This is a genomic window from Aeromonas sp. JL9 (assembly GCF_024436075.1).
Classification (GTDB): domain Bacteria; phylum Pseudomonadota; class Gammaproteobacteria; order Enterobacterales; family Aeromonadaceae; genus Aeromonas; species Aeromonas veronii.
The window spans coordinates 1-55,619 of the sequence record NZ_JANFNV010000018.1; the positions used below are offsets into that span (position 1 = coordinate 1).

Annotated in this window: 55 protein-coding genes and 1 tRNA gene (1 of these 56 running past the window's edge); 34 read left to right on the forward strand and 22 right to left on the reverse strand. The window is 60.6% G+C overall.

The features are described from left to right. Positions 1-107 precede the first annotated feature (107 nt). The 3 genes from NOM06_RS13530 to NOM06_RS13540 form a co-directional block, all read right to left on the reverse strand. Positions 108-476 (reverse strand): CopG family transcriptional regulator, encoded by a 369-nt coding sequence (locus tag NOM06_RS13530; protein ID WP_255911960.1) that lies wholly within the window; start codon positions 474-476, stop codon positions 108-110. Position 477: 1 nt separating this feature from the next. Beyond that, positions 478-1,125: an AAA family ATPase gene (locus tag NOM06_RS13535; RefSeq protein ID WP_255911961.1), complete on the reverse strand. Its 648-nt coding sequence runs from the start codon at positions 1,123-1,125 to the stop codon at positions 478-480. A gap of 97 nt (positions 1,126-1,222) precedes the next feature. Then, positions 1,223-1,399, reverse strand: coding sequence for a hypothetical protein (locus NOM06_RS13540; RefSeq protein WP_255911962.1), 177 nt, complete (start codon positions 1,397-1,399; stop codon positions 1,223-1,225). A gap of 747 nt (positions 1,400-2,146) precedes the next feature. On the opposite strand from NOM06_RS13540, the gene arcA reads away from it, so the two are divergent. The 4 genes from arcA (at position 2,147) to NOM06_RS13560 (ending at position 6,970) form a co-directional block, all read left to right on the forward strand. Then, positions 2,147-3,367 (forward strand): arginine deiminase, encoded by a 1,221-nt coding sequence (gene arcA / locus NOM06_RS13545; protein WP_005339718.1) that lies wholly within the window; start codon positions 2,147-2,149, stop codon positions 3,365-3,367. A 62-nt stretch (positions 3,368-3,429) separates the two neighbouring features. Beyond that, complete coding sequence (gene arcC / locus NOM06_RS13550; RefSeq protein ID WP_255911963.1) at positions 3,430-4,356, forward strand: carbamate kinase; 927 nt, start codon at positions 3,430-3,432, stop codon at positions 4,354-4,356. Between the two features lie 79 nt (positions 4,357-4,435). Then, positions 4,436-5,440 (forward strand): ornithine carbamoyltransferase, encoded by a 1,005-nt coding sequence (gene argF, locus NOM06_RS13555; RefSeq protein WP_005339721.1) that lies wholly within the window; start codon positions 4,436-4,438, stop codon positions 5,438-5,440. Positions 5,441-5,563: 123 nt separating this feature from the next. Further along, positions 5,564-6,970, forward strand: coding sequence for a YfcC family protein (locus NOM06_RS13560; protein WP_042063764.1), 1,407 nt, complete (start codon positions 5,564-5,566; stop codon positions 6,968-6,970). A 130-nt stretch (positions 6,971-7,100) separates the two neighbouring features. Here NOM06_RS13560 and NOM06_RS13565 read toward each other — a convergent pair whose 3' ends face one another. The 5 genes from NOM06_RS13565 to NOM06_RS13585 form a co-directional block, all read right to left on the reverse strand. Next, positions 7,101-7,592, reverse strand: a complete 492-nt coding sequence (locus tag NOM06_RS13565) for an arginine repressor (protein ID WP_005339728.1) — start codon at positions 7,590-7,592, stop codon at positions 7,101-7,103. Between the two features lie 200 nt (positions 7,593-7,792). Further along, the gene (gene pyrI, locus NOM06_RS13570) at positions 7,793-8,257 is read right to left on the reverse strand and encodes an aspartate carbamoyltransferase regulatory subunit (protein WP_005339730.1); all 465 of its coding nucleotides are present in this window, start codon (positions 8,255-8,257) and stop codon (positions 7,793-7,795) included. A gap of 15 nt (positions 8,258-8,272) precedes the next feature. After that, positions 8,273-9,193: an aspartate carbamoyltransferase gene (pyrB, locus tag NOM06_RS13575; protein ID WP_005339735.1), complete on the reverse strand. Its 921-nt coding sequence runs from the start codon at positions 9,191-9,193 to the stop codon at positions 8,273-8,275. Continuing rightward, a complete protein-coding gene (locus NOM06_RS13580) occupies positions 9,174-9,368 on the reverse strand; it encodes a hypothetical protein (protein ID WP_013724188.1) in 195 nt (64 codons plus the stop codon). The genes pyrB and NOM06_RS13580 overlap by 20 nt, the downstream gene beginning before the upstream one ends. A gap of 99 nt (positions 9,369-9,467) precedes the next feature. Then, positions 9,468-10,010 carry a hypothetical protein gene (locus NOM06_RS13585; RefSeq protein WP_255911964.1) on the reverse strand — a complete coding sequence of 181 codons (543 nt, stop codon included), beginning with the start codon at positions 10,008-10,010 and terminating at the stop codon, positions 9,468-9,470. Between the two features lie 201 nt (positions 10,011-10,211). On the opposite strand from NOM06_RS13585, the gene NOM06_RS13590 reads away from it, so the two are divergent. Beyond that, positions 10,212-10,288, forward strand: a tRNA-Trp gene (locus tag NOM06_RS13590). Positions 10,289-10,432: 144 nt separating this feature from the next. On the opposite strand, the gene NOM06_RS13595 is transcribed toward NOM06_RS13590, so the two are convergent. Then, on the reverse strand, positions 10,433-11,305 hold the full coding sequence (locus tag NOM06_RS13595; protein WP_201994942.1) for a LysR family transcriptional regulator: 873 nt from the start codon (positions 11,303-11,305) through the stop codon (positions 10,433-10,435). 100 nt (positions 11,306-11,405) lie between these two features. Between NOM06_RS13595 and NOM06_RS13600 the strand changes: the two genes are divergently transcribed. Continuing rightward, positions 11,406-11,903 (forward strand): lactoylglutathione lyase family protein, encoded by a 498-nt coding sequence (locus NOM06_RS13600; RefSeq protein ID WP_047440377.1) that lies wholly within the window; start codon positions 11,406-11,408, stop codon positions 11,901-11,903. 207 nt (positions 11,904-12,110) lie between these two features. Next, complete coding sequence (locus NOM06_RS13605) at positions 12,111-14,003, forward strand: methyl-accepting chemotaxis protein (protein WP_064338951.1); 1,893 nt, start codon at positions 12,111-12,113, stop codon at positions 14,001-14,003. A 65-nt stretch (positions 14,004-14,068) separates the two neighbouring features. Here the strand turns inward: NOM06_RS13605 and NOM06_RS13610 are convergent, their stop codons facing one another. Together NOM06_RS13610 and NOM06_RS13615 are read right to left on the reverse strand one after the other, a co-directional pair. Next, positions 14,069-14,581 carry a lipocalin family protein gene (locus tag NOM06_RS13610; protein ID WP_164537341.1) on the reverse strand — a complete coding sequence of 171 codons (513 nt, stop codon included), beginning with the start codon at positions 14,579-14,581 and terminating at the stop codon, positions 14,069-14,071. A gap of 17 nt (positions 14,582-14,598) precedes the next feature. Next, positions 14,599-15,501 carry an AraC family transcriptional regulator gene (locus NOM06_RS13615; protein ID WP_005339751.1) on the reverse strand — a complete coding sequence of 301 codons (903 nt, stop codon included), beginning with the start codon at positions 15,499-15,501 and terminating at the stop codon, positions 14,599-14,601. A 157-nt stretch (positions 15,502-15,658) separates the two neighbouring features. Here NOM06_RS13615 and yqhD point away from each other — a divergent pair, with 157 nt between their 5' ends. From yqhD to NOM06_RS13655, 8 genes are all read left to right on the forward strand, one after another. After that, entirely contained in the window at positions 15,659-16,822 is a 1,164-nt protein-coding gene (yqhD, locus tag NOM06_RS13620; protein ID WP_255911966.1) for an alcohol dehydrogenase, read from the forward strand. Positions 16,823-17,329: 507 nt separating this feature from the next. After that, on the forward strand, positions 17,330-18,856 hold the full coding sequence (gene pntA / locus NOM06_RS13625) for a Re/Si-specific NAD(P)(+) transhydrogenase subunit alpha (RefSeq protein WP_019446577.1): 1,527 nt from the start codon (positions 17,330-17,332) through the stop codon (positions 18,854-18,856). An 11-nt stretch (positions 18,857-18,867) separates the two neighbouring features. Continuing rightward, complete coding sequence (gene pntB / locus NOM06_RS13630) at positions 18,868-20,352, forward strand: Re/Si-specific NAD(P)(+) transhydrogenase subunit beta (RefSeq protein ID WP_139472537.1); 1,485 nt, start codon at positions 18,868-18,870, stop codon at positions 20,350-20,352. A gap of 98 nt (positions 20,353-20,450) precedes the next feature. Then, positions 20,451-21,230 carry an ABC transporter substrate-binding protein gene (locus NOM06_RS13635; protein WP_255911968.1) on the forward strand — a complete coding sequence of 260 codons (780 nt, stop codon included), beginning with the start codon at positions 20,451-20,453 and terminating at the stop codon, positions 21,228-21,230. 147 nt (positions 21,231-21,377) lie between these two features. Beyond that, on the forward strand, positions 21,378-22,046 hold the full coding sequence (locus NOM06_RS13640) for a transcriptional regulator (RefSeq protein ID WP_139733403.1): 669 nt from the start codon (positions 21,378-21,380) through the stop codon (positions 22,044-22,046). Between the two features lie 21 nt (positions 22,047-22,067). Then, positions 22,068-23,369 (forward strand): serine dehydratase subunit alpha family protein, encoded by a 1,302-nt coding sequence (locus tag NOM06_RS13645; protein ID WP_040070060.1) that lies wholly within the window; start codon positions 22,068-22,070, stop codon positions 23,367-23,369. Positions 23,370-23,502: 133 nt separating this feature from the next. Further along, a complete protein-coding gene (locus NOM06_RS13650) occupies positions 23,503-24,903 on the forward strand; it encodes an L-cystine transporter (RefSeq protein ID WP_005341918.1) in 1,401 nt (466 codons plus the stop codon). Between the two features lie 98 nt (positions 24,904-25,001). Further along, positions 25,002-26,330, forward strand: coding sequence for a CoA-disulfide reductase (locus tag NOM06_RS13655; RefSeq protein ID WP_255911970.1), 1,329 nt, complete (start codon positions 25,002-25,004; stop codon positions 26,328-26,330). 150 nt (positions 26,331-26,480) lie between these two features. On the opposite strand, the gene NOM06_RS13660 is transcribed toward NOM06_RS13655, so the two are convergent. Beyond that, a complete protein-coding gene (locus NOM06_RS13660) occupies positions 26,481-27,236 on the reverse strand; it encodes an outer membrane protein assembly factor BamD (protein WP_167570693.1) in 756 nt (251 codons plus the stop codon). 117 nt (positions 27,237-27,353) lie between these two features. On the opposite strand from NOM06_RS13660, the gene rluD reads away from it, so the two are divergent. The 3 genes from rluD (at position 27,354) to clpB (ending at position 31,960) form a co-directional block, all read left to right on the forward strand. Then, entirely contained in the window at positions 27,354-28,334 is a 981-nt protein-coding gene (gene rluD / locus NOM06_RS13665) for a 23S rRNA pseudouridine(1911/1915/1917) synthase RluD (protein ID WP_005339771.1), read from the forward strand. A 112-nt stretch (positions 28,335-28,446) separates the two neighbouring features. Continuing rightward, the gene (pgeF, locus tag NOM06_RS13670; RefSeq protein ID WP_255911972.1) at positions 28,447-29,184 is read left to right on the forward strand and encodes a peptidoglycan editing factor PgeF; all 738 of its coding nucleotides are present in this window, start codon (positions 28,447-28,449) and stop codon (positions 29,182-29,184) included. 202 nt (positions 29,185-29,386) lie between these two features. After that, positions 29,387-31,960, forward strand: a complete 2,574-nt coding sequence (clpB, locus tag NOM06_RS13675; protein ID WP_255911974.1) for an ATP-dependent chaperone ClpB — start codon at positions 29,387-29,389, stop codon at positions 31,958-31,960. 286 nt (positions 31,961-32,246) lie between these two features. Here the strand turns inward: clpB and asnA are convergent, their stop codons facing one another. Next, the gene (asnA, locus tag NOM06_RS13680; RefSeq protein WP_021231465.1) at positions 32,247-33,239 is read right to left on the reverse strand and encodes an aspartate--ammonia ligase; all 993 of its coding nucleotides are present in this window, start codon (positions 33,237-33,239) and stop codon (positions 32,247-32,249) included. A 154-nt stretch (positions 33,240-33,393) separates the two neighbouring features. Between asnA and asnC the strand changes: the two genes are divergently transcribed. After that, positions 33,394-33,855 (forward strand): transcriptional regulator AsnC, encoded by a 462-nt coding sequence (gene asnC, locus NOM06_RS13685; RefSeq protein WP_005339783.1) that lies wholly within the window; start codon positions 33,394-33,396, stop codon positions 33,853-33,855. Between the two features lie 8 nt (positions 33,856-33,863). Here asnC and NOM06_RS13690 read toward each other — a convergent pair whose 3' ends face one another. Next, positions 33,864-34,628, reverse strand: coding sequence for an ABC transporter substrate-binding protein (locus NOM06_RS13690; RefSeq protein ID WP_005357577.1), 765 nt, complete (start codon positions 34,626-34,628; stop codon positions 33,864-33,866). Positions 34,629-34,715: 87 nt separating this feature from the next. Between NOM06_RS13690 and NOM06_RS13695 the strand changes: the two genes are divergently transcribed. Next, entirely contained in the window at positions 34,716-35,252 is a 537-nt protein-coding gene (locus tag NOM06_RS13695; protein ID WP_005357578.1) for a DUF2301 domain-containing membrane protein, read from the forward strand. Here NOM06_RS13695 and NOM06_RS13700 read toward each other — a convergent pair. Next, positions 35,249-35,653, reverse strand: coding sequence for a CBS domain-containing protein (locus NOM06_RS13700; RefSeq protein WP_204477842.1), 405 nt, complete (start codon positions 35,651-35,653; stop codon positions 35,249-35,251). The two genes, NOM06_RS13695 and NOM06_RS13700, sit on opposite strands and share 4 nt — an antisense overlap. Positions 35,654-35,815: 162 nt before the next feature. On the opposite strand from NOM06_RS13700, the gene NOM06_RS13705 reads away from it, so the two are divergent. Continuing rightward, entirely contained in the window at positions 35,816-36,520 is a 705-nt protein-coding gene (locus NOM06_RS13705; protein WP_255911976.1) for an SDR family oxidoreductase, read from the forward strand. Here the strand turns inward: NOM06_RS13705 and NOM06_RS13710 are convergent. Then, on the reverse strand, positions 36,446-37,021 hold the full coding sequence (locus NOM06_RS13710; protein ID WP_255911977.1) for a 2-amino-4-hydroxy-6-hydroxymethyldihydropteridine diphosphokinase: 576 nt from the start codon (positions 37,019-37,021) through the stop codon (positions 36,446-36,448). The two genes, NOM06_RS13705 and NOM06_RS13710, sit on opposite strands and share 75 nt — an antisense overlap. Positions 37,022-37,145: 124 nt before the next feature. On the opposite strand from NOM06_RS13710, the gene NOM06_RS13715 reads away from it, so the two are divergent. The 4 genes from NOM06_RS13715 (at position 37,146) to NOM06_RS13730 (ending at position 40,543) form a co-directional block, all read left to right on the forward strand. Then, on the forward strand, positions 37,146-37,238 hold the full coding sequence (locus tag NOM06_RS13715; protein ID WP_005339800.1) for a YnhF family membrane protein: 93 nt from the start codon (positions 37,146-37,148) through the stop codon (positions 37,236-37,238). Positions 37,239-37,341: 103 nt separating this feature from the next. Beyond that, on the forward strand, positions 37,342-38,742 hold the full coding sequence (locus NOM06_RS13720; protein ID WP_047440386.1) for a HAMP domain-containing sensor histidine kinase: 1,401 nt from the start codon (positions 37,342-37,344) through the stop codon (positions 38,740-38,742). Then, positions 38,739-39,266, forward strand: coding sequence for a hypothetical protein (locus NOM06_RS13725; protein ID WP_005356347.1), 528 nt, complete (start codon positions 38,739-38,741; stop codon positions 39,264-39,266). Before NOM06_RS13720 ends, NOM06_RS13725 begins: the two co-directional genes overlap by 4 nt. Next, positions 39,263-40,543 (forward strand): sigma 54-interacting transcriptional regulator, encoded by a 1,281-nt coding sequence (locus NOM06_RS13730; RefSeq protein ID WP_076495224.1) that lies wholly within the window; start codon positions 39,263-39,265, stop codon positions 40,541-40,543. Before NOM06_RS13725 ends, NOM06_RS13730 begins: the two co-directional genes overlap by 4 nt. A 1-nt stretch (position 40,544) precedes the next feature. Here NOM06_RS13730 and NOM06_RS13735 read toward each other — a convergent pair whose 3' ends face one another. After that, positions 40,545-41,027 carry a DUF1097 domain-containing protein gene (locus tag NOM06_RS13735; RefSeq protein ID WP_005339809.1) on the reverse strand — a complete coding sequence of 161 codons (483 nt, stop codon included), beginning with the start codon at positions 41,025-41,027 and terminating at the stop codon, positions 40,545-40,547. 368 nt (positions 41,028-41,395) lie between these two features. Here NOM06_RS13735 and msrP point away from each other — a divergent pair, with 368 nt between their 5' ends. Both msrP and msrQ read left to right on the forward strand, forming a co-directional pair. Next, positions 41,396-42,397, forward strand: a complete 1,002-nt coding sequence (gene msrP / locus NOM06_RS13740; RefSeq protein ID WP_064338937.1) for a protein-methionine-sulfoxide reductase catalytic subunit MsrP — start codon at positions 41,396-41,398, stop codon at positions 42,395-42,397. Continuing rightward, positions 42,388-43,014 (forward strand): protein-methionine-sulfoxide reductase heme-binding subunit MsrQ, encoded by a 627-nt coding sequence (gene msrQ / locus NOM06_RS13745; protein ID WP_255911978.1) that lies wholly within the window; start codon positions 42,388-42,390, stop codon positions 43,012-43,014. The genes msrP and msrQ overlap by 10 nt, the downstream gene beginning before the upstream one ends. Here msrQ and NOM06_RS13750 read toward each other — a convergent pair. Next, positions 43,011-43,259, reverse strand: coding sequence for a PepSY domain-containing protein (locus NOM06_RS13750; protein WP_041202391.1), 249 nt, complete (start codon positions 43,257-43,259; stop codon positions 43,011-43,013). The two genes, msrQ and NOM06_RS13750, sit on opposite strands and share 4 nt — an antisense overlap. Before the next feature lie 63 nt (positions 43,260-43,322). Between NOM06_RS13750 and NOM06_RS13755 the strand changes: the two genes are divergently transcribed. From NOM06_RS13755 to NOM06_RS13770, 4 genes are read left to right on the forward strand one after another with little or no spacing between them, the layout of a single operon-like run. Beyond that, on the forward strand, positions 43,323-43,661 hold the full coding sequence (locus NOM06_RS13755; protein WP_005339825.1) for a PepSY domain-containing protein: 339 nt from the start codon (positions 43,323-43,325) through the stop codon (positions 43,659-43,661). A 21-nt stretch (positions 43,662-43,682) separates the two neighbouring features. Further along, a complete protein-coding gene (locus NOM06_RS13760) occupies positions 43,683-44,339 on the forward strand; it encodes a response regulator transcription factor (protein WP_005339826.1) in 657 nt (218 codons plus the stop codon). After that, a complete protein-coding gene (locus NOM06_RS13765) occupies positions 44,336-45,685 on the forward strand; it encodes a sensor histidine kinase (protein WP_058056207.1) in 1,350 nt (449 codons plus the stop codon). Before NOM06_RS13760 ends, NOM06_RS13765 begins: the two co-directional genes overlap by 4 nt. A 41-nt stretch (positions 45,686-45,726) precedes the next feature. Further along, complete coding sequence (locus NOM06_RS13770) at positions 45,727-46,188, forward strand: hypothetical protein (protein ID WP_123173962.1); 462 nt, start codon at positions 45,727-45,729, stop codon at positions 46,186-46,188. 82 nt (positions 46,189-46,270) lie between these two features. On the opposite strand, the gene torA is transcribed toward NOM06_RS13770, so the two are convergent. Both torA and NOM06_RS13780 read right to left on the reverse strand, forming a co-directional pair. After that, positions 46,271-48,751, reverse strand: coding sequence for a trimethylamine-N-oxide reductase TorA (gene torA, locus NOM06_RS13775; RefSeq protein WP_149153766.1), 2,481 nt, complete (start codon positions 48,749-48,751; stop codon positions 46,271-46,273). A gap of 23 nt (positions 48,752-48,774) precedes the next feature. Then, a complete protein-coding gene (locus tag NOM06_RS13780) occupies positions 48,775-49,905 on the reverse strand; it encodes a NapC/NirT family cytochrome c (RefSeq protein WP_005339847.1) in 1,131 nt (376 codons plus the stop codon). Between the two features lie 276 nt (positions 49,906-50,181). Between NOM06_RS13780 and NOM06_RS13785 the strand changes: the two genes are divergently transcribed. The 3 genes from NOM06_RS13785 to NOM06_RS13795 all read left to right on the forward strand — a co-directional run bounded on the left by NOM06_RS13785 (position 50,182) and on the right by NOM06_RS13795 (position 54,740). Next, entirely contained in the window at positions 50,182-52,146 is a 1,965-nt protein-coding gene (locus NOM06_RS13785; protein WP_255911979.1) for an ATP-binding protein, read from the forward strand. A 55-nt stretch (positions 52,147-52,201) separates the two neighbouring features. Next, on the forward strand, positions 52,202-52,699 hold the full coding sequence (locus NOM06_RS13790) for a response regulator (RefSeq protein WP_042054822.1): 498 nt from the start codon (positions 52,202-52,204) through the stop codon (positions 52,697-52,699). Positions 52,700-52,766: 67 nt separating this feature from the next. Next, positions 52,767-54,740 (forward strand): DNA topoisomerase III, encoded by a 1,974-nt coding sequence (locus NOM06_RS13795; RefSeq protein WP_255911980.1) that lies wholly within the window; start codon positions 52,767-52,769, stop codon positions 54,738-54,740. Positions 54,741-54,780: 40 nt separating this feature from the next. Here the strand turns inward: NOM06_RS13795 and NOM06_RS13800 are convergent, their stop codons facing one another. Both NOM06_RS13800 and NOM06_RS13805 read right to left on the reverse strand, forming a co-directional pair. After that, positions 54,781-55,221 (reverse strand): DUF417 family protein, encoded by a 441-nt coding sequence (locus NOM06_RS13800; RefSeq protein ID WP_005357613.1) that lies wholly within the window; start codon positions 55,219-55,221, stop codon positions 54,781-54,783. A 13-nt stretch (positions 55,222-55,234) separates the two neighbouring features. After that, positions 55,235-55,619, reverse strand: partial view of a carboxymuconolactone decarboxylase family protein gene (locus tag NOM06_RS13805; RefSeq protein WP_255911981.1) — the 3' portion only. 149 nt of this gene lie beyond the right edge of the window; only the last 385 of its 534 coding nucleotides appear in the window; its start codon lies beyond the right edge, outside the window; its stop codon occupies positions 55,235-55,237.

The following is a 55,619-nucleotide window of genomic DNA, read 5'->3' on the forward strand; positions in this document are numbered from 1 at the left end:
AATGAGCGTTCACATTGGTCCGGAAATGGTGTTCACGTTGAACCGGAATCGGTGTTCATGATCGGCCGGAATATGCAAGGCACACAAAGAGCGGTTGAATGGAGAAATTATGAGCGCTGGTTGAGCCGCTCATAGATGGTCTGGCGCTCTTCCGGGGTGAGCGAAGAGAAGTAGTGGGTAAAGAGGCGCAGCAACAGGGACTTGTTCATGCCATCTTGCTGGGTCAGATTACCCAGCTCGTCGATGGCCACCGTGCTCATGGAGAAGGTGGCTTTTTTGTAGCTGGGCTTCAGGTGCTCGCCACTCTCGATAAAGGCCAACGCCGACAAGGCTTCGTCACGATGCAGGCTCAGCTCAAGGCTGACCACCTTGGGTTTGCCCTTGGCGTAGAACTCGGCATCTTCGATAAATTCGTCGACGGTGAACTTCTTCTGGTGATGCAGCTGGTGCTTTTTCTTCAGATCGGCCAGACCCATCTCACACCCCCACTTGCAGGAACTCTTTGGCGATGGCCCGGATCTCTTCGGCGGATTTGCCATCCGGTTCGATCTCCATCACCGACAGTCCCTTCTCTTCGCTGTCGTCATAGACGTTGCGGCCATAGGTGATGGCCTTCAGGACGTCGACACCGAACGAGGAGCAAACCTCTTTCGCTTCCAGAATGCGTTTTACCTGATTGGGCAGGGCGGGGCACTGGGTCAGCACTACGGCTGCATTGAGCGTCGGATTGACCATCTTGCAGGTGGTGATGAGATCTTCCATGTGGGGCAGGGTCTTGAGGTCGCGACGTTTCGGGCGCAAGGGGATCAGGGCGTGGGTGGCGACAGCCATGGTGGAGCGCAGTGCCCGGTTGTCTTGCCCGCCGCAATCGACAATGACGTAGTCGTAGCGGTTTTTCAGGCTGAGCAGGTCGTTGCGAATATTGCCATAGAGCTGCACGCAGTTGATTTGTGGCAGCTCCGGGTTATCATTGCGCTCCTGAATCCAGTCGGAGGTGGTGCGCTGCGGGTCGCAGTCGACCAGCAATACCTCCCCCTGAAATTGGGATCTGAGGTAGACCGCCAGATTTTGTGCCAGGCAGCTCTTGCCACTCCCCCCCTTCTCTCCACCGACCAACAAGATCATGACGTTCCCCTATCCATGAGAAAACCGCTGATTTCAGTATAGGAGGGGCCTGTCTCATCACAAGGCGAGAGGAGTGATGCTCCTCTCGTTGTTTCGACTAGTAATGAACGCTGCCTCCCTGCCAGCGGCAGACATAGTCAGGCACCAGCATCTGGGGGGCCTTGTCAACATGGCATACCACCATGGGCATGGCAGGGGCTCCTTCAGCCTGACTGAGGGTGGGGAGCGCAGAGAGCAGCAAAGTCGCGAGCAACAGCATGGGTTTCATATTCATAACAACTCCTTGGTAGTGCCATTCCTGTGTGATCTGGATCACTTTTTGAGTTAAGTCGAGGTTGGCGCCAGCGCAAGGTGAGACGAATAAATTCAATTAATGAAAAAAGTATCAAAAGGCGTTGTGGTGACCGACGAGGATGGTTGCCCACCTTGATGCGGACTTTGTGCATATTAAGTTGAACCGCACAAAGAGGTGGTGACTTATGGGGCCGAGCCTGATGGGGTTGGCATCAATGCCATGATCTGGAACAAGAAAAGATTTATGCAGTGAATGTGGTCGATGTGAGTATTTATTTCTCCCGTGTTCATCCCGTCACGGCGATGTATTCAATACCTAGGGAACAATATTCAAATTATATTTGTAAAGTTATTTATAGTAATGATTTTTAACGGTTTTTGTTATTTGCATTTAATCACTCCAGTGAACTGGCATGAATAAAAAATGAATCAATCTGAAATATAGCAGGGTGGTTTTGCATGGTTATTCGGTGCGCTTTGTGTGGAAAATGCGCAATTTGCTACCGGGGTCATAGATTGGATGGTGAATATATTCAGTTCTGAGTGAATGTGATCAATGTCTAAGTTTGTCGTGATTTGCAGGGCTAACCTCGGTCTCGAAAGGCAAGGGCAGGATAGAACATAAGCCGGTTACCCTACATAAAGAATATCCCGCCTTAGCCACGAGCATGAATAGAAGGAATCTATTCAATCACTCGCAGGGACCACTGCTAGACGGAATATAATCATGAGCAAATTTTATGTAGGTTCTGAAGTTGGCCAATTGCGCCGTGTCATGTTGCACCGCCCCAACCTCAGTCTGAAGCGTCTGACTCCTTCCAACTGCCAGGATCTGCTGTTCGATGACGTCCTGTCAGTTGAACGCGCCGGTCAGGAGCACGACAAATTCGCTCAGGTACTGCGCGATCAGAATGTCGAAGTTTTCCTGCTGACCAATCTGCTGGCCGAAACACTTGATGTGCCGGAAGCCAAAACCTGGCTGCTGCAACATCAGGTCTCCGACTATCGCCTCGGCTCTTCTTTTGCCAACGATGTGCGCTGCTTCCTGGCTGACATGCCGCACCGCGAACTGGCCCGCATTCTCTCCGGCGGCCTGACCTACTCCGAGATGCCCTACAGCGGTGTCAACATGGTAGTGGGCATGCACGCTCCGACCGATTTCATCATCGAGCCGCTGCCCAACCACCTCTTTACCCGTGACACCTCCTGCTGGGTTTATGGTGGCGTCTCCATTAACCCGATGGCCAAGCCGGCTCGTCGCCGCGAAACCAACCATGTGAAGGCTATCTATCGCTGGCACCCGATGTTTGCCGGTCAGGACTTCATCAAGTACTTCGGTGACGAGGAGCGTGACTACGACAACTCCACCATCGAGGGTGGCGACGTACTGGTGATCGGCCGCGGCGCTGTGCTGATCGGGATGTCCGAGCGCACCACCCCGCAAGGTGTCGAGCACCTGGCTCGCAGCCTGTTCAAACATGGTCAGGCCAAACAGGTCATCGCCATGGAGCTGCCGAAACACCGCAGCTGCATGCACCTGGATACCGTGATGACCCACATGGATATCGACACCTTCTCCGTCTATCCGGAAGTGATCCGCAAGGACGTGCAGTGCTGGAGCCTGACACCGGGCGGCGCCACCGGCATGAACATCAAGGAAGAGGGTTACTTCGTCACCGCTATCGAGAAAGCACTGGGCGTGGATCAGCTGAAGATCATCACCACTGGCGGTGATAGCTTCGAAGCCGAACGCGAGCAGTGGAACGACGCCAACAACGTGCTGACCGTACGTCCCGGCGTGGTTGTGGGTTACGAGCGCAATACCTACACCAACGAGAAATATGACAAGGCCGGTATCACTGTTCTCTCCATCCCGGGTGATGAACTGGGCCGTGGCCGCGGCGGCGCCCGCTGCATGAGCTGCCCGATGGAACGCGACAGCATCTGATGAGACGGCGTGGCGCCGGCAGATGCTGGCGCCACACAGAACCAAACTCGAGATTAACCACTATGAAAAAACCAACTGTCGTCGTCGCTCTGGGTGGCAATGCACTGCTCCGTCGTGGTGAGCCACTGGAAGCGGATATCCAGCGCAAGAACATTGCAACTGCCGCCAAGACCATCGCCCTGATCGCTCAGGAGTACAACGTGGTGCTGGTGCATGGCAACGGCCCGCAAGTCGGCCTGCTGGCCCTGCAGAACAGCGCCTACACCCAGGTATCTCCCTATCCGCTGGATGTGCTGGGTGCCGAGTCCCAGGGCATGATCGGCTACATGCTGATTCAGGAGCTGAAAAACCTGATGCCGAGCCGCAACGTCACCGCGCTGCTGACTCAGGTGCAGGTTGATCCCAAGGATCCGGCATTCGCCAACCCGACCAAATTTATCGGCCCCGTCTACGAAGAGGCTGAAGCCCGCACCCTGGCAGAAGAGAAGCACTGGGTGGTCAAGGCTGACGGCAAGTTCTTCCGCCGCGTAGTGCCGTCCCCGCTGCCCCAGCGCATCGTTGAAGGCGACGCCATCGAAACCCTGATTGCCCAGGGCCACCTCATCATCTGTACCGGTGGTGGCGGCATCCCTGTGACCTGGGATGGCCAGAGCCTGACCGGTATCGAAGCCGTCATCGACAAGGACATGTCTGCCGCCTACCTGGCCAAGCAGATCAAGGCCGACGCCCTGCTGATCCTGACCGATGCCGATGCCGTCTATCTGGATTGGGGCAAACCGACCCAGCGTCCGCTGCGGGTCACCAGCCCGGACGAGCTGGCCGGGGTCAAGTTCGACGCAGGTTCCATGGGACCGAAAGTCGAAGCTTCCTGTGAATTTGTCAAAGCGACCGGCGGCATGGTCGGCATCGGCTCGCTGGAAGATGGCCTCGCCATCCTCAAGGGGGAAGCCGGCACCAATATCGTCGCCACCCGCACCGTACATGCGTAATTACCGATATCTGTACTGAGAATGCGTAGTCAACACTACTGCCCGAACTGGTCTGAAACATATATAGAGAGAACTCATCATGGCTTTTAATCTGCGTAACCGTAACTTCCTGAAACTGCTGGACTTCACCCCGCGCGAAATCCAATACATGATCGATCTGGCCATCGACCTGAAGAAAGCCAAATACGGTGGCTACGAGCGCAAACATCTGGTCGGCAAGAACATCGCCCTGATTTTCGAGAAGACCTCCACCCGTACCCGTTGTGCGTTTGAAGTGGCGGCCTTCGACCAGGGCGCTCAAGTCTCCTACCTTGGCCCAAGCGGTTCCCAAATCGGTCACAAGGAGTCCATGAAGGACACCGCCCGTGTACTGGGTCGCATGTATGACGGTATCGAATACCGCGGCTACGGTCAGGAGATCGTGGAAGAGCTGGGTGCCTACGCCGGAGTCCCGGTCTGGAACGGCCTGACCAACGAATTCCACCCGACCCAGATCCTGGCCGACTTCATGACCATGCTGGAGCACGGCAAGGGCAAGCGTCTGGATCAAATCAAGTTTGCCTACCTGGGTGATGCCCGTAACAACATGGGTAACTCCCTGATGGTCGGCGCCGCCAAAATGGGTATGGACATCCGTCTGGTCGCACCGAAAGCCTTCTGGCCGGAAGAGGAGCTGGTTGCCAAGTGTCGCCTGATCGCCGAAGAGACCGGCGCACGCATCACCCTGACCGAAGATGTGAAAGAGGGTGTGCTGGGTGCAGACTTCCTCTACACCGACGTCTGGGTATCCATGGGTGAAGCGAAAGAAGCCTGGGATCAGCGCGTCAAACTGATGACTCCGTATCAGGTCAACATGGATGTCATCAACGCCACCAAGAACCCGGATGTGAAGTTCATGCACTGCCTGCCGGCGTTCCACAACGACGAGACCACCATGGGCAAGGAAGTGGCTGACAAATATGGCATGAAAGGCCTGGAAGTGACCGAGGACGTGTTCGAATCCGAGCACAGCATCGTGTTCGACGAGGCCGAAAACCGGATGCACACCATCAAGGCAGTGATGGTTGCTACGCTGGGCGACTAAGGTCGCAGTAGTGGTGCCGGGGGGCGACCCCCGGCTTTTCGACCATGTGACAGCGGCATAATACCTCTAACCCTACAACCCGCAGCCTGCATGGATACCACACCCACAGAAGGAAGCTGGACCATGACCAAATTCAAGTTCCCGTCAGCCTACACGATACTGTTTGTGCTGATCGCCCTGGTGGCCGCCCTGAGCTGGATAGTGCCGGCCGGCAAATATGAGATGACCATGAACGAAGCCCTCGGCAAAGAAGTGCCGGTGGCGGGTACCTACAAACTGGTGGAGGGGAATCCTCAGGGGATCGTCGACGTGCTGCTGGCACCTATCGATGGCCTCTACAACCACGACACCTATGAGGCAGGCGCCATCGACGTCTCCCTCTTTATCCTGATCATCGGTGGTTTTCTTGGCATTGTGACCAAGACCGGTGCCATCGATGCCGGTATCGAACGCGTGACCGACCGCCTGCGCGGCCGGGAAGAGTGGATGATCCCGATCCTGATGGCGCTGTTCGCCGCAGGCGGCACCATCTACGGCATGGCCGAAGAGTCGCTGCCTTTCTACACCCTGCTGGTGCCGGTGATGATGGCTGCCCGCTTTGACCCTGTGGTAGCGGCGGCAACTGTATTGCTGGGCGCCGGTATCGGTACTCTCGGTTCCACCATCAACCCGTTTGCGACCGTTATCGCGGCCAACGCCGCCGGTATCTCCTTCACCGATGGTATCTGGCTGCGCGTCGCCATGCTGGTCGCTGGTTGGCTGCTCTGTGTTGCCTACGTCATGCGTTACGCCAAGATGGTGCGCAGCGATCCGAGCAAATCTCTGGTGGCTGACAAGTGGGAAGAGAACCGCGCCCACTTCCTTGGCAACAAGAGCGACCAGATGCTGGAGTTCACCCTGACCCGTAAAATCGTGCTGGGTATCTTCGTCGCCGCCTTCGCCGTGATGATCTACGGTGTGGCCGTGCTGGGCTGGTGGATGGCGCAGATCTCCGGCGTGTTCCTGGCTGCCGCCATCATCGTCGGTATCATCTCCCGCATGAGCGAAGAGGAGCTGACCTCCAACTTTATCGACGGTGCCCGCGACCTGCTGGGTGTGGCGCTGATCATCGGTATCGCCCGCGGTATCGTGGTAGTGATGGATAACGGCATGATCACTCACACCATTTTGCACAGTGCAGAAGGGATCGTGACTGGCCTCTCCACCATCGTCTTTATCAACGTGATGTTCGTGCTGGAAGTGGTGCTCTCCTTCCTGGTGCCATCCTCCTCCGGTCTGGCCGTACTGACCATGCCGATCATGGCGCCGCTGGCCGACTTCGCCAACGTGGGCCGCGATCTGGTGGTGACTGCTTACCAGTCTGCCTCCGGTCTGGTGAACCTGGTGACCCCGACCTCCGCCGTGGTCATGGGCGGCCTGGCTATTGCCAAGGTGCCTTATGTGCGCTGGTTGAAGTGGGTGGCTCCGTTGCTCGGTATCCTGACCGTGCTGATCGTGGTCTGCCTGAGCCTGGGGGCCGTGCTCTCCTGAGGATGACAAGCAAGATGAAAAGGGAGCCTGCGGGCTCCCGTTTTTTATGGGCGCAAGAAGTGATGGGCAGAAAATTGCAGGCAACAAAAAGGCGACCCGCGGGTCGCCTAAATGCATTCAATGGAAGGGACTAACGAGCTTGCGCCAGCGTGCGCACCACGGCGGCGTGGGCCTGACGGGTGCGGCTGATATGGCGCGGCGCGACCAGCACCACGTCATTGCCTGCGACGGCGCCCATGATCTCGGGATTGGCGTTGCGATCCAGCAGGCGAGCCACCACGGTGGCGGCCCCCGGAGTGGTGTGGATCAGCACCATCTGCTGGTTGTGCACCACTTCGCGCACCATGTCGTGGATAGAGCGGGTGCTGCCGGCGGGCTCCAGCTGCTCGTCGACCAGGGTGTAGACCTTCTTGCCGTTGGCATTTTGCGCCTTGGCGACGCCGAGACGGCGCAGCAGGCGGGAGATGGTGGACTGGCTGATGTCGGCAAAGCCGCGCTCCGACAGCTCGCGGCGGATCTCTTCCTGGGTGCTGTAGCAGTGCTGACCGATGATCTGGCGACAGGCATCCAGCTGGGCCAGATCGGGCTCTTGGGCAACGGGACGACTGAGGGTTTTGACCACGGCGAATTCCTTTGATGATGACCGGAGGTAAACGCGCGATATCTGCCATAGCAGTCAGTTATCAGGTAAAAACACTGATAATCCATCTATATGCAGGGAATGAGCGGGCATTACCATCTTGCGATGGCAAATTATAGCTGACTGGAAATTCGGTGATGTGACAGGGTTCAAAAATGGGCCCCGCGGGGCCCAATCAGATATCAGTAACGCTCGCTGACGATGTCCTGAGTGAAGGACTTCTCGCAGTATTTGCACTTCATCCGTACCACGCCTTTCACTTCGCGCACCCGGAAGTAGCTGTCTACCGGCTCGTTGTGGGAGATGCAGTTGGAGTTGGGGCAGTGGAACACCCCAGCGATGAACTCCGGCAGCTCCAGCTGGTGCTTCTTCACCACATTGAAGTCTTCGATGATGTTGACGGTCGCTTTCGGGGCGAACAGCGCCAGCTGGTTGGCCTGCTGTTCGGTCAGACGGGTGTTCTCAATCTTGATGAGATCCTTCTTGCCCAGCGCACCGGATTTCAGGTTGAAGCCAACGGTGATCCGCTCCTGGGTTTCGACCAGCTGGAACAGCTTGAGGATCTTGATACCCTGGCCAGCGGGGATGTGATCGATGACGGAGCCGTGACGGATGGCTTCGACTTGCAGTTGGTTCTTGTCAGACATGATATTCCCCTAAGCTCAGACAGTTTCGTTCAGTACCAGTGCCAGCAGCGCCTGGCGTGCATAGACTCCGTTCTCCGCCTGCTGGAAGTAGCAAGCGTGGGGAGTCTTGTCGACCGCTACATCGATCTCGTCGACGCGGGGCAGGGGATGCAGGATCTTCATGGTGGGCTTGGCCCCTTCCAGAGTCGCCAGCTCCAGAATGAACTTGGCAGCCATGTGCTTGTATTCAGTCTCGTCGAAGCGCTCTTTCTGGACGCGGGTCATGTAGAGGATGTCCAGCTCCGGCATCACCTCTTCCATGGTCTGGTGGACGCTGAACTGGATACCCTTCTCTTCCAGCTCTTCGCAGATGTAGTCCGGCATCGCCAGCGCTTCCGGGGAGATGAAGAAGAAGCGGCAGTTGAACAGACTGAGGGCTTGGGCCAGCGAGTGCACGGTGCGGCCATATTTCAGGTCACCGACGAAGGCGACGTTGAGGTTGTCCAGACGACCCTGGGTCTCATGGATGGTGAACAGGTCGAGCAGGGTCTGGCTCGGATGCTGGTTGGAGCCGTCGCCGCCGTTGATGACCGGCACGCGGGAGAACTCGGAGGCCAGACGGGCCGCGCCCTCTTTCGGGTGGCGCATCACCACCGCATCCGAGTAGGAGCCGATGATCTTGATGGAGTCAGCCAGCGTCTCGCCTTTCTTGGCGCTGGTGTTGCCACCGTCGGCGAAGCCGATGATGTTGCCGCCAAGGCGCTGTACCGCGGTCTCGAAGGAGAGGCGGGTGCGGGTGGAGGCTTCGAAGAAGCAGCTGGCAACCAGCTTGTCTTTCAACAGGCTGGTGTCAGGTTCAGCCTTCAACCGTTGTGCGGTTGAGACTACCAGTTCCATTTCTGACCGGGTCAGGTCCGAAATGGAGATGACATGTTTCTTATAGAGTGGATTGGTCATCGTCTGCATTCCCTTTGACATCATTGGAGGTTTTTCGGGCACAAAAAAAAGCCCCTGAAACAGGGGCTTTTTTTAAAAATAACTGGGGATCGTTGGGGTGGGAACCGGAAACAACGGGGCCGCTCTGGTGCGCACCACCCGTCTGCAAGGCTGTTTTCTGAATCAAAAACTGCATCGTTTCGTCCCGACCTTTTTCAAAACCGGACAGATTATAGGGCCGCTTTTTTAATTGTCAAAATTTTATTTCCGATGCCAATTTCAGCATGAAAAACGTTTAAGTGGCGGAAACATGACGACAAATCCACACTCTGTGCGTCTCTTGCAGCGATTCCCCATCGCGGGCCATGGCGCGCAAATAACCGAGTCTGTGGTGTCCTTCCAGCAGGCAGTAGGGGCGGGGCAGGGGATGGCCGTTCGGGTAGCTGGCTCCCTCCTCCGGCGCCAGTACGATGACAGGTTCGGGCCAGGTGCCGTCGTTTAGCATCTTCTCGCCGAGCCAGGAGCGGCGGACATAGCGGTTGCTGCGCAGCATCTCGCCCCAGCGCTCGATCACCTCCATATGGCGGGAGTCTATCTGCTCGATAATCTGCGCGGTGGGCCAGCTTTCGCATGCGAACTGGTGGCTGGCGAGATCGATAAAGCTCCAGTTGGACTCAAAACCGCGCCAATGACGGTAAATCCACTGGGAAAGCACATTTTCGGGGATGAAGGGCACCAGCGGGGCGACCCGGGCCAGGTAGTCGGGCAGGGACTCTGTTTTGCGTTCGTCCCTGAAGTTGAGGGGCGCAAGTTGTTGGAGCAGTCGGTAATTGAGCATAAGTGGCCTCCCGGTACCTGCTTTCACCCTACCCCCATTTATGCCCCATTCCTACCCCGCTGAGTCTGGAAATACAGCAAGTTACCCCTCGTTGCTGCACAAATCGGCGCGACTTGTTCGGGATTTGTGCAATCGCATCGAAAGCGTAAAAAAAGCCTTTACCTTTGAAACCCGCTTTGTATACTACGCCTCGTTTGTTGCAGGGGCGTAGTTCCAATTGGTAGAACAGCGGTCTCCAAAACCGATGGTTGCGGGTTCGAGTCCTGCCGCCCCTGCCATTTTCAGAAAGGCCAGCTCATTGAGCTGGCCTTTCGCATTTCCGGCGTTCGCCAATTTATCCCTCTCTCCTTTCTCTTCTCCTTCTTGCCGCTAGCTCTCGGTGACTGTGGCCACATTGATCTCGATGTCTGCCGCAAGAGCGTTCAATGTGCAGCAACCCGCTGTTTCAGGACGGTGACCAGCCGCTGGTGGCGGGCGGGGAGCGGCCACTCGGCGCGGTAGATCAGCCAGAGGGTGTCGATCACTTCAATGCTGCTCTGGATCACCCGGATCTTCTCCTGCTGGGCAAAGGCGGTGACGGCGAAGCGGGGCAGCACGGTAAAGCCGAGGCCGCGGGCGACCGGCTCCAGGATCAGGCCGATCTGGTTGGTAAAGCCGCGCTGCGGGATCTCGTCAACGCGCTGGCCGGGGTAGCGTCGTCCCAACAGGCGCTGAGCCATGCTGCGGCCATCCGGGTGGTCGATAAAGCCGAGCTGACAGAGGTGCTGCCAGCTCGGCTCCTCGCCATCGTTGGGCACCACCAGACAGAGGGGTTCGCGGGCGAAGGGCTCGGCGGCGATGCTGGGGTGCTCCGGCGGTTGATCCACCAGTCCCAGATCGCTGCGCCCCGCCAGCACCGCCTGCACTATGTCGGGGGTGGGGGCGAAACGGTGCTGGATGGTGAGTCCGGGGTGCTCCTGTTGCTGGTCGAGCAGCAGGGGATAGAGCAGCAGACCAATGCTGCCCGGGGTGGACAGGGTGATGGCGCCGTGGTGAGGGTCGTCGTCCGAGAGGCGCGCCCGCAGCTGTTCGGCGGCCTGCGCCTGCTGGCGGGCGAAGTCGAGCAGCACCAGCCCGCGCGGAGTGAGTTCCAGCTGACGCGGCTTGCGCAGCAGCAGGGGGCCAAATTCGGCCTCGAGGCGCGAGATATGCTGACTGACGGCGGCCTGAGTGAGATCCAGCCGCTCGGCGGCGCGGGTAAAACTGCCGGTTTCATGCACCACCACCAGGGTGTGGAGCCAGAGCGGATTAACCATAAATTTAATTTATGCCTTCCATTAGTTTGACCTTATTTTTCATTATGTCGCCCCTTCCTATCATGTCACCTGTTTCCCACACACAATTTCAAGGTGACTTATGACTTACCCGCGCAACTTTTCCCACATCGGCATCACGGTGACTGACCTCGACAAGGCGGTCGAGTTCTATACCAAGGTGATGGGCTGGTATCTCATCATGCCGGCGACCACCATCACCGAGGATGACTCCGCCATCGGCGTGATGTGCAACGACGTGTTCGGCCCGGGTTGGGGCTCCTTCCGCATCGCCCACCTCTCCACCGGCGACAAGATCGGCATCGAGCTGTTCGAGTTTCCCAACAGCGAGCGCCGTGAGAACAACTTCGAATTCTGGAAGAGCGGGGTGTTCCACTTCAGCGTGCAGGATCCGGATGTCGAGGGGCTGGCGGCGCGCATCGTCGCGGCGGGTGGCAAGCAGCGGATGCCGGTACGCGAGTACTACCCGGGCGAGAAACCCTACCGCATGGTCTACATGGAAGATCCCTTCGGCAACATCGTCGAGATCTACAGCCACAGCTATGAGCTGACCTACTCCGCCGGTGCATATCAGGGGTAAGTGACAGGCTGCCTTAGGGCGGCCTGCTGCTTTGTTGTTACAAGAGTCAGTAGCATGGAATAGCGATCTGGTTCACACGAATAGCGCGTTCTGTTGTTGATAGATGGGAAAATATACAGATTCACTAAAGTCTGTTCATATTGCGGCCGATAGCCTTTGATACATCAGGGTTTTCCCTGCCTGACACAACAACAAGGATTCGTCGTCATGACCCTCTCTCTGCGCGGCAAGCTGCTGGCCACCAGTCTTGGCGTAGTGCTGCTGATGGCATCACTGCTCGGCATCGTTGCCTTTCACACCCTAAAATCCCGCACCATGAGCGCCATCCAGAGCGAGGCGGTCAACTATGGCCACGCCTACTCGGTCGCCATCGGCGAATGGATGACGGATCGCAAGAACACCGTCCATGCGCTGGTCAACCTGATCAGCGATAACCCCCAAGCCGAGCTGGTGCCGCACCTGAAGCAGGCCTACACCTCGGGCGGCTTCGGGCTCACCTATTTTGGCTCCGCGCAGGGGGTGATGACCCGGCAGGATCCCTCCCTCAACACCGGCAACTATGACCCGCGCGAGCGCCCCTGGTATCAGGATGCGGTGAAGGCGGGGCAGCTCATCGTCACCGCCCCCTATGTCAGCGTCACCATGCAGAAGCTGGTGGTCACCCTCTCCGAGCCGGTGCGCCATCAGGGCGAGCTGGTCGGTGCTGTGGGGGCCAACCTGGCGCTCGACAAGCTGATCGACGAAGTGCTGGCGATGAAGGTGCAGGGTGAGGGCTATGCCATGCTGCTGGACAGCAGCGGCCTCATCGTCGGCCATCCGCAGAAGGATTTGGCGCTCAAGCCCATCGCCGAGCTGGCGCCGGGACTCTCTGCCGCCACCTTCCAGCAGTGGGGCCGTGAAAACAGCGAGCTGCACGCCGCCACCCTCGACGGGCGGGATGTGCTGCTGGCGGTACAACCGGTACCGGGCACCGACTGGCTGCTGGCCATGGTGATGTATCGCGATGTGCTGGAGGCGCCGCTCAGCAGCCTGCTGTGGGAGTTGGTGGGGCTGACCCTGGTGCTGATGCTGGTATTCAGCGCCCTGCTCACCGCCACCTTCAAATACCTGTTCGCCGATCTCGGTCGGGTCGCGCACGCCCTGCACGACATCGCCCACGGCGAGGGGGATCTCACCGTTCACATCAACACCCACAGCAAGGATGAGGTGGGTCAGCTGGCCCAGAACTTCAACCAGTTCGTGGCGCGGCTGCACGGCATCGTCAGCCGGTTGCGGGATGTGACCGTCGAGCTGGCGGCCCAGTCTCGCGCTCAGGCGGCCGGGGCGCAGGCCCGCAGTCAGCGGGTGCGCCAGCAGCAGGATGAGATCGTGATGGTGGCGACCGCGGTGACCGAGATGGCTTCCGCTACCCAGGAGATCGCCGGTAACGCCGAGTTTGCCGCCACTACCGCCACCGATGCGGTTGCACTGGCGGTCGCCGGTCAATCCCAGGTTGGCCAGAGTCAGCGCAGCATTACCGGTCTGGCGGACGAAGTGGCCGATGCCAGCCAGATCATCAATGAGCTGGACAGCCATGCCCAGAAGATCAGCGGCATTCTGGCGACCATCAGCGGCATCGCCGAGCAGACCAACCTGCTGGCGCTCAACGCCGCCATCGAGGCGGCCCGGGCCGGTGAGCAGGGGCGCGGCTTTGCGGTAGTCGCGGACGAGGTGCGGGTGCTGTCACGTCGTACCCACGACTCCACCGACGAGATCCAGCAGATGATCGAGACCCTGCAGCAGACTACCCGTCGCGCCGTGGGTGGCATGGAGACCAGCCGTCAGCTGGCGGGTACCAGCGTCGAGGATGCGGAAGCGGCCAACCAGAGCCTTGCCCGGATCAACGAGGCGATCGGCTCCATCAGCGACATGGCGACCCAGATCGCGGCAGCGGCCGAGGAGCAGACTTCGGTGACCGGCGAGATCAGCCGCAATACCGAGAATATCCGCCACGTCTCGCAAGAGCTGGCCGAGCAGGCGGGCAGCGAGGCGGCGCAGGCGGCCGAACTCAAGTCGCTGACCGAGCGGCTGGAGCAGGAGATCGGCCGCTTCCGGCTCTGATCCTCCGCCAACTCTCCATGAAAAAGGGCAGCCCGCGGGCTGCCCTTTGTTATTTTACGGCTGGCTTAAGGGGTCTGCTTGACCCAAATCAGCTGGTCGGTGGCAAAGCCCAGCGACTTCGCCTTGGCGACCAGCGCATCCACCTTCGCCTTGGGCGGGTTGGGTGAGCGGGCGAGGATCCAGAGGTAGTCGTGGTTGTAGCTGGTCACCAGCGAGAGCTGGTAATCGGGATCGAGGTCGATGACGTTGTAGCCGCCGTAGAAGGGGCCGAAGAAACTCACCTTGAGCCGCGCCTCGTCCGGGTTGCCGACGAAGTAGGCCTTGCCCTCGGCTTCGCGCCAGCTGCCATCGCTCTGCTTGCCGCGGTTGAGCACCTTGACGCCGCCATCATCCCGCAGGCTGTAGGTGGCGCTCACCTGCTCCAGCCCCCGCTCGAAGCTGTGGTCGAGGCGGGCAATCTCATACCAGGTGCCAAGATAACGATCGAGCTGGAAGCCGGTAACGGGGCGAATGCCGTCGGCAATCCCGGTACAGGCCGTCAGCAGTAAAGCGGTGAACAGGCAAAGCAGTGAACGCATAAGTAATCCCTCTCTTGTTATCCCTCGATGATGCGCAGCTGGCCATCCCGGAAGCGGGAGGCCTGATCCGTCGGCGTGCTGCCGAAGAAGCGCTTGTACTCCCGACTGAACTGGGAGTTGCTCTCGTAACCGACTCTGGCCGCCGCGGTGCCCGCCTTGATGCCATCGTGCAGCATCATCATCCGCGCCTTGTGGAGGCGAAACGACTTGATGTACTGCAGCGGCGAGGTAGCGGTGACCGCCTTGAAGTGGTGGTGAAAGGCGGAGACGCTCATGTTCACCTCCCGCGCCAGCTCCTCCATGGTGAGGTTGTCGGCATAACGGGACTCTATCATACGCAGCACCCGGGCGATCTGGCCCACATGGTTGTGGCGATTGGCGAGCGCTTGCAGCGCCGGGCCACCCCCCTCGGTGAGGGCGTGGAACAGCATCTCCCGCACCGTCTGCGGCCCCAGCACCCTGGCGTGCAGCGGGTTGTCCATCAGCTCGATCAGTCGCTCGGCAGCGCAGAACATGGTTTCCGACAGGGGGACCGAGTGGACGCCGCTCTTTTGCGGCGCGGGAGCGGGCAGGGCATCGCCCAGCTCCAGCAGCAGCTCTTGCAGGGTTACCAGATCGATCTCGATGGTAAAACCGATAAGCGGCTGCTCGGGGGAGGCGAAGCACTCGCACTCGCAGGGGAGCGGCAGGGTCATCAGCAGATAGTGGTTGGGATCGTAGCGAAACACCTGATCCGCCAGATAACCCACCTTGTGTCCCTGCAGGATAACGATCATCCGCGGTTGGTAGAGCACCGGGGTGCGGCCATGGTGCTCGGTGGTATAGATGAGGTTGACCTGTTTCACCGGTGATGGGGTGATGCCGGGTGCAGTGACGTGGCGGGTCAATCTGGTTGCGAGGTCGCTGTAACGGTTTTGCATGGGCGCTCTTTGATTCGACAGTTCCGGTTTTCGCTGCTTTGTAGAAATAGGCAAGAATCAAGCAGGATGTTGTCTTGATGGTAGGGTGGTTCTGGAGAAAAATGCAATCACGATTTCGCGGCCAGGCCGCCCTGACTATCAGAAGAAGGCAATGTCGATGAACAACTTTACTCTCCATACCCCGACCAAAATCCTGTTCGGCCAAGGGCAGATCGCCCAGTTGCGCGAGCAGCTCCCGAGCGATGCCCGCGTCATGATCACCTATGGCGGCGGCAGCGTGGTGCGCAGCGGCTTGCTGGAGCAGATCCGCAACGAGCTGGCCGGTATGACCCTGTTTGAATTTGGCGGCATCGAGCCGAACCCGGCCTACGAGACCCTGATGGGCGCCGTGGAGCTGGCCCGTGCCGAGCGGGTCGACTTCCTGCTCGCCGTTGGCGGTGGCTCCGTGCTCGATGGCACCAAGTTTATCGCCGCTGCTGCGCACTACGATCTGGCCAAGGCTCCCTGGCACATTCTCGAAACCGTCGGCAGTGAAGTGCGTTCCGCCATTCCGCTCGGTTCCGTGCTGACCCTGCCGGCGACCGGTTCCGAAATGAACATGGGCGCCGTCATCACCCGTCGCAGCAGTGGCGACAAGGTGCACTTCTTCTCGCCGTTCGTGATGCCGCGCTTCGCCGTGCTGGATCCGGTGCTCACCTACACCCTGCCCGAGCGTCAGGTGGCGAACGGGGTGGTGGATGCTTTCGTCCACATAGTGGAGCAGTACCTCACCTATCCGGTCAATGCCAAGGTGCAGGATCGCTTCGCCGAAGGCTTGCTGCTGACCCTGATCGAAGAGGGCCCCAAGGCGCTGGCCGAGCCGCACAACTACGAGGTGCGCGCCAACATCATGTGGAGCGCCACCATGGCGTTGAACGGCCTGATCGGCGCCGGTGTGCCGCAGGATTGGGCCACTCACATGTTGGGTCACGAACTGACCGCCCTGCATGGCCTCGACCATGCCCAGACTCTGGCGGTGGTGCTGCCTGCCCTGCTGCAGGCCAAGCGCAAACAGAAACATGCCAAGCTGCTGCAATACGCCGAGCGGGTGTGGGGTCTGAACAGCGGCAGCGAAGCGGAGCGCATCGACGATGCCATCGCTGCGACCCGCGACTTCTTCGAGCGGATGGGGGTCAAGACCCGACTGCGCGACTACGGTCTCAAAGATCTGGGTATCGACACCCTGATCGGCAAGCTGGGTGAGCACTGTATGACCCGTCTGGGCGAGCACAGCGATATCGATCTGGTGCAGAGCCAGCATATTTATGAAGCGGCCTGGTAAGGGCCGCCAATCGGCGCCAAACGGGCGAAACGATTGAATTGTCGGGGCCCTCTCCCGCCATCTGGCGGCTGAGCGGCCCCGCTTTTGTTGGGAAAATGTTACTTTTCGGCGTTTCGCTGCGAGAAGTGAGACGAAAGCGGATTTCGTAAGAACAAAAAACGCTAAGATAGAGGGCCGGTAAAACATTTTTTTTGACTGGTTGGATCACTTTTTTCAGCCGTTTTTACTGGTATAAGCCTCTAATTTGGTTTGTTTTTTTTAATCGTAGCCAGGGATGGGCTGAATTCTGTACGAGTGCCGTCGGGACTGCGGTTGTAATAAAACTCCAAAATTTGATACTAATCACCTTCGCGCCTGAAAAGCGGGGGCCTGACCATGACAGGAGGTTGAGGTAAAGCCTACTGATTTTCATAACAAAGAGCCCTGGACCTGCACTTTGGTCATGTCTTGTTTCGTCAGAAGTGAGACACTGGGCAGCGATTGTTTATTAACCATCAGGGAATAGTCATGCAGATTGGAATACCGAGAGAGAGTCTCGCCGGTGAGACCCGGGTCGCAGCGACCCCGGCTACCGTCGAGCAGCTGAAAAAGCTCGGCTTCGAGGTCGCCATCGAGACCGGCGCAGGCCTGTCGGCCAGCTTCGATGATGCCGCCTTCGAGGCTGCCGGTGCCAGCGTGGTGCCGAATGTCTGGCAAGCCGACCTTATCTTCAAGGTCAATGCGCCGACCGATGCCGAGATCGCACAAATTAAAGATGGCGCCACTCTGGTGAGCTTCATCTGGCCTGCCCAGAACCCTGAGCTGGTCAAGAAGCTGTCCGAGCGCAACATCAATGTGATGGCGATGGATATGGTGCCGCGGATCTCCCGTGCCCAGTCCCTCGATGCCCTCTCCTCCATGGCCAACATCGGTGGCTATCGCGCCGTGGTTGAAGCTGCGCACCAGTTCGGTCGCTTCTTCACCGGTCAAATCACCGCAGCCGGTAAAGTGCCGCCTGCCAAGGTACTGGTGATCGGTGCCGGTGTGGCCGGTCTGGCTGCCATCGGTACGGCCGGTTCCCTCGGCGCCATCGTGCGTGCGTTCGATACCCGTCTGGAAGTGGCCGAGCAGATCGAATCCATGGGTGGGGAATTCCTCAAGCTGGACTTCGGTGGCGAAGACGGTGCATCCAGCGATGGTTACGCCAAAGTCATGTCCGATGAGTTCATCAAGGCCGAGATGGAGCTGTTCGCCCAGCAGGCCAAAGAGGTGGACATCATCATCACCACCGCCCTGATCCCGGGCAAGCCGGCTCCCAAGCTGATCACCAAAGAGATGGTCGACAGCATGAAGCCGGGCTCCGTCATTGTGGACATGGCCGCTCAGGCTGGCGGTAACTGTGAATACACAGTGCCGGGTGAGCTGCATGTCACCGACAACGGCGTCAAGGTGATTGGTTACACCGATCTGCCGGGCCGTCTGCCTGCCCAATCCTCCCAGCTCTACGGTACCAACCTGGTCAACCTGATGAAGCTGATGTGCAAGGAGAAGGACGGCAACGTTGCCATCGACTTCGAAGACGTGGTTCAGCGCAACATGACGGTGATCCAGGCCGGTGAAGTGACCTTCCCGCCGCCCGCTATCTCCGTCTCTGCCGCTCCGCAGAAACCGGCCGCCGCCAAACCGGCCGCCAAGAAAGAAGAGGCCAAGCCCTCCAACAAGAAGTTCGTGTTCGGTGCCCTCGGCATCGCCGCCTTCGGCTGGATTGCGTCCGTTGCCCCGGCAGCCTTCCTCTCTCACTTCACCGTATTCATCCTGGCCTGTGTGGTCGGTTATTACGTGGTGTGGAACGTATCGCACGCCCTGCATACGCCGCTGATGTCGGTCACCAATGCCATCTCCGGCATTATCGTGGTCGGTGCCCTGCTGCAGATCGGGCAAGGGTCGACTCTGGTTACCGCATTGGCCTTCATCGCCGTGCTGATTGCCAGTATCAACATCTTCGGCGGCTTCACCGTCACTCAGCGCATGCTGAAGATGTTCCGTAAGGATTAAGGGGGTTTAACGTGTCTCAAGGACTGGTAACAGCATCCTATATCGTTGCCGCCGTGCTCTTCATCCTCAGTCTCGCGGGACTGTCGAAGCAAGAGACGGCCAAACATGGCAACCTGTTCGGTATCGCGGGTATGGCCATCGCCCTGATCGCGACCGTGTTCAACCCGGAGACCAGTGGCGTTCACTGGATCATTCTGGCCATGGTGATCGGTGGTGCCATCGGCGTGCGGCTGGCGCTCAAGGTCGAAATGACCGAGATGCCCGAGCTGGTGGCCGTGCTGCATAGCTTCGTGGGTATGGCGGCAGTGCTGGTGGGCTTCAACAGCTTCATCGATCTGCACCCCTCCGCACCGGCTGAAGTGGTTGTCTCCGTCGGTTCCAACCTGGATGCCACTCTGGCAGCCGCCCGTGCGGCGTTCGAGCAGGCCAACAGCGTTGCCCAGGTCGAGCACCTGACCGGCGCCATGCTGAACATCCACCTGGTCGAGATCTTCCTGGGCGTCTTCATCGGTGCCGTAACCTTTACCGGTTCCGTGGTTGCCTTCGGCAAACTGCGCGGTCTCATCTCCTCCAAGCCGCTGATGCTGCCACACCGCCACAAGCTGAACCTGCTGGCCGTGGTCGCTTCTCTGGCGCTGATGGTCTACTTCGTCAACGCGGGCGGCTCTACCTTCGCCCTGCTGGTGATGACCCTGATCGCCTTCGCCTTCGGCTGGCATCTGGTTGCCTCCATCGGTGGCGCAGACATGCCGGTCGTGGTCTCCATGCTGAACTCCTACTCCGGTTGGGCGGCAGCGGCGGCGGGCTTCATGCTCTCCAACGACCTGCTGATCGTCACCGGTGCCCTGGTGGGTTCCTCCGGTGCGATCCTCTCTTACATCATGTGTAAGGCGATGAACCGCTCCTTCATCTCCGTGATCGCCGGTGGCTTCGGCTCCGACGGCGTAGCCTCCACGGCTGATCAGGAGATGGGCGAATACCGCGAAACCAGCGCCGAGGAAGTGGCTGACCTGCTGAAAAACTCCAGCTCCGTCATCATCACCCCGGGCTACGGTATGGCGGTGGCGCAGGCCCAGTATCCGGTGGCTGAAATCACCCAGAAGCTGCGTGACCGCGGCGTCAAGGTGCGCTTCGGTATCCACCCGGTTGCCGGTCGTCTGCCTGGCCACATGAACGTGCTGCTGGCGGAAGCGAAAGTCCCGTATGACATCGTGCTGGAAATGGACGAGATCAACGACGACTTCGCCGATACCGATACCGTGCTGGTGATCGGTGCCAACGACACCGTCAACCCGGCCGCGATGGAAGATCCGGGCAGCCCGATCGCCGGTATGCCGGTACTGGAAGTGTGGAAAGCGCAGAACGTCATCGGCTTCAAGCGCTCCATGAACACTGGCTACGCCGGTGTCCAGAACCCGCTGTTCTTCAAGGAAAATACCCAGATGCTGTTTGGCGATGCCAAGGCCAGCGTCGAGGCAATCCTGAAAGCACTGTAAGTGCCACTCAGAGAGTGAATATCAAGGAGGCTTCGGCCTCCTTTTTTATTGCCCATCCCTTGTATATCCTCAATCCATACGGACCATGAGGGATCTCCATGATGTGGTGTCAGGGTTGGCGAAGGATCGGGTTGTACGGCTGGCTGCTGGCCTTCCTGTTTGGTGCTGGTTCGGCCGTAGCAGCGGACGAGCCGCCGACTCTGACGCTGCTGACCGAGCTGTGGCCCCCTTATGTGATGCGTGGTGACAATGGCGAGCTGGCTGGCGCCGATCTCGATCTGGCCTGTACCGTGTTGCGCCAGATGGGTTATCGCACTGAAATCAGGGTGCTGCCCTGGAAGCGGGTTCTGCAGCAGGCCCGTCTCAGGCAGGGGGATGCGGTGCTCGATGTCTTCTTTGAACCTTCCCGCCAGCACTGGCTCCACTATCCCGAAGAGCCGCTCTCTTATAGCGGTGAAGTGCTCTTCTATCCGACGTCTCGTCCGGTGGATTTCAGGCAGCTATCCGACCTCAAGGGTCTGCGGATAGGTATTCAGGAAGATTATGCCTACAGCCCCGATTTTCTGACCGATCCCGGGGTGATCCGGATGCCGATGACGGGGGAGGGGAATGCCATCAAACAGCTGCATTTGATGATGGCCGGTCGGCTGGACGGGGTGGTGCTCAACGAGCGGGTCGGTCGCTACTTGCTGCATACCCAGGGGCTGCAGGATCAGGTGAACCACGGCTCGCGCCTGCTGACCGACGACAACCGCAACTTCCTCGCGTTTACCCACAAGCCTGGCCACGACCAGCTGGCTATCCGCTTCTCCTCTGCCCTCAAGGCATTCAAACAGACTCCCGCCTACAAGCAGTTGCTGGCCCGCTATCACCTCTGAGTTGCTGCCCTGCTGTGCGCCGCTTCACAATTTGTCGCACTTTGTTAAAAGGTGGGCATAATGGCGAACAAAAAGGGGATACCGCTCAACATTAGTTGATCTTGTTGATAGTAGAATCAACTGCGGTTTACTCAGAGTTACTCATATATGTCCACAGCAGCCACCACTGACCAGATCAATTCGTTAACGGATGAAGAACGTCATCTGATCGCCAGTTTCGAGCCCGCGGTCGAGGCGCTGGCCGCGCTGTTTGGCACAGGGTGCGAGGTGGTGTTGCATGCGTTCGATACGCTGGATGCATCGGTCATCAAGATTGCCAACGGCCATATCACCGGTCGTCGGGAGGGGGCGCCGGTCACCGACTTTGCCCTCAACCGCTTGCAGGGGGAGGCGGGCAGCCAGTGGAGCAGCTACTTCAGCCGTACCCGCGACGGGACGCTGATGAAGTCCTCCTCCATCACCATCAGCAACCGGCAGGGCAAGCCCATCGGCATGCTCTGCGTGAACTTCAGTCTGGATACCTCCCTTGGCAGCCTGCTCGATACCTTTGCGCTGCCCGCGGCACCGGCGCCGCTCAACAACGAGACCTTTGCCAGCTCAGTGGACGATCTGGTGACCCAGGTGATTGAGAAGGTGGATCGGGACGATTCGCTCTCCTGCACGGTGCGCAACAAGGAGATAGTGACCCGGCTCTTCGACATGGGGATCTTCGAGATCAAGGAGGCGGCCCAGCTGGTTGCCCGGATGCTCGGCATCTCCCGTCATACTGTTTATCTGCATATCCGTAATCACAAGGCGGATCTGAACAAGCAATAACTGCCTGCGGGCACCCTGAACATGAGAAACACTGCGATGAAAGCACAATGGACCGACTTTATTACCCTGCTCAAGCGTGAAGTGGTGCCGGCCCTGGGCTGTACCGAGCCGATGTCGGTGGCGCTGGCGGCGGCCAACTGCCGCAAGCTGCTGGGGGAGACCCCGACCCGCATCAGCGTCTGGGTCAGTGGCAATCTGTTCAAGAACGGCATGGGCGTCGGGGTGCCGGGCACCGGCATGATCGGTCTGCCGGTGGCCGCTGCGGTCGGCATCACCGGCGGCAATCCCGATGCCGGGCTGGAGGTGCTCAAGACCCTCACACCAGAACAGGTGGAAGCGGCCAAGACGTTGTTGCCGGTCATCAAGGTGGATGTGAAGGATGTGCCGGACGTGCTCTACGCCGAGGTGCTGGCCGAAGTGGAGGGCCATAGCGCCCGGGTGGTGATCTGCACCGACCACACCCGCATCATCCTGATGGAGAAGGATGGCGAGGTGCTGATGGAGCAGAACAGCGCCCCCGGCGTGCAGATCCAGCCAGCCAAATCCGCCAAACCGGCCATGACCCTGCGGGAGATCGTCGATTTTGCATTGGAAGTGCCGCTGGCGGAGATCGACTTTATCCGCGAGGCCGCCACCATGAATCAGGCGCTGGCAGATGAAGGGTTGCAGGGTTACGGCCTGAAGATCGGCAAGATCCTCACCGAGCAGGTGGAGCGCAAGCTGCTCTCCGATGACCTGATGACGCTGGCGATGCGCCTCTCCTCTGCTGCCTCCGATGCGCGGATGGATGGCGCCATGCTGCCCGCCATGTCCAACTCCGGTTCCGGCAATCAGGGCATTGCCGCCACCATGCCTGTGGTCGCGGCTGCCCGCTTCCTCAAGGCGAGCGACGAGCAGCTGACCCGAGCGTTGGTGATGAGCCATCTGGTGGCCATCTACATCAAGACCTATCAGAACAAGCTGTCGGCCCTCTGCGCCGCCAGTACCGCCGCCATGGGGGCCGGAGCCGCCATAACCTGGCTGCTGGGCGGCCAGTATCAGCAGATCAGCCACTGCATCAACAACATGATTGGCGATGTCTCCGGCATCATCTGCGACGGCGCGGGCAGCGCCTGCTCCATGAAGGTCTCCACCTCCACCTCGGCGGCGGTTAAGTCTTCGCTGATGGCTATCAACAACCTGCATGTCCCCCAGAGCGAGGGGATCGTCTCCGACGATGTAGACCAGACCATCGCCAATCTGGGCCGCCTCTCCAAAGAGGGGATGCTGGATACCGACATCGAGATCATCAATATCATGCGAGCGAAACAGCAGAAGCAGTGAATCTGTGACAAGGGGGCGATAGACCCCCTTGTTCTTGTCACGACGGCGCAGACCGTCTGACACGGTTGCCAGGGCAAGCATGGCGCTTGCTCTTGTTTCTCGGGCGCAAGCCCGCTTTTTGGGGAGTCATACCATGACATTTAGCGTTATCGGCAATCTGGCCATCGCCGCCATCTTGCTGTTCTTTCTCTACCGGTTACAGGAAAAACATGTGAGCTTCACCCGCCGGGTATTTGCCGGTCTGGGGCTCGGTATTCTGTTCGGCGCCGCGTTGCAACTGCTTTACGGTGCAGGTTCGCCGGTCATTGTTCAGACCATCGACTATCTGGATATCGTGGGTAGCGGCTATGTGAAGCTGCTGCAGATGATCATCATCCCGCTCATCATGGTCTCCATCATCAGCGCTATCTTGAAGCTCAATGGTGGTACCGCGCTGGGCAAGATCAGCGCCATGACCATAGGCGTGCTGATCTTCACCACCGCCATCGCCGCCGGGGCGGGCATCCTGATGTCCAACCTGTTTGGCCTGACCGCTGAAGGGCTCACCTCCGGTGCCGCCGAGAGCGCCCGGGGCGCCGCGCTGCAGACCACCCTCGGCAGCGTCGAGAGCATGTCGTTCGCCAAGATGATGCTGGAGTTCATTCCCGCCAACCCCTTCCTCGACATGACCGGGGCGCGCAAGACCTCCACCATCGCCGTGGTGATCTTCTCCATCTTCATTGGCCTCTCCGCTACCGGCATCGCCCGCAAGAAGCCGGAGATCTTCGCCAGCTTCAGCCACTTCGTGGCCGTGGCTCATGCCATCGTAATGCGAATGGTGACTCTGGTGCTGCGCCTGACCCCGTTTGGCGTACTGGCGCTGATGACCAAGGTGGTCTCCGGCTCCAACTATGCGGATATTCTTAACCTGCTCAGCTTTGTGATGGCCTCTTACGGCGCCATCGCCATCATGTTTGTCGTGCACCTGCTGCTGGTGAGCATGGTCGGCATCAACCCGCTGCGCTTCCTCAAGAAGATCACGCCGGTGCTGGCGTTTGCCTTCACCTCGCGCACCAGTGCGGGCTCCATCCCGATGAACGTGCAGACCCAGACCAAGTCGCTGGGTATTCCTGAGGGGATCGCCAACTTCGCCGCCTCCTTCGGTTCCACCATCGGTCAGAACGGCTGTGCCGGTATCTATCCGGCCATGCTGGCCGTGATGATTGCCCCGACCGTCGGGGTCAACCCGATGGATCCCGGCTTTATCATGACCCTGATTGCCATCATTACCGTCAGCTCCTTCGGGGTGGCCGGGATTGGCGGTGGCGCCACCTTTGCCGCGCTGATCGTGCTCTCCGCGCTGGACTTCCCGGTGGCGCTGGCCGGTCTGCTCATTTCCATCGAGCCGCTGATCGACATGGGTCGTACCGCGCTCAACGTTTCCGGCTCCATCACCGCAGGGACGGTCACCAGCCGCCTGATGGGCGAGACCGACATGCATGTGTTCAACAGCGATCACGAAGTGAGTCTGGACGGCGAAGAATCCACCGTCTGATTTGCTGTCGGTTGATCTGCCCGTGGAAAGGGGTGACTCTTTCCCGTCATAGACCGCAGGGAGGGCATGCCCTCCCTGCGCCATTGAGAGGAAAAACAATGAGAATTCTGATCATCGGTGGCGAAGCCGCCGGTATGAGTGCGGCGGCCAAGGCGCGCCGTCTGGCCAAAGATGCCGACATCGTGGTGTATGAGGCCTCCGAGGTGATCTCTTTCGGTGCCTGCGGCCTGCCCTACTTCGTCGGTGACGAGTTTCAGGAGCCCGGCTACATGGCCGAGTTCACCCCCGAGCAGTTCGCCGCCAAGGGGATCGAGGTCAAGATTGGCCATCGGGTGCTGAGCGTTGACGCAACTGCCCAGACCCTGCAGGTGGAGCACAACGGCGACACCTTTACCGACCGCTACGATCGCCTGATGATCGCCACCGGTGCCCGCGAAGTGATGCCCCCCATCCCCGGTTTGCAGCAGCAAGGGGTATTCGGTCTGCGCCGGATGGCCGACGGGCTTGCGCTCAAAGCAGCGGTTCAAGACAAGAACAATCGCCGCGCTGTGGTGATCGGCTCCGGCTTTATCGGGCTGGAGGTGGTCGAGGCGCTGGTCCATCAAGGCAAAGAGGTGCGTCTTATCGAGCTGGCGGATCGGGTCATCCCCGATGCGTTTGATGGCGAGATCACCCAGCATATCGAGACCGAACTGCGCGAGCAGGGGGTCTCTCTCCATCTGGGTGAGCGAGTTGAAGCGCTGCTGGGGGATGGCCGGGTGACCGGCGTGCGCACCAGCCAGGGGGAGTACGAGGCCGATATCGTGGTGATCTGCACCGGGGTCAAGCCCAACACCGAGTTTCTGGCCGATACCGGTATCGAGCGGCTCGGCAATGGCGCCATCAAGGTGGATCGTCAGGGACGCAGCTCGCTGGCCAATGTCTGGTCGGCCGGTGACTGTGCCAGCGTCTGGCACAGCGTAAAGCAGCAGCAGGTCTATGTGCCGCTCGCCACCATCGCCAACAAGCTGGGGCGCATGGTGGGCGAGAACCTGGCGGGGGCCGAGCAGGAGTTCCCCGGCACTCTGGGTTCCGCCGCGCTCAAGGTGCTGGGGCTGGAGGCGGGTCGTACCGGCCTCTCCGAGCAGGAAGCCAAGGCGATGGGGATCGACTATCGCACCGTGGTGATCAAGGACAAGTGCCACACCAACTACTGCCCGGGTCAGTCCGACATCCACGTCAAGCTGGTCTACGAGGCGGGCAGCAAGCGGCTGCTGGGTGGCCAGATCCTCGGTCGCAAGGGGGCGGTCCACCGCATCGACGCGCTGGCAGTGGCCATCACCATGGGGGTGACCACCGAACAGCTCGGTATGCTGGACTTTGCCTATGCGCCGCCCTTCTCCCGCACCTGGGATGCCCTGAACGTAGCGGGTAATGTCGCGAAGTAAGCGTTGCGATGACGGACGGCGTTGGGAAGGCGCCGTTACGTTGCCCCAGCTCTGCAGAGCAATCTGCGGGTAACAGCTGAGGGTAAATTGCAGCGATAAAAAAACCGATGCCATGGCATCGGTTTTTTACTATTACCGGTTTATTCGCTCTCAGCTGCGGGCGAGGCGGTTTTCCGGGTAGTTCTTGGCCAGCACTTCGCGGGCGTGCTTGGCCAGCTGCGGCATCTTCAGGGCATCGTAAGACTCGACCATGATCTCCAGCGCCTTCTCGGTTTCGGCTGTGTCGGGGTAGGTTTCGACAATCAGCTTGGCCCGGTTGGCGGCCGCGACCAGTGCATCACGCTTCACGTAATACTCGGCCACGCTCAGGTCATATCGGGCCAGACGATTCTTCAGGCCAATCATGCGGGCGCGGGCATCGGCGGCATAGACGCTGTTGGGGTAGTTCTGCAGCAGGGTCTTGAAGTCCTGGAATGCCTGACGGGCATAAGCCGGGTCTTTGTCGTCACGACCGATACCGAACAGGCTCTGGAAGAAGTTGTAATCCGCCGCCATGTTGGTTAGGCCGCGCATATAGAAGACGTAATCGATATTTTTATGCGCCGGATTGAGGCGGATAAAACGGTCGATATTGGCGATCGCCTGAGCGGTATCATCCTGCTTGTAGTAGGCATAGATGAGGTCAAGCTGCACCTGGTTGGAGTAGGCGCCGAATGGGTAGCGAGAGTCCAAAGCCTCAAGCAATTCAGTGGCTTGCACGTAATTGCCAACGTCCAGTTTGAGGCGTGCTTTCTGGTACAGGGTCTCCGGCGGTTCGTCGGGTACCTTGGGTTTGGTGCTGGAACAGCCTGTGATCAAGGTAGCGACCAAGGCGAGCGACATCAGCAGGTGAGACTTCTTTCCCATCAACAACATCCGGTCCATTTCCACGAAATTGGCAAAGTATCCGTTATGCTTGGCTAAAAGAAAAGCTAGAATACCCGGATTATTTCGAATTGATACCCCCCGCTCAAGAGACCATACATGAGCCAGCATATTGAACTGACAGGCGAATTCCAGGATCACCAATTCGGGCAGCGACTCGACCAGGCCCTGGCCGAATTGTTTCCAGACTACTCCCGCACCCGCATCAAGGAGTGGATTTTACAGGACAGAGTGACCCTGGACGGTCAGGTTGCCAACACCCCGCGCGAGAAGATTCTGGCCGGGCAGCAGGTGCATGTGAATGTCGAGCTGGAAGATGACACTCGCTGGGATGCCCAGGATATCGAGCTCAACATCGTTTATGAAGATGAACACATTCTGGTGATCGACAAACCGGCCGGTCTGGTGGTTCACCCGGGCGCAGGTACGCCGGATGGCACCATCCTCAACGCCCTGCTGCACCGCTACCCCGGCATTGCCGAGGTACCTCGCGCCGGTATCGTGCACCGTCTGGATAAAGACACCACAGGTTTGATGGTGGTTGCCAAAACCGTACCCGCCCAGACCCATCTGGTGGAAGCGTTGCAGGCGCGCCAGATCACCCGTGAGTACGAAGCAATCGCCATCGGTCACATGACCGCAGGGGGTACCGTTGATGCGCCCATCGGTCGTCACCCGACCCAGCGTACCCATATGGCCGTGGTGCCCAATGGTCGTCCTTCCGTAACTCACTACCGGGTGCACGAGAAGTTCCGTGGCCACACCCGTCTGCGTCTGCGTCTGGAGACCGGCCGTACCCACCAGATCCGTGTCCACATGGCGCACATCAAGCACCCGCTGGTGGGTGATCCCGCTTACGGTGGCCGTCTGCGCCCGCTGCGCAACGCGACCCCCGAGCTGACTCAGGCACTGCGCAACTTCAACCGTCAGGCGCTGCATGCCACCATGCTGCAACTGGCTCACCCCATCACGGGTGAAGTGATGCAGTGGCATTCAGCTACACCGCAAGACATGGTGGAGCTGATGGAAGTGCTGCGCGCGGATACGCTCGCCAATCCGGATGATTTAGTCTGGAACTGATGCGATAGGGCCTGCTGCGTCGGTTTCTGGCGTCATCCGGCCCGAACAGATGCCAAACGGGGTTCCCTTGCAGGAGCCCCGTTTTTATATCGGTGAATTGAAGGAGTCACAGATGAAATGGATCGAACCCGACTGGCCAGCCCCGGCGTGTGTCAGGGCGTTGTCGACCACCCGGGATGGCGGCGTCAGTGAAGGGGTCTTTACCGGTCTCAATCTGGGGGCCCACGTGGGTGACGAACCGGTGCGAGTCGAGTCTAACCGCGCCCGCTTGCAGCAGGCGGCCGCCATCCCGGGGCCCCTTAACTGGCTTAATCAGGTGCACGGCACCGTGGTTCATCCGGTCAGCAGCCATTATGAGCTGGCGCCGGATGCCGACGCAGCTTGCGCCCATGAGGCGGAGCTGGCCTGCATCGTGATGACTGCTGACTGTCTGCCGGTGCTGTTCTGCGATCGGGCAGGTACCGTGGTCGCAGCGGCCCACGCAGGCTGGCGTGGACTGAAAGAGGGAGTGCTGGAGGCGAGCATCGTCGCCATGGGCTGCGAGCCGGGCAAGATCCTGGCCTGGATGGGCCCGGCCATTGGCCCCACAGCGTTTGAAGTGGGTGGCGAGGTGCGCGAGGCCTTTATGGCCGAGCAGGCCGAAGCAGAAGCGGCGTTCATCCCTTCGTCCAATGAGGGGAAATGGCTGGCGGATATCTACCAGCTGGCCCGGCTGCGCCTTGCCCGCGCCGGCGTCACCGCCATCTATGGTGGCGAGTACTGCACCTTCAGCGACAGCGAGCAGTTTTACTCCTATCGCCGCGACGGCCAGACCGGCCGGATGGCCTCCCTCATCTGGTTGGCCCGCTAAGCAATCACCCGCCAAGTAATAGCCCGTCTCTCTCAAGAGCAGAGCCGTATGAGAGAGGCGGGGCTCCTGTTCTTGTCCCCTCTTGCAGAAAAAATAACCAGCCCATGCCCTTGAAATAGCCCGTACGGGCCTCATCTTTCATCTCAGAAAGTTATGTTGTTTGCCGCGCAAGCGGCGTCTGCCTGTTTGAAGGGGGAGTGCAATGCGCCTCGATCGCCTTACCAGCAAATTCCAGATTGCTATTTCCGATGCCCAGTCTCTTGCGCTGGGTCGTGACCACCAATTCATCGAACCCGTTCACCTGATGACCGCGTTGGTCAATCAGGATGGCGGCTCCATCCGTCCGTTGCTCACCCTGACCGGGATGGATATCAACGCCCTGCGCTCCCGTCTCGGTGAGGAGCTGGATCGCCTGCCGCGCGTCAGCGGCGTGGAAGGGGACGTGCAGCTCTCCAACGGCCTCGGCCGCCTGCTCAACGTCTGCGACAAACTGGCCCAGCAGCGCAAGGATCAGTTCATCTCCTCCGAACTGTTCGTGCTGGCTGCCCTCGACGAGAAGGGAACGCTGGGCGAGCTGTTGCGCGCTCAGGGGCTGACCAAGGAAAAACTCGAAGCGGCCATCGACAAGGTGCGTGGCGGCAAGAAGGTGGAAGATGCCAACGCCGAGGAGAACCGTCAGGCGCTGGAGAAGTACACCATCGATCTGACCGAGCGGGCCGAACTCGGCAAGCTCGACCCGGTGATCGGCCGTGATGATGAGATCCGCCGTACCATTCAGGTGCTGCAACGCCGCACCAAGAACAACCCTGTGTTGATCGGTGCTCCCGGTGTCGGCAAGACCGCCATCGTCGAGGGGCTGGCCCAGCGCATCATCAACGGCGAAGTGCCGGAAGGGCTCAAAAACAAGCGGGTGCTGTCGCTGGACATGGGGGCGCTGGTGGCCGGGGCCAAGTATCGCGGCGAGTTTGAAGAGCGGCTCAAGGCTGTGCTGACCGATCTCGCCAAGGAGGAGGGCAACGTCATCCTCTTTATCGACGAGCTGCACACCATGGTCGGCGCCGGCAAGGGCGAAGGGGCAATGGACGCGGGCAACATGCTGAAACCTGCGCTGGCCCGTGGTGACCTGCACTGCGTCGGCGCCACCACCCTGGATGAGTACCGTCAGTACATCGAAAAAGATGCCGCGCTGGAGCGCCGTTTCCAGAAGGTGCTGGTAGAAGAGCCGACAGTCGAGGATACCATCGCCATCCTGCGCGGTCTGAAGGAGCGTTACGAGCTGCACCACCATGTGCAGATCACCGACCCCGCCATCGTGGCGGCGGCCCAGCTGTCGCACCGTTACATTGCAGATCGCCAGCTGCCGGACAAGGCCATCGACCTCATTGACGAGGCGGCTGCCAGCATCCGGCTACAGATCGACTCCAAGCCCGAGGCGCTCGATCGTCTCGAGCGGCGCATCATCCAGCTCAAGCTGGAGCAGCAGGCGCTGATGAAGGAGGATGACGACGCCAGCCGCAAACGGCTGGAGCTGATCAATCAGGAGATTGGCGAAAAAGATCGGGAATACAACGAGTTGGATGAGGTGTGGAAGGCCGAGAAGGCAGCCCTCGCCGGCACCCAGCATATCAAGGCAGCGCTGGAGCAGGCCCGTCAGGATCTCGACGTGGCGCGCCGCGCAGGCGACCTGGGCCGGATGTCCGAGCTGCAGTACGGCCGCATTCCGGAGCTGGAGAAACAACTGGATCTCGCCACGCAAGCCGAGATGCAGGAGACCAGTCTGCTGCGCAACCGGGTCACCGACGTGGAGATTGCAGACGTCCTGGCACGCTGGACCGGGATTCCGGTCGCCCGCATGCTGGAAGGGGAGCGCGACAAGCTGCTGCGGATGGAAGAGCAGCTGCACAGCCGGGTGATCGGCCAGGAAGAGGCGGTCGATGCGGTCTCCAATGCCATTCGTCGCTCCCGTGCCGGTCTCTCCGATCCGAATCGCCCCATCGGCTCCTTCCTGTTCCTGGGGCCCACCGGGGTGGGCAAGACCGAGCTGTGCAAGGCGCTGGCGGAGTTCCTGTTCGATACCCAGGATGCCATGGTGCGGATCGATATGTCCGAGTTCATGGAGAAACACAGCGTGGCCCGTCTGGTGGGGGCGCCTCCCGGATACGTGGGTTATGAAGAGGGCGGTTATCTGACCGAGGCGGTACGCCGTCGTCCCTACTCGGTGATCCTGCTGGACGAGGTGGAGAAGGCGCACCCGGATGTGTTCAACATCCTGTTGCAGGTGCTCGATGATGGCCGCCTGACCGATGGTCAGGGCCGTACCGTTGATTTTCGCAACACAGTGGTCATTATGACTTCCAACCTTGGTTCGGATCTGATTCAGGAGCACCACTCCGAGAAGGATTACGACGAGATGAAGGCCATGCTGATGGATGTGCTGACCCGCAGTTTCCGGCCGGAGTTTATCAACCGGATCGACGAGACGGTGGTGTTCCATCCGCTCGGCGAGGAGCACATCAAGTCCATCGCCCGCATCCAGCTCAAGAGCCTGATGGGCCGTCTCGAGGCTCAGGGTTACGAGGTGGAGGTGAGCGAAGCGCTGCTCGAGAAGCTGGTGCATGCCGGGTTCGACCCCGTCTACGGGGCGCGGCCCCTCAAACGGGCGATCCAGCAGAAGGTGGAGAACCCGCTGGCGCAGGCCCTGCTCTCCGGCCGCATCGTGCCGGGCAAAAAACTGGTGCTGGGGGCCGACAGCAACGGCCTCACCATGACCCAGTAACCAGTCTCGCATCGATGTTTGCAACGCCAGCCCTCGGGCTGGCGTTGCCATATCTGGTGGCAGGGATTCGGGCGCAAAAAAACGGCAATCCGAAGATTGCCGGGAGGAATGTAGTGACGCGACCTGACGTGGGTTGAGCGGGTCGCAGGGGCAAGCCCCCGATTTCGAAACAAAACCGCTAACGGCCTTGCGTCTTACAGCCTGCCGGGGATGCGCTCGCTCAACCCCGACGGCCACCTGCCTGTTGCCATGTCGGCTGCGATGGCGCCGGCATGGCCTTCATTCGTTACAGCATGCCTTGCACGGCGGCTTTCATCTCGGCTGGCCAGACACCGACCTGCACCTGACCGATGTGCTCTTTTTGCAGCAGCAGCATGGCCAGACGGGATTGGCCGATGCCGCCGCCGATGGTCTGCGGCATCCGTGCGGCCAGCAGATCCTGATGCCAGTCGTACTGCAGGCGATCCTCGTCACCGGTGATAGCCAGCTGGCGGCGAAGCGCCTCGGCATCGACCCGGATCCCCATGGAGGAGATCTCGAAGCTGTCTTGCAGCACCGGGTTCCACACCAGAATGTCACCGTTCAGGCCGGCCAGACCCAGCTCGCTGTGGCTGCTCCAGTCGTCGTAGTCCGGGGCGCGCACATCGTGACGCTCACCGTGGGAGAGGGCACCGCCGATGCCAATCAGGAACACGGCCCCCAGCTCTTTGGCGATGGCACGCTCGCGCCCCTTGGCATCGAGGTCCGGGTAACGGGCCAGCAGCTCTTCGCTGTGCAGGAACTGGATCTCCGCCGGCAGGAAGGGGGTCAGCTCATGCTCGGCACAGACCGCGCGCTCGGTGGCCTTGATGGCGGCCCAGATACCGCGCACGGTTTCCTGCAGATAGGCCAGATCGCGGCGCTCGCTCGGCATCACCTTCTCCCAGTCCCACTGATCCACGTAGACGGAGTGGATGGGGGTGAGCTTGTCTTCATCCGGACGCAGTGCCTTCATGTGGGTGTAGATCCCTTCGCCCGGGCCGAAACCGAAGCGACCCAGGGTCTGGCGCTTCCATTTGGCCAGTGAATGAACCACTTCGTAGCTGTGCTCCGGCAGGGTCTTCACTTTGACCTGCACTGCATTCTCGTGGCCAGAGAGGTTGTCCTGAGTACCATCACCGACCCGGCTCAGAATGGGGGCTTGCACCTCCATCAGACCCAGTTGCTGGGCGAGTTGGCGGGAGAACATCTCTTTGACGAAGCTGATCTGCTGTTGGCTGCGAATGTAGTGCTGTTTCATGCTGAATTCCTGTTTCAAACCCCGTTGGATGTGGTGATTCTTCAACGGAATGCCAACCAAATTCAATATTCGACAATATAAATAGGCTTTGTGTGTTTTTTTCTTCAAAATGAGCGAGCATTTAATGAGATATCGCTAACGGGAGGGCAAAAAAGTGCCGGAAAATTACCGGATCGATAATCTCGATCAGGCCATCCTCACCGCTCTGATGGAGAATGCGCGGATCCCTTACGCCGAGCTTGCGAAACAACTGGCGGTCAGCCCGGGCACCATCCATGTGCGGGTGGAGAAGATGAAACAGGCGGGGATCATCGAGGGGACACGGGTGCAGGTTAACCCCAAGAAGCTGGGTTACGACGTCTGCTGCTTTATCGGGATCAATCTGAAGAGTGCCAAGGATTACCCCTCGGCACTGGCCAAGCTGCAGGCGCTGGACGAAGTGGTGGAAGCCTACTACACCACGGGCCACTACAGCATCTTCATGAAGGTGATGACCCGCTCCATCGACGAGCTGCAGATAGTGCTGATCAACAAGATCCAGACCATCGACGAGATCCAGTCCACTGAAACCCTGATTTCGCTGCAGAATCCGATCCTGCGGGACGTGAAGCCCTGAGCAACAGATCAGGGTTCGATATAGGGAATGCCGTACTTGTCGTAGAGGGCCTTGAGGCTGCCGTTGCGTTTCATGCGCAGTAGTTCGGCATCGTAGGCCGCCATCAGGGCGGGGGTCTGTGCATCCGCTCGTGCGCGGGCCCAGGTGTTGAAGTAGGGGCTGCTCTTGAGCGGTTTGGGCAGGTAATCGACCTTGCCCGTCAGCCCCTCCTCCTTGATCTGGGTGAAGGCGGTGACCAGCGGCATGGGCACGGTATCGATCCGTCCGGCCAGCAGTTTACGCAGTTGCAGCTGGTTCATGGTGATCTCCTGAAACTGATAGGCCGGGTCGGTCATGGCCGCTGCCAGTTCAGGGGTGTAGGAGAAATCCTTGGTCACGCCGATGCGCCAGGGTTTGAGATCGGCCAGCGTTTCGTAGCGGATCTTCATCAGGTCCGCCTTGCGCACGAAGAAGTGCCAGCTGTGGCGAAGATGGGCCTGTTGGGGATAGATGAGATAACTCTCCCGCTCCGCCTTGTAGGAGTGGGTCATCACCAGATCGCAGGCGCCGGTTTCGGCATTGCGGGTGAGGCGGGCACCGGAGTCGGCCAGCTCGATCCGAAAGGGCGTCTCCAGCTTGTCGAATATGGCGGTGACGATATCGATATCGAGTCCGCGGGGTTTCTGATCGGCATCGAGATACTTGAGCGGGGGCTCCATGGTGCCGCAGATCACCAGCTCTTTGGCGGGCAATCCGAGTGGAAACAGCAAACAAAACAGGGGGATCACACGCAAACTACGTCTCCTGAGCCCGTTTGAAGATATTCCAAGACCTGATTCCAGTATATTGGATGGCACCTGATCCGTTAGAAGCGACTGTTTATGGCAAATCCTGAAATCGAGAGCCCGCTGGACGGGATCGACAAGTTGACTGTCTCGCTCTACCGCCTTGGCTTGAGTGCGGCAGCCTTGTTGCTGCTTTGCCGCGGTGCGGCGCTGCTGAGCGGGATGGCATTGCTCCCGTCGGCACAATGGTTGATGTCGCTGGCAGTGGCAAGCGCAATCTGCGGCTTCTCGCTGCATATCTACGACAAGCGGATTCGCCTGATTCTGCAGGGGTTTGGTTGGGGCGCACTGGCCCTGGCTGCGGTAGGGGCGCCGGATGCGCTGGTGCTGGGAGCTGCGTTGGCGACCCTCTCCGGGCTGGCGTTCAAGGAGCAGTTTTGCTTCGCCATTCCCGGCATCAAGCTGGTGCCCGTATTGCTGCCGGCGTTATGGCTGCTGGAGTGGTTGCGGGTGGAGTGGGCCGCCGCACTGGTGGCGCTGGTCTGCGGCGCCCTGTTGACCTTGCTGGCGCTGGCCAAGTGGCGGATGCCCCTGCACTTCGATATCGGTGACAAGGGGCGTTACCAGATCTAGGTCTGCTGGCACACCTTCATTTGCTGGTTGAGGGCCTCCATCACCTGACGGCGGCTGATGATGCCGATCACCTTGCCCTGTTGCAGCACCGGGTAGATCTTGGGCTTGGCATCGGCCATCTGGCGAGCCAGATCCAGAATGCTCTCATCCGGCCCGACCGAGAGGGGCGAGCGGTTCATCAGATCCTCCACCCGGGTGCGGGTATCGCAGTGGTAGCTGCCGGTGAGCAGGCTGGGGATGCAATCTTGTTCGGAAAGAAAGCCGATCAGCCGTTTCTGCTCATCCAGCACCGGCAGGCCGCCAAGACCCGATTGATGCAGGCGATCCAGCGCCTCGGCCAGGCCGAGTCCGGCAGTGAGGGAGTGGGTCAGGCGACCCATGTGGTGGTGTACTTTCAGCATGGTGGTAACTCCGCAAGAGGGGGATGCCGCCATTATGACGCGGGCGGGTAGCTCGCGACCAATGGCTTGTGCCGCAGGGATTGATAGGCACAAGCCATCGGCGGTGATCCGCTGGCAGGCGGGCTTCGTTCATGCAAGACCATGAAAGGTAAAGGAGATCGTATGCGTGCATTGGTTACGGGCTGCGGCCGTCGACTCGGATTTTATCTCTGTGAACAACTGGTGGCAGCGGGTTGGCAGGTGACGGGCAGTTATCGCAGCGAGCGGCCGGAGCTGGCCACGTTGGCTGCATTGGGGGTCGAGCTGGTGCAGGCGGATTTTGGCCGGGAAGAGGACGTTGGCAAGCTTATCGCTCTGCTGGCAGCCTATCAGGATCTGGCGCTGGTGATCCACAACGCCTCGGCCTTCGAGCCGCAGGCAACTGATCCGGCTGCGCAACTGGCCCAGTTCGAACAGTTCTACCGGGTGCACATGGCGGCCCCCTTCCAGCTAAACCGGGCGCTGGCCCCCCAGCTTGCCAGCAATCCCAACGCCAGCATCATTCATATCACCGATATCTATATCCATGCCCCGGCCCCCCGTTTTGCCAGCTATGTGGCCACCAAGGCGGGAGCCCATTCGCTGGCCATGAGCTTTGCCCGCGAGCTGGCGCCTGCGGTGCGGGTCAACACTATAGAGCCGGGGCCGATCCTGTTTCTCGACGAGCATGACGAGGCATGGCGCCAGCAGGTGTTGGCGAAAACACCGCTGGCGCGGGAGGGTGGACTTGAGCCCATCTGGCAGGCGGTGCAGCTACTGGTGGGGAACAGTTATATGACGGGTGCCAGCATCAAGGTAGATGGCGGGCGTGCCCTGGCTACCCTCTGAGGGGTTGCCAAGCACCAGCGGCTCCAGCCCGACCTGCCGGGTCAGCAAGCCCTTGCCGGGTTTGAGCTTGCCCGACGGGGCGGGGTGCGTCACTTGCAGCGCCACCTTGGGCTCATGCACCTCGCCATGGCCGTAGAGCTCGGCCAGCAGCTCCGCCAGATAGGAATCGACCTCTGCCGAGGCAAAGTCACCGCTCCTGTTGCTGGCCAGAATATCGATGTCGAGCGGCCGATCGTGCACCTTGCAGAGCGGATTGCTGCGATCCCGGCCGTGAGCCACTTCAAGGGCGACAAAGTACTGCTTGAGGCTGGCGGCATCGAGTGGGCTCTCCACCACCAGCAGGCAGTTGAGAAAGTCGTGGCTGGAGTGCATTCCCACCGGCTTGGTGCGGATCACCGAACTCAGCCGCAGGGGGCCGACGTGCGCAAGCAGCTCGGCCAGCACCCGGCTGACATGGATGTGCGGGTCAAGATTGGAACCAATGCTACACAGATAGAACATGCTCACCTTCCCGGGGTTGGGCTCATCTGAAATGTATACGCAGCTCACGGTTATCGGATTAACTATGGCTTAACATTGTCTTATCTATTGTGATCCGGCACTGATTGGCAGAAAGGAGGTTTGCATGAGTGTGGAGCTGAAATGGGCGCTGTTGACCGCTTCGGGCGCGCTGGCGATGATCATGATTATCTGTCTGGCCTCTGTCGCGTTGGCGTGAATCACCACAATCCAGATAATACAAACCGGCCTGTTGGCCGGTTTTGTTTTTTGGGGCGGTGCGGCTATGCTGGCGCACCGGTGAGAATGCAAGAGAAGAGATGATGACCAAGGTTCGCCCACGTTCCCTGCTGCAGGTGGTATTGATGGGATTTGTGCTGGTATTGATGCCGCTGGGCGGCATGATCTGGCACAACAGCACCTCCCTTGCCCACCTCAGTCAGCTCACCAGCGACGAGATGGAGCGGGCGGTCAAGGATACCCGCCGCGCTACCCTGCTGACGGCGCAAGCCATCGATATCGAACGCACCTTGCGCCGCTTCGCGGTGCTGGGGGATCGCCGCAGTCTCACCAGCTACCAGCAGCAACTCGACGGGTATCGGGTGTTGCTGGCGGAACATCGCAACTCCATCACCGACGGCCAGCTCTACAGCGGGCTCGATCAGGGGCTGGCCTGGCTCGACAGCCTGCAGGATGCCGCGCTGGCCCGGGCGGCGGTAGCGGGGGACAAGCTGGAGCAGTTCAACGATGCCAACAAGCAGCTCGAAATAGTCACCCGCAGCCGGGTTGACGAACACATGGATCGGGTGCAGCTCACCATTGCCGGACTGACCAGCGAGCTCTGGTGGGTGAGCGGAGCGGTGGCGGCGCTCAGCCTGCTGATGGTCTTTATCTTCACCTACCTCATCATCCACCCGGTACGACAGATTGAGTCGCGCATCTTGAGTCTGGGTGCCGGGGTCGAACCCGATCCCAAGCCGGTTGACGGCCCTGCCGAGCTGGTATTGCTGGGGGAGCGGATCGTCTGGCTGCACGACAAACTCAAGGAGCTGGAGCTGCAGAAATACCAGTTCCTGCGTCATGTTTCCCACGAGCTCAAGACCCCGCTGGCTGTGCTGCGGGAGGGGACGGATCTGCTCTGCGAGCAGCTGGTCGGGCCTTTGACGCCGGATCAGCTGGAGATCTGCCAGATGCTCGATGAGAACAGTCGGCGTTTGCAGACCCTGATCGAGCGGTTGCTCGACTTCAACCGGCTCAGTCAGCAGGAGGCCTTCGAACTGGAGCCCGTCCCCCTGCTGCCGATGTTGTCGGAACTTTCTGCAGAGTACCGGCTGGCATTGGAGTCCAAGCAGATCCGTGTACACTTGCCGACCGTGCCGGTTACCCTGTGGGCGGAGCCCTACCGGCTACGACTGATCCTCGATAACCTCTTCTCCAACGCCGTCAGTTACGGCGCCAGCGGGGGCAATATCTGGATCAGGGCAGGGCAAGATGAACAGATAAGCTGGCTGGAAGTGGCCAACGAGGGGCCCAAGATCCCCGTGGCCGATCAGCAACGCATTTTTGAACCCTTCGAGCAAGGCAGCACAGTGCGGCAAGGTCTCTTGAAAGGCTCGGGCATGGGCCTCTCCATCGCCCGCGAGTCTGCCAACAGCTTGGGGGGGGAACTGGTTCTGGTAGAGGATGAACAGGCGGATGTCTGTTTCAGGTTGACGTTGAAATGAGGACTATGAAGATACAACGCGTATTTCCTGCTCTGATGGCAGGGCTGCTCGCGGGTTGCTCCTTGCTGCCGCAACAGGCAGAGCGGGAGTCCTCCGATATCGCTTTTGCCAAGCGGATGGAGTTTGCCAACAAGGAGATGCAGGTGCGTCTGCAATACTCCGACTGGCTGCTGGCCAGTCACCCCCAGCAACGGGTGCAGGAGCGTCAGCGTCTGAAAGGGGCCGACGATCTGGAGAGCCGGGTCAGTCTGGCGATGGTGGACTCCCACCCCGCCGAGTCGGTGGCCAATCGCACTGCCGGTCTGGCGCGCCTGAAGCAGATGCTGCCCGAACTGGGTCTCGATGCGCAGGCCTTTTTACGTAGCTGGATCGCCCTCGGCGAGCAGCTGCTGGCTCGCGACAGCCGTCGCGATGACCAGAGTCAGGAGATCCAGCGGCTGCGCCGCCAGATCGAGCAGCTGACTGCCATCGACGACCAGCTCAACCAGCGCAAGCTGAACGAGAATCGTGAGGTAATACCATGAGCCGGATCCTGTTGGTGGATGACGATGTCAGCCTGCTCAAACTGATGAGCATGCGGCTGCGCAGTCAGGGTTATGAAGTGGATACCGCCGACAGTGCGGAAGGGGCCCTCGACCGGTTGCGTCAGCAACGGGCCGATCTGGTGCTGAGCGACCTGCGGATGGCCGGCATGGACGGTCTGGCGCTGTTCGAGCGGATCCAGGCCCAGTGGCTGGGGTTGCCGGTGATCATCATGACCGCCCACGGCACCATCCCGGACGCCATTCAGGCGACCCGCTCCGGGGTCTTCAGCTTTCTGACCAAACCCATCAACAAGGATGAGCTGTTCGCCACCATCGAACATGCGCTGAGTTTGACGCGGCCGAAACAGCAGCAGGAGTGGCAATCGCTGATCCTGACCCGTAATCCCCAGCTGGAACAGCTGCTGATCCAGGCCCATAGCATTGCGACCATGGAGGTGCCGGTGCTGATCATGGGGCCGTCAGGCTCCGGCAAGGGGGCGATGGCGCAGGCGCTGCATCAGGCCAGCCAGCGGCGCGACAAGCCGCTCCATACCATCAACTGTGCCGCCATTCCGTGGGCGTCACTCGACTTGCAGCTGTTTGGTGAAGATGGCCAGTCAGGGCTGTTCGAGCAGGCCAAGGGGGCGACCCTGTTTCTCGACGAGATTGGCAGCCTCTCCGAATCCCTGCAGGCCAAGCTGCTGCAGGTGATGGAGGAGTATGGTCAGGGCACGCCGGAGGTGCGGGTGCTCAGCTCCAGCCATCAGGATTTGGTCAAGGCGATGGAGGAGGGGCGCTTTCGGGAAGATCTCTTCTACCGTCTCAACGTCGCCAATATCACCTTGCCGTCTCTCAGTGCCCGCAGCGAGGATATCCCCCTGCTGGCCCGACAGGCGCTCGACGATTACCGCAGCCGCCACAGTGACTGCGCCGCCATGGGGTTTTCGCCCGAGTCGCTGGCGTTGCTGGCGGCCGCTGCCTGGCCCGGCAACGTGCGCCAGCTCTGCAACGTGGTGGAGCAGCTCGCCAGCCTCTGTTGCAGCCCGGTGATCGGGGTCTCCATGGTAGAGTCCGCCCTGAGCGGTGGTGGCGGCGGCATCCCCTCGTTCAACGAGGCGCGGGCCGAATTCGAGAAGGAGTATCTGATCCGTTTGCTGCGCACCACCGAGGGCAACGTGACCCTGGCGGCCAACATGGCGGGCAGAAACCGTACCGATTTCTACAAGTTATTGAATCGGCACGGTATCGAAGCAGCAAACTTCAAATCGAAGGGATAAATCAGGCGGGATCAACCACCGCCGGAGCGGCATCGGCTTTTTGAGTTTTATGGGAGAGCCAGAGGCCGCTCGCCTTCATCAGGTAACCGAACAAGGCGCCAATGATGAGGGAGGGCAGGATCAGCCGCCACTCGCCAGCCGCCCCGAAGGTGGCACAGCAACCGGCAAAGGTGCCGGGAATGTAGCCGAGCCACTGCTGCTTGGCCTGTACGCACATCAGGGTTGCGACCACCCCCGTCATCACATAACCCGCCACGCCAGCTCCCCACAGACTGTCGCCATGGATCAGCAGCAGTGCCCACAGCATGCCGCTGGTGTTACAGAAGATGGTCTGCAGCAGCGCCTTGTAGCCACCGCTTGACGCGAAATAGCTGGTGCAGCCGAGAAAGCCGACCCAAGAGATAAGGCCGAACGCGACGGCAATCCAGCCCCAGACGGCGGAGAGAATTCCAGTGGTGATGGCGATGGCGATCAGTGGGCTCATGGGGCGACTCTTCAGTTGGCTTCGCAAAATGGGCAGCCTACCCCCGGCAATCGGGGCGGCAAGCGGGGGCCGAATTGTGTGTGATCTTCATCACCCTTTTCAACTCAGGAATACGCTTGCGCTCGCGAAAAAAATTCATTGGTGACCGACCTGACAGTCGGCCATAGTTAGAGGCCCTGTCCTGCTCATGGAGTGAGTCTGATGGCGCCAAATGTGATCGTTCCCCTGCTGGTGTTCGTAGTCCTGTTTCTGGTCGGCACCATGGCCAAGGCACTGCCCCTGCACCACATGATGTAAATTTGTGTGAAATAAAAATCTGCCGGGGCGGGTCTTATCCATACTGCCTCACTCAGCCCCGGGAGTTTTTCATGTTGATCAAGCGTCGTACCGCCCACCCCCTCACCGAACAGGATGTCACCCCGGAAGCCGTCTATCAGGATCGCCGCCTTATTCTCAAAGGGCTGGGTCTGGGCGCAGCCACCCTGGCGTTTCCCACTCAGGCCGGTGTACTCGATCTGCTGCGCGGTAAAGAGGATGCTCCCCAGTTAGCCACTAGGCCGCTCAACAGCAAGCCTGCCGAGCGCCCGGCCAATCTGGTGCTGACACCGGAAGAGAAGGCCACCAGTTACAACAACTTCTATGAGCTTGGCACCGACAAGTCCGACCCGGCTCGCAACGGCCATTACCTCAAGCCCGAACCCTGGACCCTCAAGGTGGAGGGGGAGGTGGCCAAGCCTTTTACACTCGATGTGTGGGACCTCATCAACAAGAGCGAGCTGGAGGAGCGGATCTACCGGCTGCGCTGCGTCGAAGCCTGGTCCATGGTACTGCCCTGGAATGGCATCTCGCTGGCGGAGATCATCCGCCGTGCCGAGCCCACCAGTCGCGCCAAGTTTGTCGCCTTCGAAACCCTGTTTGATCCGAAACAGCTGCCGGGGCAGGCCTCCAGTCTGGGGGGCGGTATAGAGTATCCCTATGTGGAGGGGTTGCGTATCGACGAGGCGATGCACCCTCTCTCTTTCCTTGCGATGGGGCTCTATGGCAAGACCCTGCCCGCCCAGAATGGCGCGCCGATCCGGCTGGTAGTGCCGTGGAAGTATGGCTTCAAGAGCATCAAGAGCATCGTCTCGATCCGGCTGGTAGAGGAGATGCCGCCGACCACCTGGAACCTGCTGGCTCCCAACGAATATGGCTTCTACGCCAACGTCAACCCGCAGGTGGATCATCCGCGCTGGAGTCAGGCCAGCGAGCGTTTCATCGGCGAAGGCGGAGTGTTTGGTGCCAAGCGTCAGCCGACCCTGATGTTCAACGGCTATGGTGACGAAGTCGCCTCGCTCTATCAGGGGATGGATCTGCGCCAATGGTACTGAGATTGAAACCGGCCCATATCAGCGGCTTGCGGGTGCTGGTGCATCTGGGCTCCCTTGGCTTCCTGCTCTGGCTGGTTTTTGCCATTCCGGCAGGTCTGCTGGGGGGCGATCCGGTGCCCGAGCTTATCCACTACCTCGGCAAGGGGGCGCTCAACCTGCTGCTGCTCACCCTGCTGGTGTCGCCGCTGGCCAAGCGCTGGCGGCAGGGGCAGCTTATCAAGCTGCGCCGCCCCCTCGGGCTCTGGTGTTTTGTCTGGGCGCTGCTCCACTTCATGGCGTGGCTGGGGCTGGATCTGCAGTTTGACTGGGGGCTGATTGGCGGCGAGCTGGTCAAGCGCAGCTATATCGTGGTGGGGATGGTGGCCCTGTTGCTGCTGGCCGCCCTCAGCATCACCTCGCTGCCCGCATTGCAGCGCCGCATGGGCGCCGCATGGCAGAAGCTGCACAACTGGGTCTATGCCATCGCCCTGCTGGCACCGGTGCATTACTGGTGGTCGCTCAAGAGCGGTTGGGGGGAGCCCCTCATCTACCTGCTGCTGGCCTGCGTCCTGCTCTGGCCGAGGCGGGAGAAACTGCTGCGCCCCATGCGGGGACGCTGGAATGCAAAAGAGGCCTAATCGGCCTCTCGTTGTTTGATCTCGCCGGTGTAGGCATCGACGATGAGATGCACCTTCTGATCCTGGCGATTGAGGGTTTTGACCTCGAATTTGTCCCCTTCCAGCTCCACTTCCCGAATGTCGTGATACCCTTGCGCCAGCAACAGTTTGACCAGCCCGGCCATGTCGAGACGGCTCTGGGCCGCCCAGCTTGTGGCACTCAACAGGCAAAGGATCAGCAGGAAACTGCGCGGGATCATATTCATTCCGGATTCATGGCTGGCAGACTATAAACGCCATTATGTTAGGTTTTTGGAGATGAATCATCCATGAATAGAGCGCTCCCTCTGCTTGGGTTATTGCTGCCGTTGCTGGCACAGGCGGTCACGCCTGATGAAGCCATGCTGCAGCAAGCTGTCCATGAGGGACGGGTTCGGCCCTTCCATGAAATGATGGAGGTGGCGGCCAGATTGCCGGTGCGGGTGTTGCGGGTGGATCTGGGGGAAGAGGATGGTATCTGGCTCTATGAACTGCGAGTCATCGATCGGGAGAACAGCGTGATCAAGGTAGCCTATCGGGCTGACAACCTTGAGCTTGTGTGGGCCAAGGGCCACCATCTGGAGCGGCTGTTCGAACCGCCAAAGCCCCCGGTCGAGGATGATGAATAACCCCTGTGTGGAAGCCTGTTCATGCGAATTCTGATTGTTGAAGACGAAAAAATTCTGGCTGGCCAGCTGGCCGAACAGCTGCGCCTCTCCGGCTTTGTCACCGACCTCTGCCACGATGGCAACGAGGCCGGTTTCCTCGGTGAGACCGAACCCTATGACGCCATCATTCTCGACCTCGGCCTGCCGGGGCGTGATGGCCTGAGCGTACTGAAAGAGTGGCGCAGCAAGGGGATCGATACCCCAGTGCTGGTGCTGACCGCCCGTGGCCAGCTGCACGAGAAGATCGAAGGGCTCAACGCCGGTGCCGATGACTACCTCACCAAGCCGTTCCAGGTGGCCGAGCTGGTGGCGCGGGTCCATGCGCTGGTGCGCCGGGCGGCGGGTAACGCCAGCTCCATTCTGGAGATCGGCGGGGTGCGCCTCGACATGGCGGCGTCGCAGGTGTGGTATGAAGGGACCCCCATCAAGCTGACTGCCCACGAGTTCCGGGTGCTGGGTTACCTGATGCAGCATCGGGGCAAGGTGGTATCACGCAGCGAGCTGATCGACCACATCTATGCTCAGGATTTTGACCGTGACTCCAATACCGTGGAGGTGTTCATCGGCCGGATCCGCAAGAAAACCAACCCCGATCTGATTGAGACAGTGCGCGGCCTCGGGTACCGGATCAACGAATGAGGCTGGTCAGAACCCTGCGGGGGCGACTGGTCGCCATCGCGCTGGTGTGGTGCGGGCTGTTTCTATTCGCCACCGGTTTCAGCCTGCAGACCATGATGCGCAACTACTGGCAGGAGGCGGAGGCCGACGGTCTGCGCCTGCAGCTCTATGATCTGCTCTCCCGGCTGGAAGTGGCCAAAACCGGCCTGCCGGTGGTCACCGGCTCCCTCTCCGATCCCCGCTTCAATCAACCCTACTCCGGCTACTACTGGCAGCTGGAGCTGGGTCGCGATGTGGTGGGGCGCTCTCGTTCACTGTGGGATACCAACCTGAAGAGCGACGGCCTCAAGTCGGCGTTTGGCGATCCCGACCTCTTTGTCGGCAAGGGGCCCAACAAGGAGCCGCTGCTGATCATGACCCGTACCGTGCTGTTGCCCGGTTCGGATCGGGTCTTTACCCTGGTGATGGCCAAGGACAGTAGCGCCCTGACCCAGACCCTCAACAAGACCCGCATCAGCCTGTTCCTCGGTCTCGGCTTTGCCGCCGCCGGTCTGGTGCTCGGCTTCATGTTCCAGATCGTCTACGGCTTGCGGCCGCTGCATCTGCTGCGCCGCGAACTGGGACGGGTTCATGAGGGCCATCAGGAGGGGTTCCGGCTGCGCTATCCGCTGGAGATCCAGCCGCTGGTTGAGGATATCAACCGGCTGCTGCACCACTACGGCGAGCTGCTGCAGCGGGCGCGCTCCCACACCGGCAATCTGGCCCACGCCCTCAAGACGCCGCTCAGCATCATGCGCAATCAGGTGGCTCAATTGCCGCCGGAGGATCAGGCCGCCATCGGCGAGCAGCTCGACCAGATCCAGCGTCATATCGACTATCACCTCGGCAAGGCGCGGGTGACCGGTGCCGCCAAGATCCTCGGGGTCTCTACCCCGGTGCGGGCGCGGGTAGAGTACATCTGCCGCGCCTTCTCCCGCCTCTATCCGGGCAAGACGGTGGACTTGCAGGTGCCAGCCGAACTGGCGGTCGGGGTGGAAGAGCAGGATTTCGACGAGATGGTGGGCAATTTGCTGGAGAACGCCTTCAAGTGGTCTGCCAGCGAGCTGCGCATATCCAGCGCCGAGCTAGGGGGCTGGATCACCTTGCGTATCGAGGATGACGGCCCCGGCATGAGCGAGGATCAGATCGCCAAGGCGGTGCTGCGCGGGGTGCGGCTCGACGAGAAGGTACCGGGCTCGGGCCTGGGTCTCAACATCGTCTCCGATCTGGCGGAAGCCTATCGGGGCAGTTTCATCATGGGCCGCGCCGAACTGGGCGGTCTGGCCGCCTCCCTCTCGTTGCCCAAGGTGGCAAGAGTCGAGAGCTAGGCATAACATATGGCATTTGTTTTAGCCTGAGGAAGAGAAGCATGACCGACGATCCGTGGGCACTGTGTCACCTTGACGATTCGTTTGATGCCTCTGTGCTGGGGGTCAAGGGCGCTCAGATCCAGTGGTTTGAAGACAGGGATGGCCTGATCGCGTTCCTTCTGGAAGATTTTGTCGACCTGCTGGCCGATGTGGGCGAGCTGGACGAGGAGCAGACCGAGCAGGCGCGCGAGCGCTTCACCCTGCTGGTGGAGCAGAGCTTCGACGATCGCACCCTGATGGATGCCATCAACGATCTCGCCTCCGGCCTGCGTCGCATCGCCTGGTTGGGGCCGCTCTCGGAGCTGGCCGAGATCAGCGACGACTTTGCCTCCGGCCTGCGCCGCTATTTCTGGAGCCAGTACGATGGGGACGAAGATGACCCGGACGCATGGGTGCCGGAAGAGCTGTGGCCGCAGCTGGTTGAGTGCGCGCAGGAGTATATGGAGGAAGGGGAGTTCTAAACCCATCCCCATGCCTGCGCTTTGGCAGACAGATAAAGAAACGGCGCCTTGATGGCGCCGTTTTTATTGGGTGGCAATCGCCTTAGCCGTTGGCCGGTACCGCGTGGGCGGTGTTGGCCAGCACCGGGCCTGTGTACTTCTCGATCTGCAGCTGGGCCATGTGGCCGCAGTTGCCTTGCGCCAGACTGGACGAGCCTTCGTCGAAGGTGAGGCAGTTGACGTTGCCGTTCTTGCAGATGCTGCCCGCTTCGCCCGGCTTGGCCGGGTCGTACCAGGCCCCTTCGCAGATCCGCACCACCCCTTGGCGCACATCCTCGGAGAGCAGGGCGCCCACCAGGATCTGGCCGCGCTCGTTGAAGGCACGCACCAGATCCCCCTGGGCGATGCCGCGAGCCTTGGCGTCGGCGGGATGGATCATGATCGCCTCGCGGTCTGCGATGGCGAACTTGTCCCGCAGGGGAGTGTTGTCGAGCTGGGAGTGCAGCCGCTGGGTCGGGTGGGAGGTGTTGAGCGACAGCGGATAGCGTGCCGCAACCTCGCTCTTCACCCACTCCTTGGGCTCATACCACTTGGGATGACCGGCGCAGTCGGCATAACCCATCCCCGCCACCGTGTTGGAGAAGATCTCGATCTTGCCGGACGGGGTACCGAGCGGGTTGAGCAGCGGGTTCTCGCGAAAATCGGCGTGACGGATCCACTGGCGGTTGGCCTCCGGGATCGGGAAGCGGATGTAGTTGTTGGATTCCCAGAACATGTTGAACGGCGGCAGCGCTACCCGGGCACCACGGGCCTGCGCCGCCATGCCGTCGTACATCTGCTTGAGCCACAGCATCTCGTCCTTCCCTTCGGTGTACTGCTCCTGCACGCCCAGCTTGGCGGCGATGGCGCTGAAGATGTCGAAGTCGTTGCGGGACTCGTGCTGGGGCGGCACGCACTGGTGCATCGGGAACACATAGCGCTGGGAGTAGTCACCCCCCATCTCCAGATCATTGCGCTCGTAGCTGGTGGTGACCGGCAGCACGATATCGGCGTGCTTGGCGGTAGCGGTCCAGTAAGGCTCGTGAACGATCACGGTCTGCGGTTTGCGCCACGCCTGCAGCAGGTTGTTGGTGTCCTGATGGTGGTGGAAGGGGTTGCCGCCCGCCACGTAGACCAGCTTGATGTCCGGATAGGTCACCTTGCGGCCGTTGAAGTCGATGGTCTTGCCCGGATTGGCGAGGCAGTCGGCGATGCGGGCCACCGGGATCGGGGCCGGGCTGTTCTTCGGTGCGTTGCCGGCGGAGATCCCCGCCAGAATGCCGCCCTTGGCGGTGGGGCTGCCACCGGAGGAGTAGTGGTAGCTGAAGCCGTAGCCGCCGCCCGGCAGGCCGATCTGGCCCAGCATGGAGGCCAGAGTGACCAGCATCCAGTTCGGCTGTTCGCCATGCTGCTGACGCTGCATGCCCCAACCGGCCATGATCATGGTGCGCTTGGCTGCCATGTCGAGGGCCAGCTGGCGGATCACCTTGGCATCGACGCCGCAGACGCTGCTCGCCCACTCGGCGCTCTTCGGTTGGCCGTCATCCTTGCCGAGCAGGTAGTTCAGGAACTTGTCGAAGCCGACGGTGTAGCGATCGAGGAAGGCTTGATCGTGCTTCTTCTCGCTGTAGAGGGTGTGGGCCACACCCAGCATCATGGCCACGTCGGTGTAGGCGTTCGGCGCAATCCACTCGGCGCCGACCAGCTTGGCGGTCTCGTTGTAGATAGGATCGATGCTGATGACGCGGGTGCCCTTCTCTTTCAGCGCCATGAAGCCGGCCTGACCTTCGTGATCCGGCATATTCCAGCTGTTCTTCAGGGTCACTTGAGCGTTGACCCCCCACAGCACCACCAGTTCGGCGTTCTCGACCACGTTGGGCCAGGCGGTCTGCTGCTCGTACACCTCGATGGAGCCCATCACGTGGGACATGATCACCTGGGCCGCGCCGGTGGAGTAGTCACCGGCATAACCGGTGAAGCCGCCGGAGAGGTTCATCAGGCGGTGCAGCAGGGTGCGGCTGTTGTGGAACATGCCGACACTCTTCCAGCCGTAGGATCCGGCGTGGATAGCCTGCGGGCCGAAGTCACTCTGAACCCGCTGGATTTCACCGGCCACCAGTTCGATCGCCTTGTCCCAGCTCACTCGCACCCACTCGTCGGCACCGCGCAGCTCGGGTTTGGCGCCCGGGCCATGCTCCAGCCAGCTTTTGCGCACCATGGGGTATTTGATGCGGTTTTTGGCGTGCACCTGGAACGGCGCCATGTCGATGAGATCGTTCGGCGCCGGATCATCGGCCACCGGCTGGACGCGCACCATGCGGCCATCTTCGACGATCGCCTCGAAAGCACCCCAGTGGGCGCCGGTCAGAATGCCCTTCTGGGCGGGCACCAGAGTCGGGAACTGACTCAATGCGGTGCTGATGGCTTGCGCCAGCGCACTCTTGGGAAAAATGCCGCCGAGCAGGGGCAGGGCTGCGCAGGCGCCGAGCCCCTTGAGCAGGTTGCGGCGGGACAGATTGGTCTTCTTGTCATTGAAAAAAGTCATAACGGTTTTCCTCTGTGCCAGCCTTAGTGGGCCGCGCTCATGTCACTGGCGTGTTTCTGGACATACTGGGTCAACATGCGAGCCTGTTCCGGGGTCAGGGAGGTACGAGATTCCATCCCCTTGATGACGCCGATCCACTGGTTGGCATTGAAGTGATCCAGCGCGGTGAGGCCGTGGCAGCCGGTACAGTTGTTGGACATCAGGGTGGAGGCGTATTGCCACAGCTTGCCCTGATCGCCGATGAGCTGGCTCTGGTCGACCCAGGCGGTCAGCTTGACCTGATGCCAGGTGAGGTTGGTGGCGCTGTCGGTTTCGCTCTGGCCGGTGACCAGTGCTTTCTTGGCGGCATCGCCGACCAGTACGCTGAGGATCCGTTTGCCCGGTGCGGCGTAGAATACTTCGCTCACACCATCCTGTTGCCAGCCTTCGATCTGCACCTTGGCGCGGCCGTTTTCGTTGGCCAGCACTTCCACCTTGGTGGAGGGCATCAGGGTGCCCTCGTCGGTCTTGGCGGCGGCATCGAGGAACAGCGGGGTGGTGGCGATGGCGTAGCGGGTGGTGACGTTGGCCGGGGTCTGGGCCGCAGCCTGCGCCAGCTCGCTGGCACCGGCGGCAGCCAGGCCGCTCATGTCAGGCATGATGTGGGCGACACCGCGGTGGCAGTCGATACAGGTCTGACCCTCCTTGATGGCGACCGGGTGCTCGGCGCGGGCATTGGGGCGCTGGGCCAGAATGTCCATCGCCTCGTAGCTGTGGCAGCTGCGGCAGGTCGCGGAGTCGTTGGCTTTCAGCTCGTCCCAGACGGACTGAGCCATCCGCAGCTTGTGGGCTTCATACTTTTCCGGGGTATCCAGGGTGCCGATCGCCTCGTGATAGATATCCTTCACGGCGCGGATCTTGGTCCACAGGTAGGAGGTGGGGTCGCCCGGGATGTGGCAGTCGGCGCACTCGGCGCGGATCCCCTTGGTGTTCTGGAAGTGGACACTGCCCTGATACTCGGCGAGCGGAGTCTGCATGGAGTGGCAGGAGACGCAGAATTCGGTGGAGCTGGTCTTGTGCAGCACGGTCACGGTGACACCCAGTGCCGCGACACCCAGCAGGGCCCCGAGCAGCAGGAGCCAGAACCAGGTTTTTCTTATCAGTTTTCCAATCATGGCGGCGTTTTCCTACGGTCAATAATTACCTACATAGTACTAGTCCAATAGTAGTAGTAATGATAGGGATAAGGCGTTGACCTCCATCATGGTTTATATTTTTGATTGTTGTCACATTTTGTCTTTTGTTTTGTTATTTATTTAATTGTCGAATTAAATTCAGTTGTTTTCTGTTTTATCTATTTGTGCACTTTCCGCGACAGCTGTTAGCCCCCTCGCAAAACCCCACAAGATTCGCTGATATAGTGAGCAGTGAGCCTCAACGGAGTGTCGCTGATGAGCCCTTTCTCACTGCTGTGTGTCGCCGCCAACGTGCAACTGCTGGCCGAATTCGAACAGGAGTTGGCGCCGCTGCTCGGCCATTTCGCGCTGGTGGTGGTGGTCGGTCAGGGGTCGGCGGAGCTGGCCTTGGACGAGCTGGATCGCAAGGGGCAGCCACCCGCCGTGGTGGTGTGTGACAGCGAGCTGGGGGATGGGCGAGGGGCCGATTTTCTGATCCGCCTCGGCAGCCGTCACGAGGCGTGCCGCAAGATCCTGCTCGGCAGCCAGCCGGAGATGAAATCGATCATCGAGGCGGTCAACCTCGGTCGTCTCGACTACTACCTGCAACGCCCCTGGCGTGATGGCAGCCTGCGCCGGGCGGTGATCGAGCAGGCGAGCCACTTTGTATTGCAGCGTCCCGAGGCGGACCTGCTGAGCTATGCCGCCGTGCTCGACAACCAGAAGCTGCTGCGAGCCCACGTCGATCGCCAGTTGGCCGCCTATCGGCAGGGCTTTATGGATTACACCCACTGCAGCGATGAAGAACTGTCGCGGGTGGTGATCGACGGTCTCTACCAGTTTTTCGAGGGCAATGACGAGGAGCGGGTCTGCCGCCACTACAGTCCGGGCCATGTGCTGACCCGTGAGGGGGAGCCCAACAGCTTCCTCTGGTTTATCGCCAAGGGGGAGGTGGTGCTGCGCAAGCGGGACGAGCAGGGGATCGATCAGGAGGTGGTGCACTACCGTACCGGTTCGCTGGTGGGGGGCATGTCATTTGTGACTGGCGAACCCGCCTTCACCACCGGCGTGACCCTGACCGGTGCCGAGGTGATCAAGCTCGACAAGCTGCAATTCTCCCGGGTGATGCAGGCGCGCAGCGAACTGCTCCCCTCCTTTACCAACCTGTTGCTGCGCCACTTCAACCGCCGTCTGCAAAACAGCATCCGCACCGAGATGCGGCTGCAACAGACCCTCAATTCCCTCGATGCCGCTCACGCCCAGCTGGTGGAGAGCGAAAAGATGGCGATGCTGGGTCAGCTGGTGGCCGGTGTCGCCCACGAGCTGAACAACCCGGTGGCAGCCATTATCCGTGGCAGCGAGACCTTGCGGGTCGCCATCCCCGATCTGGTCAATCTCGAACTACCTGCCCCCATCAAGGGGCTGGGCAACCAGACCCTCTGTCAGGCGCTCTCCTCCCAGCCGGTCTCGACCAGCGAGATCCGTGACAAGACCCGGCTGGCGGAGGGGCGCTTTGGCGATCGCCAGCAGGCGCGGCTGGCGGTGCAGATGAATCTGGATGACGAGCTGAACTGGCAGCGCTGGTTTGCCAGCCGCACCGCCGCCGAGCGGGAGGCGCTGCTCTCCCGGCTGGAGCTGTTCCAGCAGACCGGTAGCTTCCTGCGCAACATCGAGGTATGTGCCCGTCGCATCGGCGATCTGGTCAAGAGCCTCAAGCAGTATGCCCGGCAGGACAGGGACGAGCCCTCGCTGGTGGACCTGCACGAGGGGCTGGAAGATACCCTGATGATTTTCGAAAACCGCCTCAAGCATCATGAGCTCTGCAAGGAGTACCAGCCGCTGCCGCTGGTACGTTGTCACCCCATCGCCCTGCAGCAGGTGTGGACCAACCTGATCGCCAACAGTCTGGATGCCATGAGCGGCCCGGGGCGACTCACCATCCGCACCGGGTTGCTGGATCCCGAGTGGGCCATGGTGGAGATCGAGGATAGCGGTTGCGGCATCGAGCCCGAGCTGTGGCAGCGGATCTTCGATCTCAACTTCACCACCAAGCGGGAGGGGCACTTCGGCCTCGGTATTGGCCTCAGCGTCTCGCTGCAGATCGTGCAGCAGCATCACGGCCAGATCGAGGTGGCCTCCGAGCCTGGACGCTACACCCGGATGCGGGTCTGCCTGCCGCTGGGGGATATCGGGATGGCCGACTACGGGGGAGAGCCCCGCCACAACGAGCATGCGGCCTGAGCCGTGGCCAGCATCAATCGCGCGGCGTGCCAAACCATGTCGCCAAGGAGGAGCAATGAACAAACACTATCTGATCCTGTGTGTGGACGATGAGCGGGAGGTGCTGGATGCGGTGATCCACGATCTCGCCCCGTTCCGTTCCCACTTCGAACTGGAAGCCGCCGAGAGCGTTGATGAGGCGCGTGCGGTGGTGGAGGAGTGGGAGCGCGACGGCAACAAGCTGGCGCTGATCCTCTGTGACCACATCATGCCGGGAACCCTGGGGGTCGATTTTCTGGTGGAGCTGAACCGGCGTGCCACCACCCGCGCCAGCCGCAAATTGCTGCTGACCGGACAAGCGGGGCTGGAGGCCACCGTCGAAGCGGTCAATCGCGGCGGGTTGCACTACTACCTCGCCAAGCCGTGGAAGCTGGAGACCCTGCAAGAGGCGGTGCGCGAACAGCTGACCGACTACCTGCTGGCGGAAGATGGCGAAAATGCCTTCCACTATGCGCCGCTGCTCAATCAGGCGCGGCTGTTTGCCGCCATCCACGATCACCCGTTCGACGAATAGGGGCAGTTGGGCTTTCGCGGTGGCAGTTGTATACTGTCTGCATATACAGTATTGCAGGTAGCCACCGATGCGACTCTTTATCGCCGAGAAGCCCACGCTGGGCCGCGCCATTGCCGATGCCCTGCCCAAGCCCCATAAGAAGGGCGACGGTTTTATCGAAACAGCCCAGGGGGATGTGGTCACCTGGTGCATCGGCCATCTGCTGGAGCAGGCCGAGCCCGATGCCTATGACGCCGCCTTCAAGCAGTGGCGGATGGAGCATCTCCCCATCATCCCTGCCCAGTGGCAGCTGGTGGCCAAGCCCAAGACCAAAACCCAGCTCACCGTCATCAAGCGGCTGATCAAGCAGGCCGACTGCGTGGTCAACGCCGGTGACCCGGACCGGGAAGGGCAGTTGCTGGTCGACGAGGTGATCGACTTTCTCGGCTACCCGAAAACCAAGCCGGTGCAGCGCTGCCTCATCAGCGATCTCAACCCGCCCGCGGTGCGTCGTGCCCTCGAGAAGCTGAGGGACAACAAGGAGTTCGTGCCGCTGGCTGTCTCCGCGCTGGCCCGCAGTCGGGCCGACTGGCTCTACGGCATCAACATGACCCGCGCCTATACCCTGCTCGGCCGCAAGGCCGGTTGTAGCGAGCTGCTCTCGGTTGGCCGGGTGCAGACCCCGCTGCTCGGGCTGGTGGTGCGGCGGGATCTCGAGATCGAGGCCTTCGTGCCCAAACCCTTCTACGAGGTGCTGGCCCATCTGCTGACCGATAGCAACGAGCGTTTCACCGCCAAGTGGCTGCCGTCGGAAGCCTGCCTGCCGTGGCAGGATGAGGAGGGGCGGGTGCTCAACCGGGCGCTGGCCGACAAGGTGGTGAGCCGGATCAACGGCCAGCCCGCTCAGGTCGAATCGGTGGAGGAGCAGGCCCGCAAGCAGGCGGCGCCGCTGCCCTACAACCTCTCCAGCCTGCAGATCGATGCCGCCAAGCGCTTCGGCATGGATGCCAAGCGGGTGCTCGACATCTGCCAGAGCCTCTACGAGCGCCACAAGCTCATCACCTATCCGCGCTCCGATAGCCGCTATCTGCCGACCGACCATTTCAAGCGGGCCGAACAGGTGCGCGGCGCCATCGCCGCTACTGCGCCCGCGCTGGCCAAGGCAGTTGCCGAGGCGGACGGCAAGATCCGCAGCAAGGCGTGGAACGACAGCAAGGTGGATGCCCACCACGCCATCATCCCCACCGAGAAGCAGGGCAACCCCGGCACGCTGGGGGCCGACGAGGCGAAGCTCTATGGCCTGATTGCCCGCCAGTACCTGCTGCAGTTCTATCCCCCGTTCGAATACAACGACAGCAAGGTGCTGCTGCGCATCGCCGGTGGTCTGTTTCAGGCCAAGGCACGGCGCATTCTAAAAGCGGGCTGGAAGGCGCTGCTCGGGGTGGAGGAGGATGACGACGAAGAGAAGGCGGGCACGCTGCCTGCCCTGAAAGAGGGAGATCAACTGCTCTGCGAGCGGGGCGAACTGCAGGAGAAAATGACCCAGCCGCCCAAGTCGTTCACCGATGCCACCCTGCTGGCGGCCATGACCGGCATTGCCCGCTATGTGCAGGATCCCGAGATCCGCAAGACCCTGCGCGACACCGATGGTCTCGGCACAGAAGCGACCCGGGCCGGTATCATCGACCTGCTGTTCAAGCGTCGCTTTCTGGTGCGTCAGGGCAAGAGCATCAAGGCGACCCCGACCGGGCGGGCGCTGGTGCAGGCGTTGCCAGCCACCGCCACCACGCCGGATATGACGGCGCTGTGGGAGCAGAGCCTCGGCCAGATCGCCGAGCGCCACGGCAGCTACCAGCAGTTTATGGGACCGCTCACCGAGCAGCTCAACGGCCTGATTGAAGGGGCGCGGCAGGACTCCGGCGCCAGCTTCAGCGCCCTGCCCAAGGAGGAGCCGGGTGCCGGAAAGCGGCGTTTTACCAGGCGCAAGAGTTCGGCGGCCAGCACGACGGGCGGGCCCCGACCGCGCAAGACGGCCAGCAAGCGCCAGACCAAGGCGGCATAACGAAAAAAGGCGCCCATCCTGGGCGCCAAAGGCATTGTTGTCAGGCTGCCTGAGTGGACAAGCTGGCACGGATCCTGTGCTGGTAGTGCAGCACCACACCGAGAAACACCAGATCCTTGAACAGGAAGAACTCGGTGACTGGCACGCCGTCAACCATCTTCCAGACACCTGTCAGGGTCAGCAGGAAGCTCAGCGTCGCCAGGAAGGTGACGATAGCCCCCATGCTGCACCAGTAACCGATGCGAGGTTGCCACAGACCCACGACCAGTCCGATGGCGATCACTATCTCGACCACCCCGATCAGGTTCGATACGCTCTGTTCCGACAGGGGGCCATAGAGCCAGCTCATCAAGGGGTGGCTGGCTACCAGTGGTTTGATGGCGGCGGCCTCTGTCGGGGTAAACTTGAAGACGCCGATCCAGAGCAGGGTCAATACCACGCCCGCCAGAGCGACCAGAAAGCCTTTGTCATGTTGCTGCATGGGGGCTCCTTGTTTAAGGGGTCAGAGTGACAGGCGGGAAGTCGATCTCGGTCGCCGCCAGGTGGTTGCCATAGTTGGTCAGGGTATTGACTACCACCTGGCCGAGCACCTCCAGCAGCAGCTCGTCATCTACGCCTGCGGCACGGGCGCTAGCAAGCTGCTCGTCACTGATGACCCCGCGTTGGTTGACCAGTGCCGTTGCCAGTTGCAGCAGGGCGTGATCAAGGGGAGCCGAGGCCTGGCCGAGCCGGGCAGCCCGGATCTCCTGGGCCGAGAATCCGGCCTTGCCCGCCAGTAGTGTGTGGGCAGACAAACAGTATTGGCAGGCGTTGGCTTGACCTATGGCCAGTGCCAGCAACTCCCGTTGTGGGGCAGTGAGACGCCCCTTGCCAAGAGCC

Bases quoted from the DNA above. Each gene is read 5' to 3' on its own strand.
- NOM06_RS13530 (WP_255911960.1), bottom strand. From the start codon at position 476: ATGGGTCTGGCCGATCTGAAGAAAAAGCACCAGCTGCATCACCAGAAG.
- NOM06_RS13535 (WP_255911961.1), bottom strand. From the start codon at position 1,125: ATGATCTTGTTGGTCGGTGGAGAGAAGGGGGGGAGTGGCAAGAGCTGC.
- NOM06_RS13540 (WP_255911962.1), bottom strand. From the start codon at position 1,399: ATGAATATGAAACCCATGCTGTTGCTCGCGACTTTGCTGCTCTCTGCG.
- arcA (WP_005339718.1), top strand. From the start codon at position 2,147: ATGAGCAAATTTTATGTAGGTTCTGAAGTTGGCCAATTGCGCCGTGTC.
- arcC (WP_255911963.1), top strand. From the start codon at position 3,430: ATGAAAAAACCAACTGTCGTCGTCGCTCTGGGTGGCAATGCACTGCTC.
- argF (WP_005339721.1), top strand. From the start codon at position 4,436: ATGGCTTTTAATCTGCGTAACCGTAACTTCCTGAAACTGCTGGACTTC.
- NOM06_RS13560 (WP_042063764.1), top strand. From the start codon at position 5,564: ATGACCAAATTCAAGTTCCCGTCAGCCTACACGATACTGTTTGTGCTG.
- pyrI (WP_005339730.1), bottom strand. From the start codon at position 8,257: ATGTCTGACAAGAACCAACTGCAAGTCGAAGCCATCCGTCACGGCTCC.
- pyrB (WP_005339735.1), bottom strand. From the start codon at position 9,193: ATGACCAATCCACTCTATAAGAAACATGTCATCTCCATTTCGGACCTG.
- NOM06_RS13580 (WP_013724188.1), bottom strand. From the start codon at position 9,368: ATGCAGTTTTTGATTCAGAAAACAGCCTTGCAGACGGGTGGTGCGCAC.
- NOM06_RS13585 (WP_255911964.1), bottom strand. From the start codon at position 10,010: ATGCTCAATTACCGACTGCTCCAACAACTTGCGCCCCTCAACTTCAGG.
- NOM06_RS13595 (WP_201994942.1), bottom strand. From the start codon at position 11,305: ATGGTTAATCCGCTCTGGCTCCACACCCTGGTGGTGGTGCATGAAACC.
- NOM06_RS13600 (WP_047440377.1), top strand. From the start codon at position 11,406: ATGACTTACCCGCGCAACTTTTCCCACATCGGCATCACGGTGACTGAC.
- NOM06_RS13605 (WP_064338951.1), top strand. From the start codon at position 12,111: ATGACCCTCTCTCTGCGCGGCAAGCTGCTGGCCACCAGTCTTGGCGTA.
- NOM06_RS13610 (WP_164537341.1), bottom strand. From the start codon at position 14,581: ATGCGTTCACTGCTTTGCCTGTTCACCGCTTTACTGCTGACGGCCTGT.
- NOM06_RS13615 (WP_005339751.1), bottom strand. From the start codon at position 15,501: ATGCAAAACCGTTACAGCGACCTCGCAACCAGATTGACCCGCCACGTC.
- yqhD (WP_255911966.1), top strand. From the start codon at position 15,659: ATGAACAACTTTACTCTCCATACCCCGACCAAAATCCTGTTCGGCCAA.
- pntA (WP_019446577.1), top strand. From the start codon at position 17,330: ATGCAGATTGGAATACCGAGAGAGAGTCTCGCCGGTGAGACCCGGGTC.
- NOM06_RS13635 (WP_255911968.1), top strand. From the start codon at position 20,451: ATGATGTGGTGTCAGGGTTGGCGAAGGATCGGGTTGTACGGCTGGCTG.
- NOM06_RS13640 (WP_139733403.1), top strand. From the start codon at position 21,378: ATGTCCACAGCAGCCACCACTGACCAGATCAATTCGTTAACGGATGAA.
- NOM06_RS13645 (WP_040070060.1), top strand. From the start codon at position 22,068: ATGAGAAACACTGCGATGAAAGCACAATGGACCGACTTTATTACCCTG.
- NOM06_RS13650 (WP_005341918.1), top strand. From the start codon at position 23,503: ATGACATTTAGCGTTATCGGCAATCTGGCCATCGCCGCCATCTTGCTG.
- NOM06_RS13655 (WP_255911970.1), top strand. From the start codon at position 25,002: ATGAGAATTCTGATCATCGGTGGCGAAGCCGCCGGTATGAGTGCGGCG.
- NOM06_RS13660 (WP_167570693.1), bottom strand. From the start codon at position 27,236: ATGGGAAAGAAGTCTCACCTGCTGATGTCGCTCGCCTTGGTCGCTACC.
- rluD (WP_005339771.1), top strand. From the start codon at position 27,354: ATGAGCCAGCATATTGAACTGACAGGCGAATTCCAGGATCACCAATTC.
- pgeF (WP_255911972.1), top strand. From the start codon at position 28,447: ATGAAATGGATCGAACCCGACTGGCCAGCCCCGGCGTGTGTCAGGGCG.
- clpB (WP_255911974.1), top strand. From the start codon at position 29,387: ATGCGCCTCGATCGCCTTACCAGCAAATTCCAGATTGCTATTTCCGAT.
- asnA (WP_021231465.1), bottom strand. From the start codon at position 33,239: ATGAAACAGCACTACATTCGCAGCCAACAGCAGATCAGCTTCGTCAAA.
- NOM06_RS13695 (WP_005357578.1), top strand. From the start codon at position 34,716: ATGGCAAATCCTGAAATCGAGAGCCCGCTGGACGGGATCGACAAGTTG.
- NOM06_RS13700 (WP_204477842.1), bottom strand. From the start codon at position 35,653: ATGCTGAAAGTACACCACCACATGGGTCGCCTGACCCACTCCCTCACT.
- NOM06_RS13705 (WP_255911976.1), top strand. From the start codon at position 35,816: ATGCGTGCATTGGTTACGGGCTGCGGCCGTCGACTCGGATTTTATCTC.
- NOM06_RS13710 (WP_255911977.1), bottom strand. From the start codon at position 37,021: ATGTTCTATCTGTGTAGCATTGGTTCCAATCTTGACCCGCACATCCAT.
- NOM06_RS13715 (WP_005339800.1), top strand. From the start codon at position 37,146: ATGAGTGTGGAGCTGAAATGGGCGCTGTTGACCGCTTCGGGCGCGCTG.
- NOM06_RS13720 (WP_047440386.1), top strand. From the start codon at position 37,342: ATGACCAAGGTTCGCCCACGTTCCCTGCTGCAGGTGGTATTGATGGGA.
- NOM06_RS13725 (WP_005356347.1), top strand. From the start codon at position 38,739: ATGAGGACTATGAAGATACAACGCGTATTTCCTGCTCTGATGGCAGGG.
- NOM06_RS13730 (WP_076495224.1), top strand. From the start codon at position 39,263: ATGAGCCGGATCCTGTTGGTGGATGACGATGTCAGCCTGCTCAAACTG.
- NOM06_RS13735 (WP_005339809.1), bottom strand. From the start codon at position 41,027: ATGAGCCCACTGATCGCCATCGCCATCACCACTGGAATTCTCTCCGCC.
- msrP (WP_064338937.1), top strand. From the start codon at position 41,396: ATGTTGATCAAGCGTCGTACCGCCCACCCCCTCACCGAACAGGATGTC.
- msrQ (WP_255911978.1), top strand. From the start codon at position 42,388: ATGGTACTGAGATTGAAACCGGCCCATATCAGCGGCTTGCGGGTGCTG.
- NOM06_RS13750 (WP_041202391.1), bottom strand. From the start codon at position 43,259: ATGAATATGATCCCGCGCAGTTTCCTGCTGATCCTTTGCCTGTTGAGT.
- NOM06_RS13755 (WP_005339825.1), top strand. From the start codon at position 43,323: ATGAATAGAGCGCTCCCTCTGCTTGGGTTATTGCTGCCGTTGCTGGCA.
- NOM06_RS13760 (WP_005339826.1), top strand. From the start codon at position 43,683: ATGCGAATTCTGATTGTTGAAGACGAAAAAATTCTGGCTGGCCAGCTG.
- NOM06_RS13765 (WP_058056207.1), top strand. From the start codon at position 44,336: ATGAGGCTGGTCAGAACCCTGCGGGGGCGACTGGTCGCCATCGCGCTG.
- NOM06_RS13770 (WP_123173962.1), top strand. From the start codon at position 45,727: ATGACCGACGATCCGTGGGCACTGTGTCACCTTGACGATTCGTTTGAT.
- torA (WP_149153766.1), bottom strand. From the start codon at position 48,751: ATGACTTTTTTCAATGACAAGAAGACCAATCTGTCCCGCCGCAACCTG.
- NOM06_RS13780 (WP_005339847.1), bottom strand. From the start codon at position 49,905: ATGATTGGAAAACTGATAAGAAAAACCTGGTTCTGGCTCCTGCTGCTC.
- NOM06_RS13785 (WP_255911979.1), top strand. From the start codon at position 50,182: ATGAGCCCTTTCTCACTGCTGTGTGTCGCCGCCAACGTGCAACTGCTG.
- NOM06_RS13790 (WP_042054822.1), top strand. From the start codon at position 52,202: ATGAACAAACACTATCTGATCCTGTGTGTGGACGATGAGCGGGAGGTG.
- NOM06_RS13795 (WP_255911980.1), top strand. From the start codon at position 52,767: ATGCGACTCTTTATCGCCGAGAAGCCCACGCTGGGCCGCGCCATTGCC.
- NOM06_RS13800 (WP_005357613.1), bottom strand. From the start codon at position 55,221: ATGCAGCAACATGACAAAGGCTTTCTGGTCGCTCTGGCGGGCGTGGTA.